This is a genomic window from Actinoplanes sp. 13, assembly GCF_056134165.1.
In genome coordinates this window covers 1-56586 of the sequence record NZ_JBVYOQ010000041.1, presented here as the reverse complement: position 1 = coordinate 56586, position 56586 = coordinate 1, and the positions used below count along the sequence as shown (strand labels likewise).

The 56586-nt window shown below is 70.7% G+C and carries 50 protein-coding genes, 1 pseudogene and 1 riboswitch; of the genes and pseudogenes, 25 read left to right on the top strand and 26 right to left on the bottom strand.

Going from position 1 to position 56586, the window contains the following annotated elements:
* Positions 1-94: 94 nt before the first annotated feature.
* The 3 genes from AC0NH5_RS40180 (at position 95) to AC0NH5_RS40170 (ending at position 3276) form a co-directional block, all read left to right on the top strand.
* Positions 95-1384, top strand: coding sequence for an ABC transporter substrate-binding protein (locus AC0NH5_RS40180; protein ID WP_474413198.1), 1290 nt, complete (start codon positions 95-97; stop codon positions 1382-1384).
* Positions 1385-1476: 92 nt separating this feature from the next.
* Complete coding sequence (locus AC0NH5_RS40175) at positions 1477-2415, top strand: carbohydrate ABC transporter permease (RefSeq protein WP_474413196.1); 939 nt, start codon at positions 1477-1479, stop codon at positions 2413-2415.
* Positions 2416-2418: 3 nt separating this feature from the next.
* Positions 2419-3276, top strand: coding sequence for a carbohydrate ABC transporter permease (locus AC0NH5_RS40170; RefSeq protein ID WP_474413194.1), 858 nt, complete (start codon positions 2419-2421; stop codon positions 3274-3276).
* Between the two features lie 10 nt (positions 3277-3286).
* On the opposite strand, the gene AC0NH5_RS40165 is transcribed toward AC0NH5_RS40170, so the two are convergent.
* Positions 3287-3454, bottom strand: coding sequence for a CGNR zinc finger domain-containing protein (locus AC0NH5_RS40165; protein ID WP_474413203.1), 168 nt, complete (start codon positions 3452-3454; stop codon positions 3287-3289).
* Between the two features lie 23 nt (positions 3455-3477).
* On the opposite strand from AC0NH5_RS40165, the pseudogene AC0NH5_RS40160 reads away from it, so the two are divergent.
* Positions 3478-3804: pseudogene (locus AC0NH5_RS40160) on the top strand (MFS transporter); the annotation flags it as partial.
* Between the two features lie 126 nt (positions 3805-3930).
* Here the strand turns inward: AC0NH5_RS40160 and AC0NH5_RS40155 are convergent.
* Complete coding sequence (locus AC0NH5_RS40155) at positions 3931-4944, bottom strand: LacI family DNA-binding transcriptional regulator (RefSeq protein ID WP_474413192.1); 1014 nt, start codon at positions 4942-4944, stop codon at positions 3931-3933.
* Between the two features lie 285 nt (positions 4945-5229).
* Here AC0NH5_RS40155 and AC0NH5_RS40150 point away from each other — a divergent pair, with 285 nt between their 5' ends.
* Complete coding sequence (locus AC0NH5_RS40150) at positions 5230-6195, top strand: glycoside hydrolase family 6 protein (RefSeq protein ID WP_474413190.1); 966 nt, start codon at positions 5230-5232, stop codon at positions 6193-6195.
* Here AC0NH5_RS40150 and AC0NH5_RS40145 read toward each other — a convergent pair whose 3' ends face one another.
* Both AC0NH5_RS40145 and AC0NH5_RS40140 read right to left on the bottom strand, forming a co-directional pair.
* Complete coding sequence (locus AC0NH5_RS40145; RefSeq protein ID WP_474413188.1) at positions 6196-6468, bottom strand: hypothetical protein; 273 nt, start codon at positions 6466-6468, stop codon at positions 6196-6198. It lies immediately after the preceding gene.
* Between the two features lie 174 nt (positions 6469-6642).
* The gene (locus tag AC0NH5_RS40140) at positions 6643-8043 is read right to left on the bottom strand and encodes a sensor domain-containing phosphodiesterase (RefSeq protein ID WP_474413186.1); all 1401 of its coding nucleotides are present in this window, start codon (positions 8041-8043) and stop codon (positions 6643-6645) included.
* Between the two features lie 371 nt (positions 8044-8414).
* Positions 8415-8539, top strand: a riboswitch (cyclic di-AMP (ydaO/yuaA leader).
* 6 nt (positions 8540-8545) lie between these two features.
* Here AC0NH5_RS40140 and AC0NH5_RS40135 point away from each other — a divergent pair.
* On the top strand, positions 8546-9109 hold the full coding sequence (locus tag AC0NH5_RS40135; RefSeq protein WP_474413184.1) for a C40 family peptidase: 564 nt from the start codon (positions 8546-8548) through the stop codon (positions 9107-9109).
* A 67-nt stretch (positions 9110-9176) separates the two neighbouring features.
* Here the strand turns inward: AC0NH5_RS40135 and AC0NH5_RS40130 are convergent, their stop codons facing one another.
* The 3 genes from AC0NH5_RS40130 to AC0NH5_RS40120 all read right to left on the bottom strand — a co-directional run bounded on the left by AC0NH5_RS40130 (position 9177) and on the right by AC0NH5_RS40120 (position 10794).
* On the bottom strand, positions 9177-10004 hold the full coding sequence (locus AC0NH5_RS40130) for a L,D-transpeptidase family protein (protein WP_474413182.1): 828 nt from the start codon (positions 10002-10004) through the stop codon (positions 9177-9179).
* Between the two features lie 110 nt (positions 10005-10114).
* The gene (locus AC0NH5_RS40125) at positions 10115-10633 is read right to left on the bottom strand and encodes a DUF2269 domain-containing protein (protein WP_474413180.1); all 519 of its coding nucleotides are present in this window, start codon (positions 10631-10633) and stop codon (positions 10115-10117) included.
* Positions 10630-10794: a hypothetical protein gene (locus tag AC0NH5_RS40120; RefSeq protein ID WP_474413179.1), complete on the bottom strand. Its 165-nt coding sequence runs from the start codon at positions 10792-10794 to the stop codon at positions 10630-10632. Before AC0NH5_RS40120 ends, AC0NH5_RS40125 begins: the two co-directional genes overlap by 4 nt.
* 102 nt (positions 10795-10896) lie before the next feature.
* Between AC0NH5_RS40120 and AC0NH5_RS40115 the strand changes: the two genes are divergently transcribed.
* Positions 10897-11499 carry a TetR/AcrR family transcriptional regulator gene (locus tag AC0NH5_RS40115; RefSeq protein WP_474413177.1) on the top strand — a complete coding sequence of 201 codons (603 nt, stop codon included), beginning with the start codon at positions 10897-10899 and terminating at the stop codon, positions 11497-11499.
* 18 nt (positions 11500-11517) lie between these two features.
* Here the strand turns inward: AC0NH5_RS40115 and AC0NH5_RS40110 are convergent, their stop codons facing one another.
* Positions 11518-11826 carry a substrate-binding domain-containing protein gene (locus AC0NH5_RS40110; RefSeq protein WP_474413175.1) on the bottom strand — a complete coding sequence of 103 codons (309 nt, stop codon included), beginning with the start codon at positions 11824-11826 and terminating at the stop codon, positions 11518-11520.
* Between the two features lie 122 nt (positions 11827-11948).
* On the opposite strand from AC0NH5_RS40110, the gene AC0NH5_RS40105 reads away from it, so the two are divergent.
* Positions 11949-12074 (top strand): hypothetical protein, encoded by a 126-nt coding sequence (locus AC0NH5_RS40105; protein ID WP_474413173.1) that lies wholly within the window; start codon positions 11949-11951, stop codon positions 12072-12074.
* Between the two features lie 59 nt (positions 12075-12133).
* On the opposite strand, the gene AC0NH5_RS40100 is transcribed toward AC0NH5_RS40105, so the two are convergent.
* Complete coding sequence (locus AC0NH5_RS40100) at positions 12134-14233, bottom strand: heavy metal translocating P-type ATPase (protein WP_474413171.1); 2100 nt, start codon at positions 14231-14233, stop codon at positions 12134-12136.
* Positions 14234-14316: 83 nt separating this feature from the next.
* Positions 14317-16818 carry a sensor histidine kinase gene (locus tag AC0NH5_RS40095; RefSeq protein ID WP_474413169.1) on the bottom strand — a complete coding sequence of 834 codons (2502 nt, stop codon included), beginning with the start codon at positions 16816-16818 and terminating at the stop codon, positions 14317-14319.
* A gap of 165 nt (positions 16819-16983) precedes the next feature.
* On the opposite strand from AC0NH5_RS40095, the gene AC0NH5_RS40090 reads away from it, so the two are divergent.
* Complete coding sequence (locus AC0NH5_RS40090; RefSeq protein WP_474413167.1) at positions 16984-17805, top strand: MmpS family transport accessory protein; 822 nt, start codon at positions 16984-16986, stop codon at positions 17803-17805.
* A 10-nt stretch (positions 17806-17815) separates the two neighbouring features.
* Here the strand turns inward: AC0NH5_RS40090 and AC0NH5_RS40085 are convergent, their stop codons facing one another.
* The 3 genes from AC0NH5_RS40085 to AC0NH5_RS40075 form a co-directional block, all read right to left on the bottom strand.
* On the bottom strand, positions 17816-18373 hold the full coding sequence (locus AC0NH5_RS40085; RefSeq protein WP_474413165.1) for a hypothetical protein: 558 nt from the start codon (positions 18371-18373) through the stop codon (positions 17816-17818).
* 7 nt (positions 18374-18380) lie between these two features.
* A complete protein-coding gene (gene gad / locus AC0NH5_RS40080) occupies positions 18381-19712 on the bottom strand; it encodes a glutamate decarboxylase (protein WP_474413163.1) in 1332 nt (443 codons plus the stop codon).
* 128 nt (positions 19713-19840) lie between these two features.
* Positions 19841-20536, bottom strand: coding sequence for a methyltransferase domain-containing protein (locus tag AC0NH5_RS40075; protein ID WP_474413161.1), 696 nt, complete (start codon positions 20534-20536; stop codon positions 19841-19843).
* 28 nt (positions 20537-20564) lie between these two features.
* On the opposite strand from AC0NH5_RS40075, the gene AC0NH5_RS40070 reads away from it, so the two are divergent.
* The gene (locus AC0NH5_RS40070) at positions 20565-20984 is read left to right on the top strand and encodes a MerR family transcriptional regulator (RefSeq protein ID WP_474413159.1); all 420 of its coding nucleotides are present in this window, start codon (positions 20565-20567) and stop codon (positions 20982-20984) included.
* Positions 20985-21080: 96 nt separating this feature from the next.
* Positions 21081-22466: an SDR family oxidoreductase gene (locus tag AC0NH5_RS40065; protein ID WP_474413157.1), complete on the top strand. Its 1386-nt coding sequence runs from the start codon at positions 21081-21083 to the stop codon at positions 22464-22466.
* Here the strand turns inward: AC0NH5_RS40065 and AC0NH5_RS40060 are convergent.
* Positions 22420-23673, bottom strand: coding sequence for a PP2C family protein-serine/threonine phosphatase (locus AC0NH5_RS40060; RefSeq protein ID WP_474413155.1), 1254 nt, complete (start codon positions 23671-23673; stop codon positions 22420-22422). The two genes, AC0NH5_RS40065 and AC0NH5_RS40060, sit on opposite strands and share 47 nt — an antisense overlap.
* 167 nt (positions 23674-23840) lie before the next feature.
* A complete protein-coding gene (locus tag AC0NH5_RS40055; RefSeq protein WP_474413153.1) occupies positions 23841-24398 on the bottom strand; it encodes a hypothetical protein in 558 nt (185 codons plus the stop codon).
* A gap of 202 nt (positions 24399-24600) precedes the next feature.
* Here AC0NH5_RS40055 and AC0NH5_RS40050 point away from each other — a divergent pair, with 202 nt between their 5' ends.
* Both AC0NH5_RS40050 and AC0NH5_RS40045 read left to right on the top strand, forming a co-directional pair.
* On the top strand, positions 24601-25341 hold the full coding sequence (locus AC0NH5_RS40050) for a hypothetical protein (protein ID WP_474413150.1): 741 nt from the start codon (positions 24601-24603) through the stop codon (positions 25339-25341).
* Between the two features lie 30 nt (positions 25342-25371).
* Positions 25372-26175 carry a DUF2382 domain-containing protein gene (locus tag AC0NH5_RS40045; RefSeq protein WP_474413149.1) on the top strand — a complete coding sequence of 268 codons (804 nt, stop codon included), beginning with the start codon at positions 25372-25374 and terminating at the stop codon, positions 26173-26175.
* Positions 26176-26363: 188 nt separating this feature from the next.
* Here the strand turns inward: AC0NH5_RS40045 and AC0NH5_RS40040 are convergent, their stop codons facing one another.
* Positions 26364-27539 carry an ROK family transcriptional regulator gene (locus AC0NH5_RS40040; protein ID WP_474413147.1) on the bottom strand — a complete coding sequence of 392 codons (1176 nt, stop codon included), beginning with the start codon at positions 27537-27539 and terminating at the stop codon, positions 26364-26366.
* A gap of 186 nt (positions 27540-27725) precedes the next feature.
* Here AC0NH5_RS40040 and AC0NH5_RS40035 point away from each other — a divergent pair, with 186 nt between their 5' ends.
* The 4 genes from AC0NH5_RS40035 (at position 27726) to AC0NH5_RS40020 (ending at position 31316) form a co-directional block, all read left to right on the top strand.
* Positions 27726-28445 (top strand): ThuA domain-containing protein, encoded by a 720-nt coding sequence (locus AC0NH5_RS40035; RefSeq protein WP_474413145.1) that lies wholly within the window; start codon positions 27726-27728, stop codon positions 28443-28445.
* The gene (locus AC0NH5_RS40030) at positions 28415-29527 is read left to right on the top strand and encodes a Gfo/Idh/MocA family protein (protein WP_474413143.1); all 1113 of its coding nucleotides are present in this window, start codon (positions 28415-28417) and stop codon (positions 29525-29527) included. The genes AC0NH5_RS40035 and AC0NH5_RS40030 overlap by 31 nt, the downstream gene beginning before the upstream one ends.
* Before the next feature lie 140 nt (positions 29528-29667).
* Positions 29668-30822 carry an endo-1,4-beta-xylanase gene (locus AC0NH5_RS40025; RefSeq protein ID WP_474413140.1) on the top strand — a complete coding sequence of 385 codons (1155 nt, stop codon included), beginning with the start codon at positions 29668-29670 and terminating at the stop codon, positions 30820-30822.
* Between the two features lie 44 nt (positions 30823-30866).
* Positions 30867-31316 (top strand): hypothetical protein, encoded by a 450-nt coding sequence (locus AC0NH5_RS40020; RefSeq protein ID WP_474413138.1) that lies wholly within the window; start codon positions 30867-30869, stop codon positions 31314-31316.
* An 18-nt stretch (positions 31317-31334) separates the two neighbouring features.
* On the opposite strand, the gene AC0NH5_RS40015 is transcribed toward AC0NH5_RS40020, so the two are convergent.
* The 3 genes from AC0NH5_RS40015 to AC0NH5_RS40005 form a co-directional block, all read right to left on the bottom strand.
* The gene (locus AC0NH5_RS40015; RefSeq protein WP_474413136.1) at positions 31335-33305 is read right to left on the bottom strand and encodes an ABC transporter permease; all 1971 of its coding nucleotides are present in this window, start codon (positions 33303-33305) and stop codon (positions 31335-31337) included.
* A 26-nt stretch (positions 33306-33331) separates the two neighbouring features.
* Positions 33332-34762: an extracellular solute-binding protein gene (locus AC0NH5_RS40010; RefSeq protein WP_474413134.1), complete on the bottom strand. Its 1431-nt coding sequence runs from the start codon at positions 34760-34762 to the stop codon at positions 33332-33334.
* A gap of 129 nt (positions 34763-34891) precedes the next feature.
* On the bottom strand, positions 34892-35662 hold the full coding sequence (locus AC0NH5_RS40005) for an IclR family transcriptional regulator (protein WP_474413131.1): 771 nt from the start codon (positions 35660-35662) through the stop codon (positions 34892-34894).
* An 85-nt stretch (positions 35663-35747) separates the two neighbouring features.
* Here AC0NH5_RS40005 and AC0NH5_RS40000 point away from each other — a divergent pair, with 85 nt between their 5' ends.
* On the top strand, positions 35748-36644 hold the full coding sequence (locus tag AC0NH5_RS40000; protein ID WP_474413129.1) for a fumarylacetoacetate hydrolase family protein: 897 nt from the start codon (positions 35748-35750) through the stop codon (positions 36642-36644).
* Here the strand turns inward: AC0NH5_RS40000 and AC0NH5_RS39995 are convergent.
* The 4 genes from AC0NH5_RS39995 to AC0NH5_RS39980 form a co-directional block, all read right to left on the bottom strand.
* Positions 36631-36963 carry a hypothetical protein gene (locus AC0NH5_RS39995; protein WP_474413127.1) on the bottom strand — a complete coding sequence of 111 codons (333 nt, stop codon included), beginning with the start codon at positions 36961-36963 and terminating at the stop codon, positions 36631-36633. The two genes, AC0NH5_RS40000 and AC0NH5_RS39995, sit on opposite strands and share 14 nt — an antisense overlap.
* Entirely contained in the window at positions 36963-42296 is a 5334-nt protein-coding gene (locus AC0NH5_RS39990; protein ID WP_474413125.1) for a polymorphic toxin type 30 domain-containing protein, read from the bottom strand. Before AC0NH5_RS39990 ends, AC0NH5_RS39995 begins: the two co-directional genes overlap by 1 nt.
* Positions 42297-42474: 178 nt before the next feature.
* On the bottom strand, positions 42475-43968 hold the full coding sequence (locus AC0NH5_RS39985; protein ID WP_474413123.1) for an amidohydrolase family protein: 1494 nt from the start codon (positions 43966-43968) through the stop codon (positions 42475-42477).
* Between the two features lie 108 nt (positions 43969-44076).
* The gene (locus AC0NH5_RS39980; protein ID WP_474413121.1) at positions 44077-44631 is read right to left on the bottom strand and encodes a Uma2 family endonuclease; all 555 of its coding nucleotides are present in this window, start codon (positions 44629-44631) and stop codon (positions 44077-44079) included.
* Positions 44632-44757: 126 nt separating this feature from the next.
* Between AC0NH5_RS39980 and AC0NH5_RS39975 the strand changes: the two genes are divergently transcribed.
* From AC0NH5_RS39975 to AC0NH5_RS39965, 3 genes are all read left to right on the top strand, one after another.
* Positions 44758-46302 (top strand): FAD-dependent oxidoreductase, encoded by a 1545-nt coding sequence (locus AC0NH5_RS39975; RefSeq protein WP_474413119.1) that lies wholly within the window; start codon positions 44758-44760, stop codon positions 46300-46302.
* 268 nt (positions 46303-46570) lie between these two features.
* Positions 46571-47155, top strand: a complete 585-nt coding sequence (locus tag AC0NH5_RS39970) for an RNA polymerase sigma factor (protein ID WP_474413117.1) — start codon at positions 46571-46573, stop codon at positions 47153-47155.
* Positions 47156-47159: 4 nt separating this feature from the next.
* Positions 47160-47993: a hypothetical protein gene (locus AC0NH5_RS39965; protein WP_474413115.1), complete on the top strand. Its 834-nt coding sequence runs from the start codon at positions 47160-47162 to the stop codon at positions 47991-47993.
* Between the two features lie 9 nt (positions 47994-48002).
* Here AC0NH5_RS39965 and AC0NH5_RS39960 read toward each other — a convergent pair whose 3' ends face one another.
* A complete protein-coding gene (locus tag AC0NH5_RS39960) occupies positions 48003-48293 on the bottom strand; it encodes an STAS domain-containing protein (RefSeq protein WP_474413113.1) in 291 nt (96 codons plus the stop codon).
* Positions 48294-48846: 553 nt separating this feature from the next.
* Here AC0NH5_RS39960 and AC0NH5_RS39955 point away from each other — a divergent pair.
* Positions 48847-49206 (top strand): hypothetical protein, encoded by a 360-nt coding sequence (locus AC0NH5_RS39955; RefSeq protein WP_474413111.1) that lies wholly within the window; start codon positions 48847-48849, stop codon positions 49204-49206.
* A 136-nt stretch (positions 49207-49342) separates the two neighbouring features.
* Here AC0NH5_RS39955 and AC0NH5_RS39950 read toward each other — a convergent pair whose 3' ends face one another.
* Complete coding sequence (locus tag AC0NH5_RS39950) at positions 49343-49990, bottom strand: DUF4360 domain-containing protein (RefSeq protein ID WP_474413109.1); 648 nt, start codon at positions 49988-49990, stop codon at positions 49343-49345.
* Between the two features lie 422 nt (positions 49991-50412).
* On the opposite strand from AC0NH5_RS39950, the gene AC0NH5_RS39945 reads away from it, so the two are divergent.
* The 3 genes from AC0NH5_RS39945 (at position 50413) to AC0NH5_RS39935 (ending at position 54867) form a co-directional block, all read left to right on the top strand.
* Positions 50413-51060, top strand: coding sequence for a DUF4360 domain-containing protein (locus AC0NH5_RS39945; protein WP_474413107.1), 648 nt, complete (start codon positions 50413-50415; stop codon positions 51058-51060).
* A gap of 250 nt (positions 51061-51310) precedes the next feature.
* Positions 51311-52150, top strand: coding sequence for a polyphosphate kinase 2 (gene ppk2, locus AC0NH5_RS39940; RefSeq protein ID WP_474413105.1), 840 nt, complete (start codon positions 51311-51313; stop codon positions 52148-52150).
* The gene (locus AC0NH5_RS39935) at positions 52147-54867 is read left to right on the top strand and encodes a cation-translocating P-type ATPase (RefSeq protein WP_474413103.1); all 2721 of its coding nucleotides are present in this window, start codon (positions 52147-52149) and stop codon (positions 54865-54867) included. The genes ppk2 and AC0NH5_RS39935 overlap by 4 nt, the downstream gene beginning before the upstream one ends.
* A gap of 198 nt (positions 54868-55065) precedes the next feature.
* Here AC0NH5_RS39935 and AC0NH5_RS39930 read toward each other — a convergent pair whose 3' ends face one another.
* Positions 55066-56226, bottom strand: coding sequence for a WD40 repeat domain-containing protein (locus tag AC0NH5_RS39930; RefSeq protein WP_474413101.1), 1161 nt, complete (start codon positions 56224-56226; stop codon positions 55066-55068).
* Positions 56227-56586: the final 360 nt, after the last annotated feature.

Genomic DNA, 56586 nt, shown 5'->3' with positions numbered 1-56586 from the left:
ATGAATATCTTGACATGTCTATTGACCTCTCCATAGCTTGAGCGCCATCTTTCGGAAACACTCCGAAAGTTTCGCTACCGGAAGGTGGGGCTTCATGGCACCTAGAAGGACCCTCGCAGTGGCTGCCGTGGTCGCGTTGAGCGCCATGAGCCTGGTCGCCTGCGGAAGCGGCGACGACGGCGACGCCGACTCGGGCGGCAACGTGACGATGCAGTTCTGGCACAACGCGACGACCGGGCCCGGCAAGGCGTTCTGGGACAAGACCGTCGCCGACTTCCAGGCCGCCAACCCAGGCGTCACGATCAAGATCCAGCAGGTCCAGAACGAGGACATGGACGGCAAGCTGCAGACCGCGCTGAACTCCGGCTCGGCGCCCGACATCTTCCTGCAGCGCGGTGGCGGGAAGATGGCCGCGATGGTCGAGGCGGGCCAGCTCAAGGACATCACCGACGCCATCACCGCCGAGACCAAGCAGGCCGTGGGCGACGCCGCCCTGCAGACCGGGCAGGTCGACGGCAAGGCGTACGCCGTACCGGTGGCGATCCTGCCCGGCGGTTTCTGGTACAGCAAGGATCTGTTCACCAAGGCCGGCGTCACGGCCCCGCCGGCGACGCTCGACGAGCTCACCGCGGCCGTCACCAAGCTCAAGGCCACCGACACGCCGATCGCCCTCGGCGCCAAGGACGCCTGGCCGGCCGCCCACTGGTACTACTTCTTCGCCCTGCGCGCCTGCAGCAAGGCGTCGCTCGACGCCGCCGCCAAGGACAAGAACTTCAGCGACCCCTGCTGGACCAAGGCCGGCGAGGACCTCAAGGCGTTCGCCGACACCAAGCCGTTCAACGACGGGTTCCTCACCACCTCCGCCCAGCAGGGCGCGGGCAGCTCGGCGGGCCTGGTGGCCAACTACAAGGCGAGCATGGAGCTGATGGGCGCCTGGGACCCGGGCGTCATCGCGTCGCTGACCAAGGACACCAAACCGCTGCCCGACCTGGGTTACTTCCCGTTCCCGTCGGTTCCCGGCGGCCAGGGTGACCCGGCCGCGATCATGGGCGGCGCGGACGGTTACTCGTGCTCGGCCGACGCGCCGAAGGAGTGCACCGACTTCCTGAACTACATCCTCACCAAGGACGTGCAGGAGGGCTACTACAAGGCGTTCAACGCGCTGCCGGTCAGCAAGCAGGCGCAGGGAGCGGTCACCGAGGACTACCTCAAGGCGGTGCTCGACGCCTACAACAAGGCGCCGTACGTCTCGCAGTGGCTCGACACGGTGTACGGCCAGAACGTCGGCAACGCCCTGAACGTCGGTGTGGTGAACCTGCTCGCCGGCAAGGGCGACGTCGCCGGGATCATCCAGGCCGTGAACGACGCAGCCAAGAAGGGCTGAGGGGTACCCGAGCGATGAGCAGCAACTTCGGTGGCGAGGGCACGACGGTCACTGAGGATGCGCGCGGTAGTCGCGGACAGGGCGGAGGCGGCGTGCAGGCGCCGCCTCCGCTCCGTCCCCGCCGGCGCGGAATCAGCTGGGCGCAACGTCTGGAGATCGTGGTGCTGTCCGGCCCGGCGATCCTGATGTTCGTCGGGTTCGTGATCTTCCCGATCGTGATGGCCGCGTATTACGGCTTCTACCGCTGGAAGGGCTTCGGGGTTCCGACGAACTACGTCGGCTTCGACAACTACATCACCATCCTGCAGGACAGCCTGTTCCACGAGGCGCTGTGGCACAACGGCCAGATCGTCGTGCTGTCGCTCGTCCTGCAGGGCCCGCTCGCCCTCGGCCTCGCCCTGCTGCTCAACCAGAGGATGCGTGGCCAGTCGGCGATCCGGGTGCTCATCTTCGTCCCGTACGTGATCGCCGAGGTCATCGTCGCCACGGCCTGGAGCCTGATGCTGCAGACCAACGGCGCGGTCAACGACGTGCTGCGGTCGATCGGTCTCGGCTGGCTGGCCGAGGACTGGCTGGCCAACCCGAGCCTGGCCATCTGGACCCTGATGCTGATCCTGACGTGGAAGTACGTCGGGTTCGCCGTGATCCTGTTCCTGGCCGGGATGCAGAACATCCCCGAGGAGTTGTCCGAGGCCGCCGCGGTGGACGGCGCGTCGTACTGGCAGATCCAGCGGCAGATCACCGTGCCGCTGCTCGGCCCGACGATCCGGATCTGGGCCTTCCTGTCGATCATCGGGGCGCTGCAGCTCTTCGACCTGGTCTACATCATCTGGGGTCAGTACGTCTCGTCCACCGCCGGCACCTCGACCATGGCGACGTACATGGTCAGCGAGGGCCGCAACGCGGGCAACTACGGGTACGGCAACGCCGTGGCGGTCGTGCTCTTCGTCATCTCAATGATCATCGCGCTCGTCTATCAGCGTTTCGTTCTGCGCCGGGACACCGAGGGCGCGCTCACCGGAGGACGGTAGGACATGGCCGGCACCACGCTCACCCGGCGCCCACCGAGCAGGAACGCCGCCTGGGGCAGCCCGGTGGCCTACGTCGCCGCGCTGGCCCTGGTCGGTCTCATGCTCGGCCCCGTCATCTACATCATCATCGGTGGGTTCCGGACCAACTCGCAGATCACCACCGATCCGGCCGCCCTGCCGGACCCGTGGGTGTTCGGCAACTACGTCGACGTCCTGGCGAGCGACACCTTCTGGCGCCAGGTCGGCAACTCGACGATCGCGGCGGTGGTCACCACGATCGGGGTCGTCGGGCTGGGCGTGATGGCAAGTTATGTCCTCGCCCGGTACAGATTCCGGGGCCGCGGGGCGATGTACGCGCTGTTCGCCGCCGGTCTGATGTTCCCGGCGACGGTCGCGATCACGCCGTTGTACATCCTGGTGAAGAACCTGGGCCTGGTGAACACGCTGCCCGGCATCATCCTGCCCCAGATCGCGTTCGGACTGCCCACCACGGTCATCATCCTGGTCCCGTTCCTGCGGGCGATCCCCCGGGAGATCGAGGAGGCCGCGGCCATCGACCGCTGCTCCCGGCTCGGATTCTTCTGGCGGATCGTGCTGCCGCTCTCGGTTCCCGGCCTGATCACCACCGGCATCCTCGCGTTCGTCAACAGCTGGAACAGTTACCTGCTGCCGTTGTTCATCCTCAACGACCAGGACAGCTTCACCCTGCCGCTGGGCGTGCAGGCGTTCTCCTCGCAGTACTCGGTCGACACCGCGAAGGTGCTCGCGTTCACCTCACTGTCGATGATCCCGGCGCTGGTCTTCTTCAGCCTCTTCGAACGCCGCATCGTCGGCGGCCTCACCGGCGCCGTGAAGGGGTGAGCCCTCGTCGTCACCGCGGCGCACGCGTGCGCCGGACCGCGACATAGCGCCGGATCTTCGCGGCGGTTCCGCAGTCGTCCATGCTGCACCAGCGGCGACTGCGGTTCTTGCTCTCGTCGTAGAAGAGGAAGCGACAGCCCCCGCTCCAGGCCGTCAGCTCGAGATGACCCGTGAGCACGTCGTCGTCCGGCGGCCCCACCGTTGACGCTGCTCGCCCGCCGGCTCCTGCTGTCGGCGCTGCTGGCCGGCTTCGTCGTCAGCAACGTGCTCACGGCCTTCACCGACACGTTCGCGCTGCTGATGACGGCCGGAGTCGCGACGGCGGCCACCCACGCGCTGTTCTGGGCGGTGGTGGTGCCGGCCGCGGCGGAGCTGTTCCGGCCCGGGCTCCGCGGACGGGTGGTCGCGGTCGTGTTCGCCGGCGGCAACGTCGCGCTGGTCCTGGGCGTTCCCGCGGGCACCTGGCTGGGTGAGCGCGCCGGGTGGCGGGCGTCGTTCCTCGCGCCGGCCGGCCTCGGCGTGATCGTGCTGGCCGTGGTCGCCGGCACAGTGCTGATCGGCGCCCTGGTCAGCCTCGTGGCCCTGACCCTGGCGCTCGGCGAGCGCCTCGTGCCCGCGCCGGCCCGGCCGGGCGCTGGTGGGATCGTCCTGAGCTCAGGCGGAGCCGCGCCGCACCAGGCGGGTGGGCAGGATGATCGAGGTGGGCTCCTGCCCGGCGATCAGCCCGATCAGCATCCGGGCCATCTCCTTGCCGAGGGCCTGGATCGGCTGGTGGACCGTGGTGAGCGGCGGATCGGTCCGCTCGGCGATGCCCAGGTCGTCGAAGCCGACCACCGCCACGTCGGCCGGCACGGATCGGCCGGCCTCGCTCAGCACGCGCAGCGCTCCGGCCGCCATCTTGTCGCTCGCCGCGAAGACGGCGTCGAGGTCGGGGTGGGTGTCGAGCAGGGTTCGCATCGCCTCGGCGCCGCCGGCCTCGGTGAAGTCGGCCTCCACCGTGCCGTGTGGGGTGAGACCGGCGATGATCATCGCCTCCTGGTAACCGCGGTGGCGGGCCTTGCCGACCTCGGTCAGCATCTGGCCGGTGATGGTGGCGATCCGGGTCCGGCCGAGGGTGATCAGGTGCTCGGTGGCGCGCCGCGCGCCACCGAGGTTGTCGGAGTCGACGTACCACTGCGGCTCGAAATGCAACGGCCGGCCGCCGTAGACCGCGGGAAGGCCCGCCTCGCTCACGATGCCGGTCAGCGGATCGTCGCCGTGCAACGCCATCAGCATGATGCCGTCCACACCGCGGGTGTGCAGCAGGTTCGTCAGCCGGGACCGGCCCCGGCCGGAACTGGCCAGGCACAGCAGCAGGTGCAGGTCGGTGTCCTCGAGCGCCGCGGACACACCGACGATGACCTGCGCGAAGAACGGGTCGGCGAACAACTCGGGGTCGTCGTGGGAGACGGCGAGGGCGACGATCCCGGTCTGCCGGGTGGCCAGGGCACGAGCGGTGCGGTTGGGCAGGTAGCCCATCTCCTTGATCGCCTTCTCGACGGCGTCGCGGGTCGCCCGGCTGACGTGCGGCGCCTTGTTGATCACCCGGGACGCCGCGGAGCGGGACACACCGGCGCGCTCGGCCACCTCGTCGAGCGTGGGCTGCCGGCGAGGTGTCGTCGCTGCCATCTGGTTGCCGAGTCCTTCCTCGTCCGGCGCCGGGACAGGGCTGTGGCCGGCGGCGTGGCGATCAGCCGGCCGCGGCATCACTGGCGCTGATCGATGGTATTGCCTGGAAGCGGTCCCAGAAATGCTCAGTTTCAGGCGTCCAGGTAGGACGACCGCCCTGCGGCTCCCTTGACATCTGCTGGACACATGCCGACCATTGGATCGACATCTGCTGATGCTCTTTCTGGAAGCGCTTCCAGTCTACCGGCACCCACTGACCATCCCCCACGCTCAGGAGATCTGCCGATGAAACGAACCGTCCGTGCCCGGGTGTTCGCCGCGCTCTCGCTGGTGGTCCCGGCTGTCCTGATCGGGGCGCCCGCCGCCCACGCCAACCCGATCAGCCAGACCAGCGGCTTCTACGTCAATCCCCAGTCCAGCCCGGCGGCATGGGTGGCCGCCAACCCCGGTGACGGTCGTGCCGCCGCGATCCGGACCGCGATCGCGCAGAAGCCGATGGCCAGCTGGTTCGGCAACTGGAGCGGCGACATCGCGGGCGCGGTCAGCAGATATGTCGGGGCCGCCGACGCGGCGGACAAGCTCCCCCTGCTGGTCGCCTACAACATCCCCGGCCGGGACGCCTGTGGCGGCCACTCCGGCGGAGGCGCCGGCAGCGTCGCCGCGTACGACGCGTGGATCTCCTCCTTCGCCGCCGCCATCGGCAACCGGCCCGCCGTGGTGGTCCTCGAACCGGACTCGCTGGGCGACTTCAGCTGCATGAACCAGACGCAGATCAACGAGCGGGTGGGCATGCTCTCCCGGGCCACCAGCCAGTTCCGCTCGAAGGCGCCCAACACGTGGGCGTACCTCGACGCGGGCAACCCCGGCTGGATCGACGCCGCCACGATGGCGCAGCGGCTCAACACGGCCGGCGTCGGCAACGCGCGCGGCTTCGCGCTCAACGTGTCGAACTACTTCACCACCGGCGAGAACACCACGTTCGGCAACCGGGTCGCCACCGAGCTGCGGCGCTTCGGCCACAACAAGCCCTTCGTGATCGACACCAGCCGCAACAGCAACGGCTCGAACGGGCAGTGGTGCAACCCGGCCGGCCGCCGGATCGGCACGCCGACCCAGCTGGGCGGCGGCGCCGAGATGCTGCTGTGGCTCAAGACTCCGGGCGAGTCCGACGGCAACTGCGGGGTCGGCGGCGGATCCAGCGCCGGGCAGTTCCTGCCGGAGGTCGCCTACAAGATGATCTACGGGTACTGACTACAGGCGCAACGACTTGCCGATGGGCTCGACATCGAACGTGATCAAGCCGTGCTGAACCGCGGGGAGTCCGTCCACCACCGCGGCGGCCTCGTCCCGGGATTCGACGTCCAGGAACAGCACGAGACCGGGAACGTCACCCACCTTGAAGGCGTACAAGGTCACCACCCGATGGCGGATCAGCTCCCAGGCTCCCGACGAGACGCTGTTCTCGGCGAAGAACCTGGTGAGCTGTTCCGGGCCGACGCCCTGCGCGGGACGTGAGTTCGCCATGTATCGCATGGTTCCTCCAACTCCGCCACGAGGGCGTCGGGTAAGCGCCTGACCCCCGGGTGGGGCCGCCGTCCACGCACCCATGGTCGCCGGCCCGGCCGCGGCGTGTCGTCACCCGCCACGCATGAGCCGAGGCCGACGGCGGGTGCCCACGGCGTCGACATCTCCGCCGCCTCACACTCCGGCGGAGATGTCGACGCCCGTCAGCGCGGGGTTGGGGTCGGCCGCGGGCCGGGCGAGGTAGTAACCCTGCGCGTGGCTGATCCGGTTCTCGGTGAGCACCGCCAGCTCAGCGGACGTCTCCACGCCCTCGGCGACCACCGTCATGCCGAGGGAGGCCCCGAAGTTGGCCATCGCGCCGATCAACGCGAACCTCGCCGGGTCCGCGTCGCTGTCGGCCACGATGCTGCGGTCCAGCTTGATGATGTCGGGACGCAGCCGCAGGATGTGCTGCATCGAGGCGTAACCGGCGCCCGCGTCGTCGACGGCCAGCCGCACCCCCATGGCCCGGACCGTGCGCAACGCGTCCTCCAGGACCGCGTAATCGCTGATCGCGGCGTGCTCCGTCACCTCGATCACCACCCGGCGGGCGCCCTCGCCGAGAGCGGCGAGCAGGCCCGGGAGACGATCGTCGAGCAGCGTCTGCGCCGACAGGTTGACCGCGAGATAGGCCTGCGCCGGCAGCTCCGGCAGGCGCCGCCAGGCCAGCTCGACGGCACGCAGCTCCAGGTCGGCGCCGAGACCCACCTCCCATGCCTCGGCGAACCACACGTCCGGCGGCCGGTGCGGCTCGGCGCTGAACCGGGCGAGGGCCTCCATCCCGGCGATCTGCTGCCGGTCCAGGTCGGCGATCGGCTGCAGCACGACCTGCATCGCCTCGGGGTCACGCATCGCCTGCTCGATCCGGGTTCGCGCGGTCTCGTACCGCTGGCGCCGCTCGGCATCGGCGACGTTCACCTTCGTCTCGGCCGTGACGTCGGCGGTGAAGCCGCGGTACGCCACCACCCGCCCACCGCTGTCGCGGACGGCTGTCACGGTGCTGCTCAGGTGTCGTACCGAACCGTCCTGATGTGTCGCCCGGGTGAGCCAATCCTGCCGGCCCGCGTCGTCGGCGCCGCGGACCTCGCCGGCCTCGTCGATCACCTCCAGCACGCCGCGCCCGAGGAACTCCCCGGCGGGACGGCCCAGCAGGACGTCCACACCGTCACTGGCGTAGGTCAGCCGCATGGCCGCGTCGGTCTGCCAGACCCACCCGTGCGCGGTGTCGACGGCATCCGCGAACGCTTCCGCGGCCGCACGGGCCCGCGCCGCGAGCAGACGCTGGAGCCGCACCAGCCGAACGGTGGCCATCGCCGCGAGCGGTAGCCAGGCCACACCGATCAGCCCCAGCCATTCGTCCGGCTCCGGCGGCCCGCCCTCGCGAATGCTGTCCCACCAGTCCCACACGTACGAGACCAGGGAGATCAGCATGCTGGTCGACAACACCGCCACCGCGAACGAGACCACCCGGCGGGCGTGCAGCATCAGCGCCGCGGTGTCCTTCCCCGCGCCGTCGGCCGGCGTGTTGAACCTCATACCGGCCTCATCGGCGACCGGCGGAGGCGGATGAGGACTCGGCGCACCGGGCACCTCGGGGCCCGCGCCTTTCGTATGTTCTGCTTCACAGCGAAATGTCACCGCACGTGGCCCCACCAATCCCGTGCGCAACTGAACTCTTCGCGACGCCCTTCCAAAACGGACACCACCCTCTTGTTCGGTTACGCTGAGTGAGGTCCGAGCGGGGGCGATCAAGCTCAGATGTTGGCTATCAAGGGTGTGCGGCGGGCACACGCTCACCGCTCGTGACGATCCGGACCACGCCGAGCCCTGCCCCGGTCCGACGACACGAACCTGCGCGATCACCATCAGGCAGACGGGGGCAGGGACGGGGGAACCATTTCCGGTCCTCGAACGGCAGGCCGCATGCTGGCGGCCGGCCGGAGGACCTCGGGGTGAAGCCGCTACCCGCGGCCGGGCAATCCTTCCCGCCCGAACCCGACAGCTAACCTCGCAGGCGTGCCGGAGGGATTCCTTCACCGTGCACGAAAGCAACTCGAGCCGGCGCCCGCGCAAGCTGAGCACCGGCGCCATCGCCCTGTCCGTCGGTCTCGGCCTGTTCGCCGGTGGACTGGGCGCCCCGCAAGCCTCGTCGGCAGCCGTGGCGATCGCCCCGGCCCGGGCACTGACGCAGACCACTGTCTCCGTCAACCGCCCGGTGGCAGCCAAGAAGGTCGCCGTGAAGGCGAAGGCGGCCGGCCAGCGCGTCATCGCCGAAGCCGCCAAGCACAAGGGCAAGCGGTACAAGTACGGCGCGTCGGGACCGAAGCGTTTCGACTGCTCCGGCTACACCATGTACGTCTACAAGAAGGCTGTGGGCAAGAAGCTGCCGCACAAGGCCAATCTGCAGCAGCGGTACGGCAAGGCCGTCAAGAAGTCCAAGGCGCGGGCCGGCGACCTGATCGTCATCCGTAGCGGCTCGCGCGGTACCCACGCGGGCATCTACGCCGGTGGCGGCAAGATGTGGTCGGCGCCGCGCACCGGCAAGACGGTGACCAAGCACAAGATCTGGAGCCGGAACTACGTCGTTCGGCGTCTGGCCTGATCGGCGGCGGGTACGGCCGGGCGGCATCTCACGCCCGGCCGTACCCGTTCTGCCACAAGGGCAGCGCTCAGGTGCCTGGCCGCCGGCCGAAGGTGCGCACCGTCGTGCCCAGGCTCAACAGGTCGTACATGGCGACGGCGTCGCGATGCAGCAGGTTCACGCAGCCGTGCGATCCGCGCCGGGCGTCGTGCAGATAGCTCGTCGTCTCATGGAAGCCGATCCCGCCGACGAACCGCTGCCAGTACGGCAGCCACACCGCGTACGGGTCGGACCACTCCCGCTTCGCCCGCTTGTTGATCCGGTAGGTGCCCGCCGGGGTGGCGTGCCCCCGGTAACCGGACCGGATGACGGTCGGCCCGGCCACCACGCTCGTGCCCCGCAGGACCCACACCGTCTGCAGGGTCAGGTCGACACAGGCGGTGACCTCCCCCGCCGGACGGCATCGGCGCCGTCGATCCGGCGTGGAGCTCGCGGTGATCCGGCGGGCCACGTCGGCGGTCGTCGCGTCGGCCTGCCCGCCGGCCGGCCGGATCCCGAAGCGGCGCTGGAAGGCCCGGATCGCGGCGCAGTCCGCGGGCGACTGCCGGCCGTCGACGGTCACCGGCCCGTAGGCACCCAGGCTGCTGAGGTCTTCCTCGATGTCACGCTGCCACCGCCCGGTGGCGCACCCCGTGCTCGACGGCGCGGCGGCCGGCGCCTGCGTGCCCTCCGAAGACGGCTCCACCGGCGGGGCGGTGACGACCCTGATGAACGGCGTGCCCGTCATGGCGGGGGCCGCCGCGGCCGGAGCGGCCGTCGCTTCCACGCCGATCAGGTCGGCAGCGCCGGTGGCGGTCGCCAGGCCGACCACCGCCACGACGCTCGCCAGCAGTGCTACAGCGCCGGATACGGCCATCAACGACTCCCGCGGTCTCGAACACTGCCGACCTCCGTGGGATCGGCCGGCTCCGCCGGTGGTTGCGCTGATCACCGGGAGTAGTTCCGGTGCGAATGCCCGTCGAGCGATCAGCGCCCGCGCTGGGCCGACCCGGTGCGCGTCACCTGCCGGTACCCCCAGGGGGTTGTTCCGCGCGGCTTGTAGACCGAGAGCACAAGGGCGACCAGCAGCAACACGGCAGCCGCCGCGGCGTGCAGAGCCGGTGACAGCGACCGCGGCACCGCATCTTCTCCACCGGCCGCTCGCGACAGGTCGGCCAGCGCCGTCAGGGTGCCCAGGTAGAGCACCAGCACCCCGACGGCGAACACGTTGAGCAGCAGCTTGATCAGGACCCAGTAGTGGCGGGTCAGACCCCACGACGTCGCCAGCGACTGGATGACCCCGGTGACCAGGGCCGCGACACTGAACGGCAGCAGAACCGCCCGGGCCAGCGGCTCCATCACCAGATTGACGCCGCCGGTCACGGCAGGATCGGTGGCCGTCACCGCGACCACTGCCAGAGCGAGCGAGGCCACGATCGCGCCGAGCCAGCCGACCGACGCGGCGATGTGCGCGACCAACAGGGCCCGGCGCAGTGCGGGCCTCACCGTCGGGCGCCGTACGACCCGGCGGCGGAAGGTCCATGCCGCCCGGGACCGTGACCGGTCAGCAGGAGCACCACCACGGCAGCCACGATGAGCGCCGCCACGACGGCGGTGATCTTCACCCAGCGTGGCACGGCGGGCTCGTCCGATGGGTGCTGGCTCATGGTGTCCTCCACGGCGCTGACGGCATGCAGACGATTTTGCGATACAAAGTGTCTACGCACAAGACAATCCGACGTAGTAAGGGCCACGCGTATTGTCGACGGGTGCCGAAGTTGTGGAACGACACCGTCGAGGAGCACCGGCGCACCGTGCACGCGGCCATCCTGGACACCACGGCCGCGCTGGTGTCCGAGCGCGGCATGGCCGCGGTCACGATGTCGGAGATCGCGCAGCGCACCGGCATCGGCCGGGCCACGCTGTACAAGTACTTCAAGGACGTCCAGGCGATCATGGTCGCCTGGCACGAACGCCAGGTCGGCGAGCACCTGCGGCAGCTCGGCGCCACGGTCGCCGGATGCACCGACGCCGGGGAGCGGCTGCACTCGGTCCTGACCGTCTACGCCGAGCTGTCCGGCACCGGTCGTGACCATGCCGCGCACGGTGCGGTGCCGCTGCACCGCGCGCCCCACATGCTTGCGGCACAACGCCAGGTGCACGGGTTGGTCACCGAGGTGATCGAGGCCGCCGCGGCGGCCGGGCTGGTACGGACCGACGTACCCGCCGCCGAATTGGCCACGTACTGCCTGCACGCGCTGACCGCGGCGGCCGCGTTCCCGTCACCCTCGGCCCGTGATCGGCTGGTGGCGGTCACGATCGCCGGGCTGCGGCCCTCGCCCGGCCGGGGGGAACCCATCGCTGTCGGCTGACCGGGGGCGGGGCTCCGGTCAGCGGGTGCTGTCGCGGGCCACCAGGTGGGCAGTCGGGGCCTGATAGACAGCGGGGGCGGCGCCGGCCATCGCGTCGAGCAGGGCCCGGGCCGCCAGCTCACCGATGCGGCCGACGTCGTGGCTCATCGCGGACAGCGGCGGCACGAACTTCAGGCCGCGCGCGGTGGCCTCGGCCTCGATGCCCTCGCGGCGCAGCTGGGTGTGCACGAACGACATCGGGCCGCTGATGTGCACGATCACCTGGTGTCCGCGCTCGGCCAGGAACCGGATCACCTCCCGGGCGAAGCCGGCGTCGTCGGTCCCCACCGTCGGCAGGCCGGACGCCGGAGCCCGCCTCGCGCAGCGTGGTCCACGCCGGCGGCGCCTGCCGGCCGAACTCGGCGACGAACCGCGGCAGCGTCTCCAGGTAACAGCGCGGTCGAGATGACGTGAAGCGACTGACCGCGTACGCCGCCAGGGTGCCGACCGCGACCGTGCCGGTCAGCGAGACCACCAGGATGATCGTGGTGTTGACGAAGTTGGCGAGGTTGAGCCAGTTCCGGGGCGGGTTCTGACCACCCGCTGTGTGAAGTTCGGGTGCGGTCCGCACCCGAACTTCACACACTGGTGGCCGCTAGTGGGCTGCCGGGGTCAGCTGGACGCGGCGAAGCAGTTGGGCGTTGGCCGCCACCACGATGGTGGAGGCGCTCATCAGCACCGCTCCGACCGCCGGGCTCAGCGTGACCCCGGCCCAGGCCAGCACCCCGGCGGCGAGCGGGATCGCGATCACGTTGTAGCCGGCTGCCCAGGCCAGGTTCTGAACCATCTTGCGGTAGGTGGCGCGCGACAACCGGATCACCCCGGTCACCGCGCGCGGGTCCGACGAGGCCAGGACGACGCCGGCCGACTCGATCGCGACGTCGGTGCCCGCGCCGATGGCCAGGCCGACGTCGGCGCGGGCCAGCGCCGGAGCGTCGTTGACGCCGTCGCCGACCATCGCCACCCGCAGTCCGCGAGCCTGCAGATCGGCGACCGCCCGGTCCTTGTCGGCGGGCAGCACCTCGGCGAACACCTCGTCCACGCCGGCGCGGAACCCGAGGTCGGCGGCGACCGCCTCGGCCACCGGCCGGGCATCCCCGGTGATCATCACAATCTTCGCGATGCCGGTACGGCGTAGCTGCTCGACCGCCTGCCGAGCCTCGGGCCGCACCTCATCCTCCAGCGCGAAACCACCCAGCACCCGCGCCGCGCCACCGGTGTCGAGGCGCAGCAGGTGCAGGACGGCCGCACCGCGCCGCGACCACTGCTGCGCCTGCTCCTCGAGTTCCGCCGGGACCTCGGCGCCGAGCTCGCGGAGCAGCGCCGGGCCACCGACGGCGTACGTGACGTCGTCGACGACCGCCTGCACGCCGCGGCCGGTCAGCGACCGGAACCGGGTGGCCTCCGCCGGCCGGCCGCGGTCACGGGCGGCCGCGGTCAGTGCCCGGGCCAGCGGGTGCTCGCTGTCGGCCTCCACCGCACCGGCGAGGCGCAGCACCTCGTCGCCGGTGAACCCGTCGGCAGCCGCGATTGCGGTGACGGTGTGCGCGCCCTTGGTCAGCGTGCCGGTCTTGTCGAACAGCACCGCGTCGACGGTGCGCATCCGCTCCAGCGCGAGCCGGTCCTTCACCAGGATCCCCGCCTTCGCCGACAGCGCCGTGGACAACGCGATCACCAACGGGATCGCCAGGCCCAGCGCGTGCGGGCAGGCGATCACCAGCACCGTCACCGTTCGGACGACCGCCTGGTCGGCGTCACCGAGCGCCCACCAGACGGCGAACGTCAGCACCGCCGCCGTGGCGGCGATATAGAAGAGCATCGCGGCGAACCGGTCGGCCAGCGCCTGGGCGCGGCCGCCGGCCGCCTGGGCCTGGGCGACCAGGCGGCCGATGCCGGCCAGCGCGGTGTCGTCGCCGATCGCGTCCACCCGCACCCGGATCGCGGAGTCGGTGGTCACCGTGCCGGCCACCACCCGGTCCCCCACCGCCCGGCCGACCGGCCGGGACTCACCGGTGATCATCGACTCGTCGAGCTCGGCCGTGCCGTCGACGATCCGCCCGTCCGCCGGCACCCGCGCTCCGGACCGCACCAACACGGTGTCGCCGACCGCCAGGTCCGCCACCGGCACCCGCTCGATCTGCCCGCCCGTGGTGAGCCGCTCGGCGTCGTCGGGCAGCAGGGCCGCCAGCGCCGCCAGGGCGCCCTGTGCCTGGCCGATCGCCTTCATCTCCTGCCAGTGACCCAGCAGCATGATGGTCACCAGCGCCGCCAGCTCCCACCAGAAGTCCAGGCCGAACCATCCGAGGCTGGTGGCCAGCGACGCCGCGTAGGCCACCGTGACCGCCATCGAGATCAGCAGCATCATCCCCGGCGCCCGGTCCCGGACCTCGCTGACCGCGCCCGCCAGGAACGGCCACCCGCCGTAGAGGAACACCGCGGTGCCCAGCACCGGGCCGACCAGGCTCATGCCGGGGAAGTCCAGGCGGTAGCCGAACCAGTCCATGACCATGTGGCTGGTCACCACGATCGGCACCGTCAGGGCCAGGCTCAGCCAGAACTTGCGGCGGAACACCTCCGGATCGTGGCCGGCGTGCTTGTCGTGCCCCTGATGCGCGCCCCCACTGTGCCCCGCCTGTCCCGCGTGCCCGGCGTGGTGCACGTCGGCATTGCTGCGCGTGTGTTCGTCGGTCTGCATATCGACCACCTCCACCACCAGCATATACCCCCCAGGGGTATCCGCCAATGATGGAGCGTGCCGGACACGGAGGCGGCACGGCGCTACAGAGGCGGTTCGGTGCGCATGGGCAGCCGCACACACGCAACGGTGCCGGAGGGATGGTTCGCGTCCAGCCGGATCGCCCCGCCGTGCAGCCCGACGATCGTGCGCGCCAGGCTGAGGCCGAGGCCGCTGCCGGTGGTGCCGTGGTGGCGGACGTTGGTGCCACGGAAGAACCGGTCGAAGACCCGGTCACGCTCCTCGGCCAGGGTGCCGATGCCGGTGTCGACGATGCGGAGCTCGGCCACGCCCTCGTCCGTCCCGAGGCTGATCCGCACCTGCCCGCCGACCTCGCTGTATCGGACGGCGTTGGACAACAGATCGTCGACCACCTGCCGCAGACGGCCCGGGTCACCCTCCAGCGTCAGCGACCCGGGGAGCTCGGCGCGCAGCAGGACGCCGGCGTCCGCGGCGGCCAGCCGGGCCGCGGCGACGGCGTCGGCGACGATCACCGCGAGATCGACCCGCTCGACCGTGAGGCCGAGATAGCCGGAGTCCAGGCCGGCCAGGTCGAGCAACGTGTCGACGATCTTCTGCAGCGCCGCGGTGTTGCGGGCGACCGAGCGCACCATCTGCCGGCGCTCGTCGTCCAGGGTTCCGGCGTCCTCCTCGATCATGGTGACGTTCGCGGTGATCGACGTGAGCGGTGTGCGCATCTCATGGCCGACCAGCGTGATGAAGTCGTCCTGAGCGCGGGAGAGCTGCCGGGTCAGCTGCTCGGCACGGCGCAGCGCGACGTACACGCCGATCTGCGCGGCGACCCCGTCCAGCAGCACGGTGAGCAGTTCCTCGTGTTGCTCCTGGAAGCCGGCATAACAGGTGAGCACGCCCAGCAGGGTTCCGCCGTCGCGCACCGGGACGGCCAGCACGGTGTGGATGCCGCGCCGCAGCCAGGCCCGCACCTTCGTCTGCTCGTAGGCGGTCGCGAGGTCGGGGCTGTCGGCGATGTCGGCCACCCACATCGGCCGGCCGGTCTGCCAGACCCGGCCGGAGACGCCGAGTCCGCGCCGTGGAGCCTGCCCGAAGAGGCCGTCCGGGTCGTGGCCGGAGGCGTCCCAGTACCCGGCCGACCGGAGTTGACCGGTCGCCTCGTCGATGAGATACAGCTCCGCACACGGCCAGCCGAGTGTGGTGGCGACGGCCTCCAGCACGGCGGGAACGGCGTCGGTCTCGGTCCGCGCCGTCTTCAAGGCCTCCTGCACGGCGGCGTGGCAGGCGCGGAACCGTTCGGCACGGCGCATCGCGGTCAGCTCGTGCGCCACGGCCACCGCGCCGAGCAGCCGGCCGTCACCGGCGATCATGGGCTGGGCGGTGGTGGCGAACGTGCGGACCGGCTCGCCGGGCGCCACGGTCAGCACGTCCACGCCGTCGACGCGCTCGCCGCGGAACGCGCGCATCAGCGGGGTCTGCTCCCACCGCATCGGCCGCAGACCGGCGTCGTGCAGGATGCCGTCCACCGACGCCGGACAGTCCGCCGGCAGCGGGTCGGTGGGCGAGAGTCCCTGCGTCTCGCGCAGCACCCGGTTCATCACGACGACACGGCCGGTGTCGTCGCAGGCGATGACACCCACCGACAGGCTGTCCAGCAGCGTGGTCAGGAAACTGCTGTGGCGTTCCGCCTGGTCCTCCGCGGCGGCCTGCCGCGACAGATCGGTGAGGAACACACACGCCAGGGCGCCGGCCGCGCCGCGCACCACCGACAGGGAGACACCGGCCGTCAGCCGGTGTCCGTCACGGCGCCGCACGCTGACCCGGCGCAGCACCGGCCGGTCCGGTACGGCGGTGAACAGCCGGTCGAGTGCCACACCGATCGGCTGCCCGTCATAACCGGGCAGCAGGCTCTCGTCGAGGTGCCGGCCACAGACCTCGGCGCGGGCGAACCCGAGCAGTTCCTCGGCGGCCCGGTTGAAACCGACGACCACCCCGTCCGGGCTCACCGCCAGGAACGCCTCCTGCACGCTGTCCAGCAGCGCCGCGCTGTCCAGCGTCGCGACCTGGACTGCCGCGTCCACGGGCGAGGGCGGGCGCAGCAGCTCGGCGATCTCCACCAGGGTCACCAGCTCGTCGTCGGTCCATTGCCGGGCCGCGGTGTCGAAGACGGTCATCGAGCCCAGCAGCTGGTCGGCCTCGTCGCGCACCGGCACGCCCATGAAGGCCCGGATGCCGTGGTCGGTCACCAGCAGATGCCCACGCAATCCGGCGGCGTCGTCGTGCAGCATGTCTCCGCACGACACCGGATGGTCCTGCGTCACGACGTAACCGCACACCATGTGACCCAGCGGAGCCCGCCCGGCGGAGGTCAGCGACGGTGGTATCCCGTACGCGCCGGCGAAGAACTCCTCGTCGCGGCCGACCAGGGTCACCGAGGCCATCGGTGTGTTCAGCAGCCGCGCGGCGAGCCGCGCGATGGCGTCCAGGGGGATCGGCTGGGCCGGGAGCGTACGGCGGGCGCGATGCACCGCCGCCAGTCGCGCGGCGTCACCCAGGATTGCCTCATCAAGCACCACCGCGATCAACTCAATCCGGCCGACAGTCGCAAAATTTCGTCGCGATTACCCTATTTATTTTGTTATAACCATGCATATAGGTCTGACTTCTCCGGCAGGTGCCATCCAAAAGCCGGACTTCGGACAGTGACGGCTCTGACGACTGGCCGTAACGTCGGCGGAGTGACCAGTTCCGATGGTGGCCGTTCCGCTGAGAACGACCCTCCGCGAGATACCGGGGACCCCGGTGCCGCCGGCCCACCGGCCGGCGACGACCCGGTGCGCCTGGCCCCGCCCGCGGACCCCTGGCTGACCGAGGCGCCCACCACGTCCATCGGGGATCCCGCGACGCTACGGGACGTCGACGCGGCCCCACCCGCCGATACGACACCGTTCGCCGCTCCCCCGCCGTTCCACGGCGCACCGCCGTACGGCGCCACTTCCAAGCGAACGGGCGACCGTCCGCGCCGCTGGATCCTGGCGGTCCTCGCGGTGTGCGTGGTGGTGGTCGCCGGGATCCTGGCCGTCGACCCGTTCGAGCCCGACGACGACGCCAGGGAATCAGCCCCGTCCCCGCAAGCGACAACCGTGCGCACCAATGCCGGCGGCGGGCGGACGCCGGCACCCGGCGCACCTGCCGCGCCGGTGGGCGGGGCCCCGTCCGCCGCCACCGGCCGGCCGGACAGCTCGGCCGGCGCGACCTCGGCGGAGCCGGGCCCCGCACAGGTGGTCTACGAGGTGACGGCCAGCGGGTCCGGCAACACCGGCAGCGTGAGCTACACCGACCAGGACGGCGACATCATCCGCCGCAACGGGATCGCGCTGCCCTGGCGCACCACCTTCCCGGTCGGCGCGCGGCGCAAGCCACTCGTGCTGATCGCGCAGCGTACGGGCGGCGGGGACGGCGGGCCGGTGACCTGCACCATCACCGTGGGCGGCAAAGAGATCGCCGCCACCACGACCGACGGCAGGTACGCGGCACCGCAGTGCAGCGGCTCCGGCTGATCGATGCGGATCACCGTCGCCGGCGGGCGGGCGCATCACTCGTGCGGGATGAACGCAGTCCCGGCACGGCGCAGGCCAGGAAGCACGCGGCGCCCAGCGAGGTGGTCACGTTGGCGACGGTCTCGCTGACCATCGATCCGGTGGCCGGCAGGACGTACCCCGCTGCCGCCGAGATGCCGAAGAAGACGCAGCCCAGCAGGTTGACCGCGGGTTGCCAGCCACGCCGGCCGGCGGCGTGGAACGCGATCACGCCGGAGATCAGGAAGAGGACCGAGCCGAACAGGTCGGGCCGCCACACCCGGTCGTCGTAGGAGTCGCTGGAGACGGCGACCTGCATCGCGCGGAAGGTGGTGACGTTGAAGAAGACCGTACCGATGAATTGGCTCCGGGCCGCCCATCGTGCCGCTCGTCCGCCGCCTGCCCTGACCTGCAGCGCGCCGCCGGCGGTGAAGAAGATCGACCCGATGAAGAAGGTGGCCGCGCCGGCGGTGGCGCCGACCAGGCCGGCGTAGGCCGGGACGGGGCCGACCAGGAAGCAGATCGACCCCAGCGCGAAGCACCACGCCATCGCCACCTCAGTGGTGGAACCCGGAGGTGGCGGCCGCGCCGTGCTGCTGCTTCTCCAGCAGTCGCACGTGCCGGCTCAGGTCGTCGACGAGCATGTCGGCCAGGTCGTGGGTGAAGCCGCGCCGGACCACCACCCGCAGCACCGCGAGGTCCTCCCGGTTCTTCGGGAACGTGTACGCGGGGACCTGCCAGCCGCGTTCCCGCAGCGCCTGCGACACGTCGAAGACCGTGTAACCGGTGACCTCGTCGCGCAGCTTGATCGCGAACACCGGCAACTCGTCGCCGCGGGTGATCAGCTCGAACGGGCCCAACTCGGCGATCCGCCCGGAGAGCCGGGTGGCGACCTCCCGGGCGTACCCCTGGACCCGGGCGTACCCGGCGAAGCCGAGCCGCAGGAAGTTGTAGTACTGCGCGACGACCTGCGCGCCCGGCCGGGAAAAGTTCAGCGCGAAGGTCGGCATGTCGTCGCCGAGGTAGTTCACCCAGAAGATCAGATCCTCCGGCAGCGCCGCCGCGTCACGCCAAACGATCCAGCCGACACCGGGATAGACCAGGCCGTACTTGTGGCCCGACGCGTTGATCGAAGCCACCCGGGGCAGCCGGAAGTCCCAGGCCAGGTCCGGGTCGAGGAACGGCGCGACGAACGCGCCGGAAGCGCCGTCGACGTGCACCGGCACGTCGATGCCGGTCCGCTCCTGGAAGGCGTCCAGCGCCGCGCAGATCTCCGCGACCGGCTCGTACGAACCGTCGAACGTGGAGCCGAGGACGGCGACGACACCGATGGTGTTCTCGTCGCAGCACTCCTCGAGGCCGGCGGCGGTCAGGTGGTACCGGTCGCCGCTCATCGGGACGAGACGCATCTCGACGTCCCAGTAGTTGGCGAACTTCTCCCAGCAAACCTGTACGTTGATGCCCATCACGATGTTGGGCCGCCCGGCCGGCTGCCCGGCGGCCTCCCGCCGCCGCTGCCAGAGGCGCTTGAGCGCCAGGCCGCCGAGCATCGCCGCCTCACTCGACCCGGTCGTCGAACACCCGGTCGACTGCTGAACGTCCGGCGCGTGCCAGAGCCGGCTCAGCATGTGCACACACCGGCTCTCGATCTCCGCGGTCTGCGGGTATTCGTCCTTGTCGATCATGTTCTTGTCGAAGCACTCCGCCATCAGACGGTCCGCCTGCGGCTCCATCCACGTCGTCACGAACGTGGCCGCGTTGAGCCGGGCGTTCCCGTCCAGCATCAGCTCGTCGTGCACGATCTGATAGGCGACGTCCGGTGCCAGCTCACCTTCCGGCAGCTCGTGGCGGGGCACCGACCCGCCCTCGAGACCGAAGCGGGGCGCCACAGCGAGATCCTCCGTGGCAGGGCGGCCGGATCTGGGGTGCTTCAACATTGACGTCTCCCGTCCTTGGGCTCCCCGCCATCGAAGCCGACAGGGCGGGCGGCCACCTCCTCCACACGGGATGACCGGGTTCAAGCTCGTGCCGCCACCAGGAACATCGGCACCGCCACGAAGATGCGGCCGGTGCGCGCCCGCTCGGCCTGCTCGGCGAGCCAGGCCGGCTCCCCGGTGACACGGTGCAGGATCGCGAGCGCGGTGGCATCGGTGAACACCGTGGTGTGCACCTCGACGATCGGGTCGGTGAAGCCTGCGTCCAGCAGCAGGTTGCGGTACCGCCGGGCGACGCGCGGCGACGGCAGGGAGTCCGCTTTCGCGTGGACCAGCCTGCGGGTGGCCCCCGGATCGTCGGAGTCGATGACGATCGTGTCCCAGTCCTGGCCGACGAGCACGGCGCGGCCGCCCGGCGCGAGCACCCGGCGGGCCTCGGCCACCGCACGTTCCGGCTCGTCGAGCGCGTGCAGCACCTTGTCGGCGCGATAACCGGTGACCGAACCCGCCGCGAGCGGCAACTCGCACGCGTCGCCGACGTGAAACAGGCCGGCGGGCCAGCGCTTCCCGGCCACCGCGATCATCTCGGGGTCGAGATCGACGCCGATCGCGGTAGCGCCCCGGCCGGCCATCTCGGCGACCGCACGACCGGGGCCGCAGCCCGCGTCGACCACGGTCCTGCCGGCGAGGTCACCGAGCACCTGGTACGAACGTGCGCGCAGCTCGGCGGCCTCGGGCTGAGCGTCGACAGCATCCAGAACGGCAAGCAGACTCGACATGCCCGTCATCGTGGGACTTAATGTCGACATGAAGTCAAGCCTGATGACGATCGGTCAGGTCGCCGACCATTTCCGTCTCCCGGCGCACGTGCTGCGGCACTGGGAGTCGGTAGGGCTGCTGTCACCGGCACGCGTCGCGGGTGACCGGCGCCGCTACACCCACGACGACCTCTTCCGGGTGGCGTCGATCCTGCGCGCGAAACAGGCCGGCCTGTCGCTGCCGGACATCCGGGCGTTCCTGGTGGCCGGTGACCCGGCCGCCCGCAAGGAGGTGTTACGCCGCAACCACCGCGCGGTGCAGGCCCGGATAGTTGCGTTACAGGCGGCGTTCGCCCTGCTGGAGGCCGGGCTGAACTGCTCACACGACGACATCACCACGTGCCCGAACTATCGGCGCCACCTCACCGGGATGGTCGACGGCCCGCCGCCCATCGCCTTCGGCGCATAGGTGCTCACCTGCCGGGTATCCGTCCACCGCCCGGTGCGCGAGCCGTGTCGCCGCGGCCGTTGTCCCGAGACAACATGACGGAGAGGAGCCCCGGGCATGCCAGAGCCGGTTTCCGAGCAGGTTGTGGTCATCGCCGGGGCGTCCAGCGGCATCGGGCGGGCCACCGCCCTGGCCTTCGCCGCCCGGGGCGCCGCGGTCGTCTGCGCGGCACGCGGCGAGCAGGCCCTCGGCACGCTGATCGAGCAGATCACCGGCTCCGGTGGGACAGCGTTCGCCGTACCGACCGATGTGACCGATCCGGCGGCCGTGCAAGCGCTCGCTGACGCGGCCGAGCAGCGGTTCGGGCGCATCGACACCTGGGTCAGCACCGCCGCCGTCGGTGTGTGGGGCCGGGTGGAGGACATCACCGCCGCCGAGTTCGACCGGGTCATGCGCGTCAACTTCCTGGGGCAGGTGCACGGCGCGCATGCCGCCCTGCCTGCGCTGCGGCGTGCCGGAGGCGGTGTGCTGATCGGCGTCGCGTCGGCGGAGGGTGTCCGGTCGGTGCCTCTGCAGGCGCCGTACACCGCGAGCAAGTTCGCGGTACGTGCCTTCTACGACAGCCTGCGCATGGAGCTGGCCCAGGAGAGCGCGCCGATCACGGTCACCACCATCCTGCCGGCGTCGATCGACACCCCGTTCTTCGAACACGCCCGCAGCAAGCTGGGGGCACTGGCCAAACCACCACCACCGGTGTACGCGCCAGAGGTGGTCGCCGAGACCATCGTCTACGCCGCCGGGCATTCCCGGCGCGAGATCCCGGTCGGTGGCGCCGCCGCCGCGTTCATGCTCAGCCAGCGGCTCTCCCCCTCGCTGGTCGACGCGGTGTTCTCGATCCGGCGCATCGGCCGCGGCATGCAGCGCAACGATCTGCCCGACACCCGGGTGGACAATCTGGATGCGCCGGTCGGTGAGGCGGGCGCGGTGCACGGCTCCCATCCGGGACGGGTGCTGTCGCGCAGCGTGTTCACCACGGTGATCGGTCGCCGCTCCCGGGCGGGGGACGTGGCGCTGGGCGTTCTCCGGCGGAGCCGGATCGCCGGGACTCAACCGGCGGCGGCTCCGTTGCGGATGGCTGCGGTGGCGCGTACCGGATGGGGTCTGGCTCTGTTGATCGCGCCCGAGGTCCTGCTGAGGATCGGCGGCCGGCGGGGTGTCCCGCCGGCGGCCGTCGCGGTGGCCCGGGTCCTCGGCACCCGCCAGCTTGTGCAGGCAGCGGTGACCACCGTGTTGCCTACGCGTCGCGTCGCGGGAGTGAGCGCCGCCGTGGACACGCTGCATGCAGGCACCGGTGCGGGGCTCGCCGCGGTGTCCCGCCGGTGGCGCCCGATCGCCCTGGTGGAAACGGCTGTCGCTGCCGGTCTCGCGGCCGCCGGATGGGCCGGCCGGCGACGCGTCACGGACCGGATCGTGGATCGAGCAGGTGATCGGCGGCCGGGGTGATCTCTTCGGTGTCGGAGTGCTCCGGAGACGGACTGTGCCAGTCCGCGAGCAGGATCGTCGCGTCGTCCTGCAGCCGGTCGTCCTGGTAGTCCAGAATCGCGTGGACCAGCCGCCGGGCGGTCTCCGGAGCGGGAAGCTGATCGGCCACCGCCTTCACCGCGAAGTCGATCAGCCGTTCGACGCCGAAATGCTCGCCCTGCGCCGACCGTGCCTCGATGATGCCGTCGGTGTAGAGCAGGATCCGGTCGCCCGGCTCGAGGGCCTCCTCGACCACCACCGGCGGCCGCTTGTGCCCGAGGGTGACCGGCAGGGCGGTCGGTGTGGGCAGGACCTTGACGACCCGTCCCTGGCGGATGACCATTCCGCCGGGGTGCCCCGCGGAGATCACCTGGAGTACACCGGTGCGCTGATTGATCTGGGCGAGCACCGCGGTGATCATCCCGTAGCGGTCGTGGGTGCGGACCGCGGCGTCGATGTGGTGGTAGGTGTCGGCCAGCCCCATCCCGGCGCGGCGGGCGTTGCGGTAGGAAGCCAGGGCGAGCGAGGCGAGCATGACGGCCCGCATCCCGCCGACGGAGCCGTGCCCGGCGGCGTCGAACAGCGCCAGGTGCGCGATCTCGCCGTTGACGGCGTAGTCGAAGGCGTCCCCGCCCACGTCGTAACAGGGTTCGAGGACGCCGCTGATCATGAGGTGCCCGGTGGAGAACGACAGCGGCGGCAACTGGGCCCGCAGCATCTCGGCGGCCAGTCGCATGGGTTCGCGGCGGCGGGTCAGCTCGATGGTGTCGCTGTACAGGCTGCGGGTGATGAGAAGCTCCGCCAGCAGCGACGACACCGCGACGCAGTCGTCGACGGCCGGGTCGTCCAGCGGCTCCGGTGAGACGACCTCCAGCACGCCCATCCGCTCACTGCCGTTGAGCAGCGGCAACCACGACCGCGCACCCGTGTCGTCGCCGTCACCGGCACAGGGAGTCACCATCGAGTAAGCACGTCCGGCCAGGGTGCCGTCGATGTCCAGCGGGGCGCGCCGCGGCGCCGACCCGCCGGCCAGCGGCAGCAGCTCACGCTGCCGGTGATCCACCACGTAAATGATCATCGCGGTGGCGCCGACCAGACCGGCAGCGCGCATGGCCATGTGCGGCAGATCCTCGGGCCGGGCATGGTGCGACTGACGCAACAGCTGCCGCAACGCTCCCAGAGTGGTCACGCACGTCCCTTCGGGTCCCACCCCGGCCGAGAGATCCTCGCGTGGGCTCACACCGAGGATCGCAGAGTCCCTCGGAAACTCACATCGCGGATCGGGGCGAACACCGGCGATACGCCGCGATCGACAACCGCCGTACCCGTACCGTCGTCAACCGCGGCGTCGCCCGATCATCGACCCGAACGGGTCACCCGGGCCAGGAAGCCCTTCTTCACCTCGCTCGGCCGCTGCTGCTCGCCGGCGAACGAGCTGACGACGATCAGCGCGCCGGTCAGCACCGGGATGACCCACTGCAACGCGGACAGCTGCTTCTGCGCCTTGGACACGTCGGCCGGCGTGCTCGCCGCGGGCTCCGTCCCGGCCAGAGCCGGCACCGAGTCGTCCTCCGCGACCTTGCGGCCCAGCAACCGGCTGTATCCGGTCACCGCCAGCGCCGCCGCGGTCAGGCCGGTCTTCGCCAGCGCCATGGTGCCGACGCCGCTCTGGCCGGCCAGCCGCGACCGGTTGCCGATCAGCTCGCCGACGCTGCCGGCCAGGTGGGCGCCGATCGCGGTGGCGTTGACCGGTGTCCACCGGTTCCAACCGGCGTTCGTGACCCGGCCGGTGCCGTTGGCGGTGTCCGCCTCCGCCGCGGCCGGGTTGAGCGCGACGGCGTTCGCCAGGGTGCCACCGAACCAGGCGGCGAGGCCGACGTCGTGCAGGGAACGGGAAAGTGTGTCTCTGGCCATGGGGTCCTCCGTAATCGCGATGCTGTCGAGGCCCCGGCTACCCCGCCACCGGTGACCTACACCGATCGGCCGGTGTGGCCGACTCTTCGCCGATCGGGCGTTTAGGTGCCGGAACGGAGGGCACCCGTCGCGCATAAGGCTCATGAGAGTCGATGGACGCGACCGATCAAACACCCCTTTGTCAGCCATGGTCGGAGTTGTCATGAGTTCCTCACCCCAGAAAGAACCGTCCCCCGTGGTCGCCACTCCCGTGGAGACCTCCCCCGCAAGCGCCGGTCCGGGCGACGCCGGCGATCAGTCGCGCGAGAAGGCGACACCGCGAAGCGGCGACGCCGGCGACCGGGCGCGCGACACGGCGACGCCGCGTAGTGGCGCGACGGTCGCCCCCACCGACCGGCGCGAGGTCGTGGCCCGGCAGAAGGACCGTTACGGCGGCATCAAGTGGGGCTCGGCGTTCTTCGGCTGGCTGACCGCCACCGGCACCGCCGTGCTGCTCACCGCCCTGCTCCTGGCCGCCGGCGCCACCGTGGGCATCGCCACCGGCACCGACGCCGGCGAGGCACAGGACAACGCCGCGACGCTCGGACTCGTCGGCGGCCTCACCCTGCTGGCCGTCCTCCTGATCGCCTATTTCTGCGGCGGCTACGTCGCCGGCCGGATGGCCCGCTTCAACGGCGTCAAGCAGGGCATCGCCGTCTGGATCTGGGCCGTCGTGATCGCCGCGGCGGTGGCCGCCGCCGGCGCCGCGCTCGGCAACGAGTACGACCTGCTGGACCGCATCGGCGGCTTCCCCCGCCTGCCGATCGGCGGCGACGACGTCACCACCGGCAGCATCGTCGCGGTGGTCATCGCCCTGGCCGCCGCCCTGATCGGCGCCATCCTGGGTGGGCTCGCCGGGATGCGGTTCCACCGCAGGGTCGATGAGGCGGGTCTCGGGCGCTGAGCGCCGGCGAACTACGACTAAGGACACCACATGATCAGCCGGGACGACGTACGTACCGTGTTCGGCACGGACGTCTACAGCAGCGACGGCCACAAGATCGGCTCGGCCGGTCAGGTGTACCTCGACAACGCCGGCGGTGAGCCCGCCTGGGTGTCGGTCCGCACCGGCCTGTTCGGCAAGAAGGAGTCGTTCGTGCCGCTGCGGGACGCCACCCTCACCGGCGACCGTCTCGAGGTGCCCTTCGACAAGGAGCAGGTGAAGAACGCGCCGCGGGTCGACCAGCACGGCGAGCTGAGCCCGGCCGAGGAGGACGAGCTCTACCGCTACTACGAGCCCGCCGCGGCCGAGGGCAGGCCGGCTCCGGACGACAGCCGGCACACCTCGGGCGGCGAACCCGGTGACAGCGCTGACGCTGCGGTGCCGTCGCGCGCCACCGATCGCGATGACGTCGGCGGCGGCGCGATGACCCGTTCCGAGGAACGGCTCGTCCCCGGCGCGCGTACCGAGACGGTCGGCAAGGCCCGGCTGCGCAAATACGTCGTCACCGAGGAGCAGCAGGTCACCGTTCCGGTCTCCCGCGAGGAGGTGCGGCTGGAGCACGAATCCGTCGGCGACGACGCGGGCCGGCCGAGGGACGACTCGGCTGTCCGGGACGACGGCGAGGCGGTGACGTTACGCGCCGAACGGCCCGTGGTGACCACCGAGACCGTGCCGGTGGAGCGGGTCCGGCTGGCCAAGGAGACCGTCACCCGGGAGGAAACCGTGAGCGGCGAGGTTCGCAAGGAGCGCATCGAACTGGAGGACGACAACGGCCGGAGCCCGGAGATCCGCTGAGCGCTGCGAGGTGCAGCCACGGGTGCTGCCACACGTTGTCGTCGCGCAGCGGCGCCAGGCCGCGGAACGTCAACGCACGCGCGGGTCCCACAGCTAGGTCTCGGTGCGCCAGGGGAACTCGGCCGCGAACGAGACGGCCAACTCGGGCGGCATCGGGGCCGGCCCGGGTGACCGCCACAGTCACCCGTTCAACCCTCGCGAACGGCCGTGATCAGCACGTTCCGGACGCCGGCGAGACCGGCGTCGAGGGCGCCGAGCAGCACCGCGTCGTCGTCGACGGTGGTGACGGTGATCGAGCTCTCCAGCGGGGCGGCCCGCCGGAAGGCCCTGGTGACCCGGGCCAGCAGGACCTCACCGCCGGCCTGGGCGATCGGGCCGGCGAGCACGACGAGGTACGGGTCGAGGACTGCGATCACCGCGGCCAGGCCGATCACGATGCGGTCGGCGAGGACGGTGAGGAACTCGCCGGCCCCGGCCCTGGCGGCGACGGCGACCACCTCGGCCGGAGTGGCGCCGGCGATGCCGTTGTCCCGGGCCAGCTTCATGATCGCGGCGCCGCCGAACAGGTTCTGCAGATCGAGCTTGTGGTGCGGGGACTCGGGTGAGTAGAGCGGCACGTAGCCGATCTCGCCGGCCCCTCCGCGGGTCCCGCGCAGCAGCGTCCCGTTGATGTCGATGGCCAGGCCCAGGCCGTCCTGGCCGATCCAGAGCAGGGCGAAGTTCTCCGCGTCCCGGCCGGCGCCACGCTGCCGCTCGGCCACCGCGGCCAGGTTCACGTCGTTGTCGACGCCGACGCGTGTGCCGAGCGCGGCGGCGATCTCCGGCACCAGCCCGGGCCGGCCGAAGCCCGGCACGTCGACGAGGCGGATGGCCTCGCTCCTCGCGTCGTACGAGCCGGGAACGGCGAGCTGCACGTGCCGGATCCGCTCGGCCGGGATGCCGGCCTGGTCGCGCAGCCGGTCCACCACCTCGGCGACCGTGGACACCGGGTCGGCGTGGCGGAAGTCGACGCGCGACTCGACCCTGGTGCGGACGGCACCGGTCAGATCGCTGAGCGCGCCGGTCACCGACGGGGTTCCGCTGGTCCCCACGTCGCGCACGGAGACGGCGACGACGAAGGCCGCGTCCGGGTCGGCCGCGTAGATCTCGGCGTTCGGTCCCGGTTTTCCGCTGGCATGCCCGACGACGGTGATCAGGCCGGCGTCGGTGAGGCGGCGCAGCGCTTCGGAGATCGTCGGTGTCGACAGCGCGGTGATCTTACGGATGTCGGCCCGGGTGAGCGTGCGGGGACCGAGAAGCAGTTCGAGGACCGCGCTCTCGTTGATGGCGCGCAGCAGCTTGGACGAGCCGGCCACACGCGCCATCAGGGCTCCCGGCTCATGGGCAACGTACTTAACAGTCAGCCATCCTGGTTCACCCCATCGACCTTCGTCAAGTGCCGCCCGCCGATCGACCAGAGAGTTCCGATATTTCCGCCCTGGCGCCGGAAGTTGTTGACAGGTCGGTGAGCCGCGAGTCACGATCTCGCTGTAAACGGAGGACGGGGGGACATGCCCGGATCGAGGACCGCCAGAGCCCTGGTCGTCCGTGGCGGCTGGGAAGGTCATCGCCCGGTCGAGGCCACCGACCTGTTCCTGCCGTTCCTGACCGCCAACGGCTTCGACGTCCGGATCACCGACACGCCGGCGATCTATGCGGACGCGCCGGTCATGGCCGAGACCGATCTGATCGTGCAGTGCGTGACCATGTCGTCGATCGAGCCGGCGGCGCTGGCCGGGCTGCGGGCCGCCGTGGCGGCCGGCACCGGGTTCACCGGCTGGCACGGCGGCATCGCCGACTCGTTCCGCGCCTCGTCGGACTATCTGCAACTGGTCGGTGGCCAGTTCGCCACCCACCCCGGCAAGGACCCGGCCGCGCGCCTCGGGGACGAGACCGACAATTTCCTGACGCACACCGTCGACATCACCCCGCTCGGCCGCGAACACCCGGTCACGGCCGGGATCGGTGACTTCGACCTGACCACCGAGCAGTACTGGGTGCTGCACGACGACCTGATCGACGTCCTCGCCACCACCACCCACCCGGTCCGGCCGTGGCATCCGTGGCGGCGCCCGATCACCTCGCCCGCCGTGTGGACCAGGCAGTGGGGCCGGGGCCGGATCGTCGTCACCACCCCCGGCCACAGCCTTGACGTGCTGCGGAACGTCAACGTCCGCACCGTGATCGAGAGAGGCATGCTGTGGGCGAGCCGCACCGCGTCGGCATCGTAGGCGCCGGGTGGATCTCCGGCGCCTACCTGCAGACTCTGCATGACCACCCGTCGGTGACCATCGCGGCGGTGGCGGATCTCGACGCCTCGCGGGCGGCGTCCGTCGCCGCCGGCATCGCCGGCTGCCGCGCCCTGCCGGTCGACGACCTCCTTCGGGACGACTCCGTCGAGACGGTCCTCAACCTCACGATCCCCGCGGCGCATGCCTCGGTCGCGATGGGCGCCATCACCAACAACAAGCAGGTGTACGGGGAGAAGCCGCTCGCCGCCGACATGTCCGCGGCGCGTTCGGTGCTGAAGCGGGCGGCCGCGTCCGGCGTCGCGATCGGCTGCGCGCCCGACACCGTCCTCGGAACCGGCGTGCAGACCGCCCGCGCCGCCGTCGACGCCGGTGTGATCGGCCGCCCGATGTCCGCCGTGGCGGTGATGGCGACCCCGGGCCACGAGCGCTGGCATCACCACCCGGACTTCTACTACCGGCCCGGCGGCGGCCCGCTGCTCGACATGGGCCCCTACTATCTGACCGCGCTCGTCCACCTGCTCGGTCCCGTCGTGGCGGTCACCGGCGCCTCCTCCCGCCCGCGCGGCATGCGAGTGATCGGCTCCGGCCCACGGGCGGGTGAGCGACTGCCGGTCTCGGTGGACACGCACGTGACCGGGGTTCTGCACCATGCGGGCGGCGCCCTCTCCACGATCACCACCAGCTTCGACGCGATCCGCACCACGGCCGCCCCGATCGAGGTGCACGGCGAGACCGGCACCCTCGCGGTTCCCGACCCCAACCTGTTCGCGGGCGACGTCCGCCTCTTCGAGCTGGGTGCCTCCGAATGGCGCACCGTGGAGCCGTCCGCCGGCTACGCGGACGCGGCCCGGGGCATCGGACTGCTCGACATGCTCACCGCCCCGTCACCACGGGCGAGCGGCGCCCTGGCCCTGCACGTCCTGGACGCCATGACGTCCCTTCTCCGCGCGGCTGACGAGGGTCGCCGTGTCGAGCTGACGACGACGGCCGAGCGGCCCGACCCGCTTGCGCTGATCCCGGCCGCGCAGTGGCGTTCCGGGCGCCCTTCGGCGTACCGCTGAAGGTGTTGACGCACCTGGCCGCAGGTGCGCGGACGACCTCTTGACCGCCTCCGGCGCAGCGCATAGATTCCTATCGCTATTTCCGGAAGCTTTCCGAAAGTTTCGGACTCGCTTCGCCTTCCTTCTCGCAAGGAGTTCCCGTGCGTCGTCCTTGGCTTCCTCTCGCCGTCGTCAGCGCCACGGCGCTGCTGGGCGGGCAGATCGCGTTCGCCGGCTCCGCCACCGCGGGCCCCGACCCGGTGGCCGCCGCGAGGCCCGCGCCGGTTCCGGCCGACTCGTTACGCGCGCTCGGCGCGCGGGTCGGCCTGCGCATCGGCACGGCCGTCAACTCGGACCTGCTCGGCACCAACGAGAAATACACGCAGATCGCCGCGGAGCAGTTCTCCAGCGTCACCGCGGAGAACGTGATGAAGTGGTCCGAGGTGGAGGCCACCCGCGGCACCTACACCTGGGAGAAGGCGGACCAGCTCGTCGCCTTCGCGAAGAAGAACCGGCAGCTCGTGCGCGGCCACACGCTGCTCTGGCACAACCAGCTGCCCGCGTGGCTGTCCTCCGACGGCTACACCACCACCCTCTCCAACGACGAGGTCAAGGCGGTCCTGAAGAAGCACATCCAGGCTCAGATGCGTCATTTCAAGGGCGACATCTGGCAGTGGGACGTGGTCAACGAGGCCTTCGACGACAACGGGCAGCCCCGCCAGACGATCTGGTACAAGGCGTGGGGCGGCACCGGCTACATCGCCGACGCGTTCCGGTGGGCGCACCAGGCCGACCCGAAGGCGCTGCTTTTCTACAACGACTACAACCTGGAATTCACCGGACCCAAGAGCGATGCGGTGTACGCGCTGGTGCAGTCCCTGAAGGCGCAGCGTGTGCCGATCCACGGCGTCGGGTTCCAGGGCCACCTGTCCACCCAGTACGGCTACCCCGACCTGCAGAACAACCTGGAGCGCTTCGCCGCCCTGGGCCAGAAGGTCGCCCTGACCGAGGTGGACGTCCGCACGCTGACCAAGCCGGACGCCGTCAACGAGCCGGTGAACGCGTTGGCCCCGTACGCCCAGGAGAGCTACTGGTCCCGCACGCTGAAGGCGTGCCTGGCGGTCCGCGCCTGCATCTCGTTCACGCCGTGGGGGATCGGCGACGCGTACTCGTGGGTGCCCGGCTGGTTCTCCGACCCGCAGGAGGGTGCCGCGTTGCTCTACGACGAGGAGCTGAACCCGAAGAGCCAGTATTTCGTGCTGCAGCAGGATCTGGCACTCGCCGCCGGGGCCCCGCACCGCTTCGGTCGCGGCTGACCACATGCTCCCCGCCGTGGTGCACCTGGTGCACCCTGGTCACCATGGCTGACTCGCAGTTCCCCCACCCGGTCGTCCGCGTCGGACGGCTGGGTGGGACCGTCCTGGCTGTGCTCGCTGTGGTTCTCTGTGCGGGCCTGTACTGGGTGCCGGCCAACGGAGGTCTGTCCGGCATGTGGGCCCGGGCCACCGGGGACAGCGGCAGCCTGACCGTGGAGCAGTGCTACCCCGCGCGGACCGGGACCCAGCGGGCCACCTGGTCGTGCGTGGGGACCTTCGCTCCGGAGGACGGTGCGGTCCGGGAGGTCTCGTTCCGCTCGGCCACCGAGATCCCGCCCGGCGACCGGGTCCGGGCCGACGTGGCAAGCGGTTCCTCGACCGACGTGTACGTGCGCCGTTCGCCGGCCGGGGCTCTGCTGCTGTGCCCACTGGCGCTGCTCGCGATGCTCATCGTCGGCGGCGCCCGGGCCGTCCTCGACAGGCGTGGCCGGTGAGCGGCGCAGGGATGTTCGTCAGCCCTTCACCGCCCCGGCCGTGAGACCCTCGGTCAGGAAGCGCTGCCCGAAGGCGTACATGATCACCACGGGGATGCTGACCAGCAGTGACGCCGCCGCGAGCTGTCCCTGCGGCACGACGTCGCCGGCGATCATGGACTGCATCCCCACGGGGAGCGTCTTGTACTCGTCCTTCGTGATGAACACGAAGGCGAAGAGGAACTCGTTCCAGGCGTTGGTCAGGGTGAACAACGCGACCGCCAGCAGTCCCGGCTTGGCGAGGGGCAGCACCACCCGGCCGAACGCCTGGACGCGGGTACAGCCGTCGACGAGCGCCGCCTCTTCCAGCTCGATCGGGATCGACGCGAAGTACCCGGCGAGGAGCCAGGTGGCGAACGGCAGCGTGAAGGTCGGGTACGTGACGACCAGCGACCACAGCGAGTCGGTGAGCCGGGCGCCGATGAGCAGCTGGTACAGCGGGATGAACAGCAGCGCGCCCGGCATCACATAGGTGAGCAGCACGGTGACGGTGAAACCCTGCGCGCCGCGGAACCGCAGCCGGGCCAGCGCGTAACCGCCCAGGACGGCGCAGGCCAGGGCCACCGCGGTGGACGCCGCGGACACTGCCACGGTGTTGAGATACCAGCGGCCGAACGGCTGGTTGGTGAACAGCGCGCCGAACTGTTCGAGGGTCCACGGCGTCGGCCACAGGTCGTCGGCGCGCATCACGACCTGGCCCTCGGACTTGAAGGCGGTGACGGCGATCCAGTAGATCGGGCCGAGCACGAAGGCGAGCAGCCCGGCCAGCGCGACGCCGGAGCCCACGCCGGACACCAGCGACGAGGCACGGCGGCTGCCCCGGGTCTGGAACGTCGAGACCACCCGGCCGACCGCCGCGGCGATCAGCAGGATCACGCCCAGGACCACCGCTGCCTTCCAGAAGATCTGCGGTGACGCCCAGAACAGCAGCCCGGCGACGGTCACGGTGGCGATCCACGGCAGCGCCCGGCGTACGGCCGGATTCAGCCGGGGTGTTTCCGCGCCGGTTTTCGGGCGCAACAGCCGGACCAGGAAGAACACCAGCGCACCGATGACCGGCAGCATGACGAGCGTGACCGCGGCCCCGGCGCCGTACTGGAGTTGCAGGATCGCCTTGGAGTAGGCCACGAGCACGTACGGCGCGGTCACGTCGCCCGGGCCGCCCTGCGTCAGCAACCAGATGAGGTCGAAGTTGTTGAACGTCCAGATCGACGACAGGGTCACGGTCACCGTGATCACGTGGCGCAGGCCGGGCAGTGTCACGTGGACGAACCGCTGCCACGACGAGGCGCCGTCGATGGTCGCCGCCTCGTACTCCTCCGCCGGGATGGCCTTCAGCCCGGCGAGGAAGCAGACGGTGAAGAACGGCACCCCCTTCCACACGTTGACGAGGATCACCGACGGCATGGCCAGCGACGCGTCGGACAGCCAGCCCGCGGGCCAGCTGTCGACCAGGTTCGCGGACGCCAGCAGCGGCCCGATCCCCGAGGAGGTCAGCAGCGTGTTGACGCTGCCGAAGATCGGGTCGAGCAGCGCGCGCCAGCTGAACGCGGTCACCACCGTCGGCACCACCCACGGCACCAGCAGCAACCCGGTCAGCAGGGCCCGCCCCCGGCGCCGGTGGTGCAGCAGCAGGGCCGCCGCCAACCCCAGAACAACCTTGAAGATCTCGGCGTACGCGGTGAAGACGAACGAGTTGACCACGCCCGTGCGGAACTGGTCGTCACCGATCAGGGCGGTGTAGTTGCCCAGGCCGACGAACACGCTGTCCGCGCCGTGCCGTTCGGTGGTGCTGGTGACGATCGACTGGGCGATCGGCACGAGCACCAGCACGCCGACCAGCACGGCCGTGGGCGCCAGGAACAACGCCGCCAGCCGCCAGTCACGGCCCAGCCGGCGCTGGGTCGTCGTGAGGGAGCCGGGCCCCGGCGGCGAGGGCGCCCTCGTCACCGGGGCCGGCCGGGACCGGACCGACCTCACTGCGGCAGCCCCTGCTGGGCGAAGATCTGCACCATCTTGGCGTGGGCGGCCGTCACCGCCTGCGCGGGCGCGGTTCCCTGGATGACCTGCTGCATCATGTCGGTGAGGACGTACGCCGCGACGACGGCCTGCTGGCCGGCGCTGGCCTTCTGCGGGAACTTCAGGCCGTTCTTGGTGGACAGCGGCAACGGCTGCTGCGACATGGTGCGCAGCATGGCGAACGCCGGGTCGCCGCCGGTGAAGAACGGGTCGGCGTCCCAGACCTTCTCCCAGGCGGGCATCGCCAGGCCGGGTGCCTCCTTCGCCACCCCGACCAGGGCCGGCGCGCTGACCAGGTACTGCGCCAGGAGCTTGGCGAGCGCGGCGTTCTTGGCGCCCTTGAAGACGACGAAACCCTGGGACTGGCCGAGCAGCAGGGACTTGTCGGTCGCCGGCCCGACGCAGTCGGAGAACACGTGGGTGTTGCCGTACACCGGATTCTTCTTGGTCTTGGAATCCGCGTAGACGCTGAAGCTGTTGCGGGTGTAGCCGGTGACCCCGGCGAGCCAGTTCTCGTTGTTGCTGGTGTCGGTCCAGCTGGCCACCCCGGGCGGCAGCATCGGCTGATATCTGGGGTTGGTGTAGATGTCGCCGAGGAACGTCACCGCCTGCACCGTCTCGGGCGAGTCGAACGTGACCTTCCGGCCGTCGTTGTCGGCGATCGCCCCGCCGTACGAGTTGATCAGGGCCTCGATCATGCCGTTGCCGTCACCGGACCGGTTGACGGTCATGCCCCAGCCGAACCGGCGCTTGGCGGGGTCGGAGATCGCCAGGCTCAGGTCCCGGATCTCCTCCCAGGTGTAGACATCCTTGGGGACGATGCCCTTCTCCTGCATCCAGTCCTTGCGCAGGAACGACCCGATCCCGATGAAGTGGTACGGGACCGCGAACCACTTGCCGTCGAAGACGCAGAAGTGCTTGGCCTCCGCGCAGGGCTCGCCGTACTTCGCCGTCAGCGCCTCGACGACGTCCGTGACGTCTTCCAGGTCGCCCAGCGCCTGGAACTGCGCGACGAACCGCGAGTCGGTCATGAACGCCAGGTCACGCGCCACGCCGCCCTTGACCTCAGCGTGAATCTTGGCCACCACGTCACCGGCGTCGGCCTGGACCAGGCTGTTCTCGATCGTCGTCCCGGTGGCGCCGGCGAACTTCTTGATCGAGCTGTCGAGCACCTCGTTGGCCGCCGTCGAATACAGCTTCTGCGACAGCATCCCCATCGAGGTGCCCTTCACCGCCGCCGCGGCGTCCAGCAACTCCTTCGGAACCTCCGCCTGCGCCGTGGGGGGCGACTCGGCGTCGGCGCCGCAGGCGGCCAGCCCGGCCGCGCCGAGCACCCCCGCCCCCATCCCCAGAAAGCCGCGCCGGGACCACAACGGGTCGTCCTTCATGACCACTCGTCTCCTCCTGCATCGCGGTCGCCGTTCGAGATTTCGAACCGCGTTCGATATATCGTATGGAGTGGACGCGACGGTAGAACAGACCCACAAGAGGTGTCAATGTGTCGATGTGCCGCCCGGTTACCGGGGCTGTGCCGTGTGACCCATCCGGGCGGACAACGTGGCAGCGCCCTCACGCACCAGCTCGGTCCATTTTTCCTGCGCCGGCGGGGTCCAGCGGATGATCGGCGCGGACAGGCTCATCGCGGCGACGATGACGCCGGTGTGGTCCCGGACCGCCGCGGCGACACACCGCATGGCGGTGTCGGACTCGCCGTTGTCGATCGCGACGCCCTCGGCCCGGACCCGGTCGAGATGTGCCCGCAGCCGTTGTGGGTCGGTGATGCTCGCGGGCGTCATGCCCGGCAGCACATCCTTCGCCAGCAGACTGTCCAGGGCTGGGCGGTCGAGACCGGACAGCAGCATCTTGCCGACCGCCGTGCAGTGCGCCGGCAGCCGCAGCCCGACCCCGGAGACCATCCGGACCGGGTGGGTGCTGTCGACCTTGACGAGATAGATGACGTCGGCGCCGTCGAGCACAGCCACGTGGACCGCCTCGTCGCACGCGGCGGCCACGTCCCGCGCCACGCTCTGCGCCTCACGCACCAGGTCCAGCCGGCCGGCGAAGGCCGCGCCGAGCTGGAACAGCGGCATGCCCAGCCGGTACCGCACCGGCTGGCCCGGGACGGCGATCAGGTACGCGCGGGCCTCGAGCGTGACGAGCAGTTCATGGACGGTGGTGCGGGGCAGGCCGAGGCGCTCGGTCACCTCGCGGGCCGACAGTTCGGGGCGCTCCAGGAACAGTTCGAGGATGTCGAGCGCGCGGATGACCGCCGGGACCACACGGGGCATGTCGATAGTCCTTCCCAGTGCCGACCGGCACTGCGAACAGGGTAATAGCGCCTAACCGCGGACCACGCACACCGAGGATGGTCAGATGCCGATCTCCCTTCACCACCTGCGCACCGGCGACACGTCCCGTTGGGCGGTGCGCCGGGACGGCCGATGGGCCGTGCTCGACGGCACGCTCGCCGACCTGCTCGCCCTGCCGCTCGACCGGGCCCGGGCCGTGGTCGAGGCCGCCGCTCACTCAGCCGCCGCCGACATGCCCGGCGAGGTGCAGCTCCCTCCGGTCGACCGCCAGGAGGTGTGGGCGGCCGGCGTGACCTACCTGCGCAGCCGCGACGGCCGCAAGGAGGAGTCCGGGCACGGCGCCCTCTACGACCAGGTGTACGACAGCGACCGTCCCGAGATCTTCTTCAAAGCCGGCCCCTGGCGTGTCGTCGGCGACCGCGACGCCGTCGGGATCCGTGCCGACTCGGGCTGGGACGTCCCCGAGGCCGAGGTCGGCCTGGTGCTCAACGCGGCCGGGGAGGTGTTCGGTTACACGCTCGGCAACGACATGAGCAGCCGGTCCATCGAGGGCGAGAACCCGCTCTACCTGCCGCAGGCCAAGATCTACGACCGGTCCTGCGCGCTGGGCCCGGCGATCGTGCCGAGCTGGGTGGCCGGCCCGGGCCCGTTCGAGATCGGCCTGCGGGTGCTGCGGGCGGGCCGCGAGACCTTCGCCGCGTCGACGTCGACGTCGGCGATGGCCCGCAGCTTCGAGGACCTGGCCGGGTGGCTGTTCCGGGCGCTGAGCTTCCCGGCCGGCGTGGTGTTGCTCACCGGCACCGGCGTCGTACCGGACGCCGGCTTCACTGTGCGCGCCGGCGACACCGTCGAGATAACCTGCCCGGCACTCGGCACGCTGACCAACCCCGTCGTCGCGGTCGGTGACGCCGGTGACGGCGGCGGTCAGCCGCCGTCACCGGACCCGGTCAGCCGGGAGTGATGCCCCATGCGGCGAGATAGTCCCGCTGCTCGGCGTTCAAGTCGTCCGCCCTCAGCCGTCGCAGCGGCTCGAGCTCCTTCTCTCCCACCGGGAAACTGTTGTTGATCTCCCCGATCGCATGAAGCTGGGACTCACGGACCTCCTCCGCGGTCTCCGCCGAAGCCGCGGTCGCGAGTACCGCCACCACCAGCCCCGCCTCGTCCGCGCTGAAGGCGCTCGCCCAGTCACTGACGTTCTCCGCACCCGCCTCCCGCTCGCGCGGATCGATCGCGACGATCTTCCGGATGAGTGCGACCATGCGGTCGGGGCCGATCGTCATCACAATCCCGGGAACTGCTGCGGCCACGGGATGTGCGTCGCGTTCGCAGCAGCGGGGTTGTGGTTGGGGCTGTTCGGGTTGTGCACCTGGGCGTGGAACAGGTTTCCCGCCTCGTCCTGGTAGCGGGGCCCGATCTGCACCCGGTACGTCTCGCCCGTCGCGGAGTGGGATCCGGGTGGCGCCGTCCCGTCAGGACCGTGAATGCGCAGGCGCACTGTCTTGTCCGCTTCGTTCTTCCACTTGAACTCCAGGCCGTACTGCGACCCGCCGTTGGGGTGCGGGCTCAACTCTCGCACAGCGGCGTTGTCGGGCACGATGTCCATCGGGTCCCGCCCGCGAAGATCGTATCCGCCGCCCGCGGTGCGCGGGACGGGTTTCGGAGCGGCCCGCGGAGCCGGCTTGGCCACGGGCTTGGCCGCCGCGCCGATACGGTTGGCACCCTTCGCGCCGAACAGTGCCGTCGCCACGTCGAATGCCTGACGCGTGCGTTGCCGGGTCGGGTTGCCGGCATCCTCGGCGTACTCCGCGCCGAGTGACTCCTCCATCTTCTCCCGGTCGAGCATGATCTCGGCGCGCTGTTCGGTGCGCTGCTGAGCCTGCTTCTTCTGCGCGGAGTCGGTGCCGATGCTGGTGGCGGAGGCGTCGTCCAGGTCGGCGTACGCGTCGGCCGTACCCTTGGCCGTCTCGACGATGCCTTCGCCGACCTCCGAGGCGACGTCCTTCAAGGTGTCGAGCAGCGATTCACCGGTGGGGTCGATCGCCCGCAGCACCTGTCCGTCGACGTAGCCGTACGGCGACATGGCGGGTTGGCCGATGCCCGGCTTGACGGGGTCGATGCTGTTGAAGGTCCCGGTGCCGGCGTCGTACATGCGGGCCCGCATGAAGTAGTCACCGCCGACGGTGCTGTCCTGGTACTGGCCGGTGAACTTCAGCGGGTTCGCCGCCGCGGCCGCGGTGCCGTCCACCGCCACGCCGGCCTGGGTGGGCGACTTGCGCGGCAGGCCGTACGGGTCGTAGTCGTACACCGCCTGCACGCCCCCACCGCCGGACAGCAACGCGCTTGTGCCGCCCAGCCAGTCGTGCGCGTAGAAGCTGCTCGCACCACCGTCCCGCAATGCCAGCGGCTCTCCGGTGACGTTGTGTACGAACGTCCGGGAGCCGGCGCCCTCCCGGTCCACCGCGATCTGCGGCAACCGGCCGTTGACGTCCCAGTCCCAGATGCGGGTCGTGGATCCGGTGGTGGCGGTCGACCGCTGACCGGTCGCGCTGTACGCGTACGTGGTCTTCTGCCCCCCGATGGTGGCCGACAGCAGTGAGTGGTCCAGGTTGTACTCGAAACGGTCGGCTCCCTCGTCGGTCCGGTTGCCTTCCGAGTCGTACTTGTACGTCCTGGTGCCCGCGCCGGTGCCGGTGGTGGTTTCGGCGACCAGTTGGTCCACGTCGTCGTAGCGGTAGGTCGTCGAGCTGGCCCCCGCGGTCCCGGTGCGGACCTGGCTCGTGCGGTTGCCGACGAGGTCGTACCGATAGGTGATCCGGCCGGCCGCGCCGTCGCAGGTGGCGGCGCCGTAGCAGGCGTCGGTGAGCCGGTCGGCGGGGTCGTAGGTGTAAGCGACCTGCTCGGCGGCACTGCCGCGGGTGGTTGTGATCGTCTTCGGGTTGCCGACCGGGTCGAGGTCGAGGGCGTACCTGCCGACCGTCCCGTCGCTGCCCGCGGTGTCGACACCGGTGAGCCGGCCCGCACGGTCGTAGCTGAATTCTTCGACCAGGTCACCGGCGGGCAACGTGGTCGCGGTGCGCCGGCCCGCCTTGTCGTACGCGAAGGTCCAGGTGTCCTCGCCGGCGGTCAGCTCTTTGATCTGGTTGTCGGCGTGGTAGTCCGCGGTGATCGCGGTGCCGTCGGGGAACCTGCGGGACGTGACGTTGCCGTTGCCGTCGTATCCGTAGTCGAAGACCCGGTCACCGCGCTTTACCTGCTCGAGCCGGCCGTTGGGCTGGTAGCTGTAGGTCTGGCTGCCGGCCGGATCGCCGGCGTTGATGAGCTCGTCCTTGGCGTTGTAGCCGTAGGTGTAGACGGGTCCGGTCGTGCCGAGCTGGGTCCGGGTGAGCCGGCCCAGGGTGTCGTAGGTGTCGGTGATGGTGTGCTTGTCGCGTTCCGGGTCGCGGCCCGGGTTGCGCGGGTCGGCGACCGTGCGGGCGATGACGGTCTCCACGACGTGGCCCTCGGCGTCGTAGACGTGCTCGCGGTAACGGCCCAGCGCGTCGGTGGTCGCGACGACCCGGCCGGCCTTGTCGCGGATCGCGGTCCGGGTGTGCTGCAGCGGGTCGCGGACCTCGGTGACAGCGCCGTTGGCGTCGTAGCTGTAACTGGTGGCCTGCCCACCGGTGGCGTCCGGCGCCACCACCGTCCTCAACTGGTCGGCGTCGTCGTAGCCGAAGCGGGTGACGCGTCTGTTGGCATCGGTGCGGGTGACCACGCGGTTGATCGCGTCGTAGCCGGCCTCGGTGACGTTGCCCAGCGGGTCCGTGGTGGAAGTCGGGTTACCGGCCCGGTCGTACCCGTACCGGGTGCGGTAGTCGCCGGGGTCCGCGCCGGCGAGGTTGCCGCGCGGCTCGACCTGGGAGATGCGCCGGTTGTCGTCGTCGTAGGCGAACGTCGTGACCCCGCCGATGGCGTTGGTCAGCTTCTCCGCGTTCCCGGCCGCGTCGTAGTCGGTGTGCGTGGTTCCCTGACGCGAGTCGGTGACGTCGGTGGGCCGGTTGTTCTTGTTGTACGTGAACTCGGTCCGAGCCTTCAGCGGGTCCTCGACGCTGGTGACGTTGTTGTTGTTGTCGTAACCGGTGGAGCTCTGCGCCCCCAGCGGGTCGGTCTCCGTGGTGGCCCGGTCGAGCTCGTCCCAGCTGGTGTCCCGGGTGACGGTGCCGCCGCCGGGGTTCGGGTGGGTGCGCCGGACCGGGTTGTCGTTACCGTCGTAGTGGAAGGTCCACGTGTACTGGGCCGGGTCGGCGCCGGGCTCGTTGCCGCGGGCGGTCACCAGCTTCTCCAGCACGCCCTTGCGGCTGTAGGCGTACGACGTCTTGTCGCCTTCGCCGTTGGTCTGCGACTGCAGCCGACCCGCGTCGGTGTAGGTGTAACGCGTCACGTCGCCCCGCGGCGAGGTGACCGTCTCCAGACGGTCGGCCTGGTCGTAGTCGTAGATCGTCGCGCGCGACAGCGGGTCGACCACGGTCTTGGTGCGGCCCAGTTCGTCGTACCGGGTCTCCCACGGCTTGCCCTTGCCCGGCTGCTGCTCGGTGGTCTGCCGGTCCTCGTTGTCGTAGGAGTAGGTCGTCGTGTATGCCGCCTTGTCGGCCCCGGCCACCGTGCCGCGCGGATCGATCCTCGTCCTCAGCCGGCCGGTGCCGTCGTACGTGTACTCGGTGCGCCTGCCCGTCGGGGTGACCTCCGCCGTCAGGTTTCCCGCGGTGTCGTACTCGTACCGGCTCACCTTGTCGCGCGGGTCCGTCATCGACCGGCGCAGCCCACGGCTGTCGTAGTCGTACCTGTACGAGTGGCCCTCGCCGTTGGTGCGCCTGGTCATCTCATGGAAGTCGTTGTATTCCGCCTTCCACGTCACGCCGTTGCCGTCGACGTAGGTCTCCGGTTTGTTACCGGCGCTGTAGTCGGCCTTCTCGGTGAAGGAGAACGGCTCCGGTGCGGTGTGGGTGGCCATGTTGCCGGCGGCGTCGAAGGTCGCCTGGCGCTGGTTGTTGTTGCCGTCGACGTCGAGGCTCGGGTTCGCCTGGGCGTCGTACCGCCGGCTGTTGGTGTCGCCGTTGCCGTTCTGCGTGTACTTGATCAGGTTCCCGCTGTAGCCGTCGTAGTTGACCACACCGTCCTGGTCGGTGACCTTGGCCTCCTGCTTGCCGGCGTCCCACTCCACCGTGACGGCCTTGCCGCGGATGTCGTGCTGCTTCTGCACGCGGCCGGTCGTGGCGTCGTAGGTGTTGGTCACCTCCGCAAGACCGCGCGCGTTGATCACCTCACGCAGCCGGCCGTTGTCGTACCGGTACTGGGTGGTCTGCGAGATGGCCGACTGGAACGACCGCAGCCTGCCACCCTCGTAGTCGTAGTTCGTGAACCGGCCGTCCGGCAGCGTCACCTTCGTGACGAACCCCAGGTCCTGCCGGTATTCGATGGCCACCTTCCGCCCGGCCGCGTCCGTCACCGAGCTCAGCGCCGCCCCCGTGTAGGACAGCGTGATGCCGTGACCGCGCTTGTTCTTCGCCGACAGGTACCGGCCGTTGCTGTCGAACTGGTGGCTGATCTGCTCGGGCGTGGTCAGCTCCCACCCGGAAGCGGTCTTCTTCAGGTTCGACCGCACACCCGGCGGACGCCGGTACGACCCGTCGTCCTCGCGGGCGAAGTCGGCCTGCGCTCCGTCCTCGGCGCGCACGGTCGCACCGCTGTCGGTGGCGGTCACCTTCAGGTCCAGGGTGGACGCCCAGCCGTTGCCGAACAGACCGGACGACGTGTTCGACGACGAGTAGACCCGGGTGAGCGTGAAGGGCACCGCGAACGACGCCATACCCAGGTCGGACTCGACCCGGGTGAACGCACCCGTGCCGGTGTTCACGCCCATTCCCCGCAGCTGCTGACCCGACGTCGTACGACCCAGGGCGTTCGCACACGCACAACCCGCCGCCTGCGCGGCCGGAATGGCCGGCGTCTCGCCGAGAGCGCGTGGCCGCGCCGTGTTCGACGTCGTGGACGTCTCCGTGCTGCCGTCGGGGTACGTCACGCTGATCCGGACGAAGTAGTCGTGGCCGGCGTCCAGCGCCCAGCCCTCGGCTCCGCCGAAGCCCCGGCAGAACTGACGCGGTGACCCGCACACCGGCAGGTCGCCCTTGCCGAGCGTCGCCGACTGCTGCGCCTGCTCGGAGTCCTTGTCGTACACCGTCGCCGACCAGGACGTGATGGCCGTGTCCGCGAGGTTGAAGTAGACCACCAGCGACGTGTCACCGGTTGCGTAGCCCGGGCGCAGCACCAGCGCGTCGGCGCCCCGCACCGCCGCGTCCGCGGCGCGCGCCCCGGTCCGGCCGGCTCGCTTCGCCGGTGTGCCCGCAGCCGCCCACTGGGCGGGAGTCAGATCCCGCGCGGCTCCGGCCGCCGCGGTGGGCGGCGGCTCGACCGGCGGACGTTGCCCCACCGGTAGGCCTTTGTTCGGCAGCGCCGAGGCAGGTAACGGCCGCTCCGGCGAGCCGGGGCCCTGCGGGGCGGCGGGTGTCACGGGCTGGCCGGCAGTCGCCGGCCCGGCGCCGGCCGGCACGGGCGCCAGCGCCACCAGAACGGCCACGGCGAGCGCGGTTCCTTTGCTTCTCCATGATTTTCGCAGCGTGAAGCCATCGTCCGGCATGGACCAATCCCCCATGTCAATCATTGGTCATCTATGGACGCGATGGACGCTACCTCCAATGGGAGCGCTCCCGAAAGGCCGTACGGAGGCTCGGCCGCGAAGTGGCATGAACGACGGCTCAGCGGCACAGGCAGGCCGCAGCCGGCAGCGCCCCGGTCGCCGGCCTGCCCCGGACCCCTGCCTCGATCTCCTCGAGCAGTCGCCGCCGCGCCGCCGCATCGATCAGCTCGCCCCGGGCGAACACGCTGTCGATCCGGCTCACGTTGCCGATGTCGTGCAGCGGATCCGCGTCCAGGAGGACCAGATCAGCGACCTTCCCCCGCGCGATCACGCCCTGATCCCGCCGGCCTAGGCTGCGGGCCGGCTCCAGCGTCGCCGCCCGCAGCGCCTGCGCCGGGGTGAGCCCGGCCCGGACCAGCATCCGCAGCTCGTCATGCACACCGAAGCCCGGCAGCAGATAGGCGGTTCCCAGATCAGTACCGTTCATCAACGGCACCCCCGCCCGGGCCAGCTCGCCCGCCAGCCGCAGCCGCCGCTCGAACAGTTCCCGGCGTTCGGCACTCTCCCGGGGCGTGCGGCCCTTCAGATAGATGGTGTCGGTGGCCCACTGCCAGTACCCGAGCGTGTCCGCACTGGCATACCGGAACCTCGGGTCGTCGCGCCGCACGTCCTGCGGCACATCGCACGTCAGGTGCAGGACGAGGGTGGGCGTCACGGCCGTGCCGTTGCGGGCCAGCCGCTCGAAGACCCGGGCGGCCCGGTCCCGGTCGTGGCTGCGGGCCGCCGCGTACTCGACCGGGTGCAACTTGGTGAACCACCCCGAGTAGTCGCCGCCGGCCACCTTGATCCGGGCGATCTCCCGGCGCAGCCGCCGCTCGTCGCGGGACGTGTCGTACCAGAACCCCATGAGGTGCTCGATGCTGTGCAGTCCCGCGTCGCTCGCCTCGGTGACCGGCACGAAGTCGGGGACGTGCCCGAGGAACGGCAGGCCGAGGCGGCGCCCCTCGGCGGCGATCGCGTGGAACGACTCGCGATTCAGCCGGGTGTAGGTCTTCAGGAAGTCGGCGCCGGCCTGCTGACGCACCGCCGCCCGGGCCTGATCAGGATCGGCCACCGCGATGTACGGAACACCCAGCCCCTCCCACAGCGACGGCGCCCCGTCGAGGATCGCGCTGCCGACCAGGAACTCCGGCCCCAGCCGGGCGCCGGAGGAGATGTCCGCCCGCCAGCCGCGGACAGCGTCGCTCGCCGACATCTGCCGCACGGTCGTGACGCCGTTGACCACGTACAACTCCGGATCGTACGGGTCGATCCCGGTGGCGTGCGTGTGCATGTCGGCGAGACCCGGGATGAGGAACTTCCCACGGCCGTCGACGACCCGCGCGCCGTCGGGCACGGGCACCCGGCGCACGTCACCCACATCGAGAATGCGATCCCCACGGATCAGGACATTGTGCGTACGCCGGACGCCGTTCATCGAATCCATGACCGTCACTCCGGTGACCGCCGTGATGCCGGTCCGCGGTGCGGCGGCCACGGCCGAGATCCGGGTCGCGCCGAGCAGACCCACTGCTGTGCCGGCCAGCACCGTACGCCGGGAGATCGTCGTCATGGAACGCTCCTGCAGGGTCGAGGTCTTTCCTCGATCCTGTTCGAAGCGGAACCCGCTGTCGGTGGTGCTGCCACCCGCGTCGGAGGTAGGGAGAACTCCCGGGCGGAATCAGATCCGGCTGAGGTCGACCTCGACGGGGAACGGCACGGTCAGCTTCACGACGCCGGTGAAGATTTCGCTGTCGCGATAGCGGCCGGTCGCCGGATCGAGAATGTACGTGTAAACGAGAGGTGCGCCGGTGGCGGCCTGCTCGACACGCCAATAGAACTGGATGCCCGCCCTGGCGTACTGGTCGGTCTTGACGATCCGATCGGTCGTCTCCGACCCGGGTGAGACCACCTCGACCACGAGAAGCACATGCTCGGGCCGGGTCGGAGTGACATCAATGGTCGCCGCCCGGTACACCGTCACGTCGGGGCGGCGATTGTTCAGCGGGACATCCTGGAGTCGTACATCGAAGTCGGTGTCAGCGTTCCAATCCGGGCCCGCGGCGGCATCCAAGGCGTTCGCCAGCAGCCGGGCCAGTCGGTTGTGCCGCTTGGAGGCGCTCGGACTCACGACGATCATCCCGTCCACGATCTCGATGCCCGCGCACTGCTCCTCGGTCCATGCCGCGTACTGCTCGGCCGTGACCTGCTCATGCATCCAGTCCGGCGCGACCATCTCCACAGTCATACGCACCTCCTGGGTCCGATCGGCTACCAGGCTCAAGATACCGCGACTCCGGCGGCGGGCGCCGGGCGCCGGGCGCCGATGTGTTGATCACCCGCGCCGGGGAAACTCTCGGGCATGACAGCTTTCCGCAAGCCCGGCTCGCTCAGCCGCCATGCCACCCGCGTCGGGCACGTGGACCGGTCTCTGCCGCCCACCATCGACCATCCCGCGCGGACCGTGGTGATCGGCGGCGGCATCGCCGGGATGACGGCAGCGCTGCTGCTCGCCGAGCGGGGCATCGCGGTCACCCTGCTGGAACGTGACGAGCAACTGGGCGGACGGCTCGCGGCCTGGCCGAAACGGCTGGCGGACGGGTCCACCCAGATGGTCGGCCACGGTTTCCACGCCTTCTTCCGGCAGTATTACAACTGGCGCGGGATCCTGCGCCGGATCGACCCGTCGCTGTCGTTCCTGCGCCCGGCGAAGCACTATCCGGTGGTCTCGCGGGACTGGCCCGACGAGGATTTCGGCGGTCTGCCGGGCCGGCCGCCGTGGAGCCTGCTTGCGTTGATGGCGCGCTCCCCCAGCCTGAAGCTGAGCGAGATGCGAACCGTGGACGGGCCGTTGTCGCTGGCGCTGCTGCGGTATTCGCGGGCGGACACCTACCGCGAATTCGACGGCATGTCCGCAGCCGATTTCCTCGACCGGCTGGCCATGCCGGAACGGCCGCGGGCGCTGCTGTTCGACGTGTTCGCCCACTCGTTCTTCAATCACGCGGCCGAGATGTCCGCCGCCGAAATGATCATGCAGTTCCATTTCTATTTCCTGCGCAACGCCGAAGGGCTGGGCTTCGACGCGCCGGACGACGACTACGAGACGGTGATCTGGGGCCCGTTGCGCGAGCGGTTGCGGGCGCTCGGCGCGGACATCCGGACCGGCACCGCCGTCGACCGGATCGAGCCCGGCTGGACCGTCACGCTCACCGGCGGCGCGCAGATCCGGGCCGACCACGTCATCCTCGCCACCGATCCGGCGTCCGCGCGCGGCATCGTCGCCGCCTCCCCCGGGCTGGCCCACCAGGCGCCGCACATGGCGAAGAACATCGAGACGATCAAGACCACTGCGCCGTACGCGGTGAGCCGCATCTGGACCGACCGGGACGTCGCGCCGGAACGCGCGATCTTCAGCAGTGTCGCCCGGGAGCCGTTGCTCGATTCGGTGAGCCTGTTCCACCGCGCAGAACGGGGTTCGGGCCAGTGGTCCCGGCAGACCGGTGGCGCGGTCGTGGAGCTGCACGCGTACGCCGCTGACGCCGGCCTCGACGCGGTCACCGCGGAACGCCGGATGTGGTCGGAGTTCACCGGCCTGTGGCCGGAGGCGGGTTCGCTGCGGGCCGTCGACAGCGACACCCGGATCGGGTACGACGCACCGGCGTTCGACGTGGGCAGCGACGCCAGTCGCCCCGGTGTCACCACCGACGCGGACGGCCTGTTCCTGGCCGGCGACTGGGTGCGGATGTCGTTCCCCTGCGCTCTGATGGAACGGTCAGCCGCGTCGGCCATGGTCGCCGTCAACGCCATCCTGCGCCGGCACGGCGTCCGGACGGTGCAGGTGTATTCCGTCCCGCGGCGCGGGCTGCTGGCCGGTACTGTCCGTCCTCGTCCCGCAGCGGCTCGGTGAGCCCACCGAACGGTTCCCGCGGTCCCGGCTCGTCGCCACCTGGGCGTCCCCGCCGACCGCGCCCCGGTCACCCGGGCAGCGGACGCAGCCGAGTCGCTGGCCGCTGTCCTGACGGCTCTGCACCGGCCCGCCCCCGGCAGCGTGCCCAGCCGGGCGCGCCTGGGCCTGCTTGCGGCGCCTGATCGCCACGAACGACTGACGGCGCACCTCCGCGGTTCCCCGCCCGCCCCGGCGGGTACCGTGCTGCCCGGTGCCGGAGGGAGTCGATTTGCCGACGGACGATGAACTCGCCGATGCGCTGAGCGCCGCGCGGGCCGGTGACGAGCGCGGCTTCACCGTGCTCTGGCGCGCGCTGCATCCGGGCGTTCTGCGCTATCTGCGGGTGCTCACCGGCGAAGCGGCCGACGACGTGGCGTCGGAGACCTGGCTGCAGGCCGCCCGCGATCTCGACCGGTTCACCGGCGCCCCGGACGCCTTCCCCGCCTGGCTGTTCAGCATCGCCCGGCACCGCGGCCTCGACGAGCTTCGCCGGGTGAGCCGGCGTCTCGAGGATCCGGCGGAGTCGGTGGACGCCGACGCGGCGGGCCCGGACGCCGCCGCCGAGGTGATCGAGGGTACCGAGACCGCCTGGGCGCTGAGCCGGGTCGCCACTCTGCCGGGCGATCAGGCGGAGGCGGTGATGTTGCGGGTGGTGGCCGGGCTCGACGTCGCGGCCACCGCCCGGGTGCTGGGCAAACGCCGGGGCGCGGTGCGCATCGCGACCATGCGCGGGCTGCGCCGGCTGGCCACCGACCCGCAGGTGCGCGAGCGGGCCGCGCAGGTTCTCCGTGACCAAGCGACCGAGGGGGTGTAACCGGATGCGACTCCGCGAAGCTCTGCTCCGTGCGTTCTGGGTCCGCCGGGACGACCGCGTCTCCCTCGACGAGGCCGACCGCCTGGTCGAGGGCGGCCCGGCCGGGCCGGACGACCGCGCGCTGGGTCACCTGCTCGACGCGGTACGGGCCCCGGCCACCGCCGGTGAACTCAGCGGCGAGCGGGCGATGGTCGCCGCCCTCGCCGCCGAACGCCGCCGCGCCGCCGCGTCCGGCCGGCCTTCTACCCCGGCTGTCGCGGCGCGGAGGCCCGCGCGGACGGTCATCGTGACCGTCGTGGCGGCGTTGGCCGTCCTCGGCGTCGGCGGGACCGCGGTGGCGGCCCGGACCGGCCACCTTCCCGACGGCTTCCAGCAGAACGCGCACCGCCTGTTCTCCGAACTCGGCGTCCCGGCGCCGAGCACCCGCGCAGGCGAAGCCGAGCCGGTGCCGAGCAGCAGCCCGACGCGGTCGCCGGTGCCGGCTCCGGGCAGGTCCACGGCCGATTCCACACCCACGCCGACGCCGACAGCCACGGCTTCGGTCACCAGCGCACCCGCGACCGGAACGCGGGCCCAGTGGTGCGCGGCGTGGCGGACGGCCGCCGACGGCGGCCGTCCGATGAACGGCCGCGACCGGCGCGACCTGTTCGCCGCCGCCGGTGGTGAGGAGAACGTCGGGGAGTACTGCGCCGCGTTCACCGCTTCGCCGTCGCCCTCGCCGTCGGCCTCCGGGTCCACCGGCACGGCCGGTCCCAGTGAGGACGTCAAGTCGAAGAAGCCGAAGAAGCCCCGGCCGACGAAGACTACGGAGCCGGCACCGAGCGGGCGTGCCGGCTGAGGGCGGGTCCTATTCGGTGAGGACGGCCAGGACTCCGGCGACGTCGAGGATGCGGCGGACGTGCCCGGCGGCGCCCCGGACGACGAGTCGTCGCCCCGCGGCTCGCGCGGCATGGTGAGCGTCGACCAGCACGGTGATGGTGCTGCAGTCGAGGAAGGTGACATAGGCCAGGTCGACATGAACGGTCGTGGCCCGGCCGGGTCCGGCCGCGGAGGTCAGCAGATCCGCGAGTTCCGCACCGACCGCCATGTCCAGTTCGCCGGAGAGAGTCACCGTGCAGACGTCCGCATCGTGTTCCACGCGGTACAACCATTGCGGGATGTTCAGTTCGACCTCCTGGATCAGCCGGTTCCGGCTGACCGCACGCGCTGTCGCGGGCCACGCTCCGCACCGTGGTCGGGGGCGTTCGGGGTCGCGGACGCAGGCTGCCGCCCCGCCACGAGCAGCCCGATGCGCGGTCGGCGCGGCACCGGACGACCGGCTCCCGATGTGCACGCCGCACGCTGTTCGGCTGCCCCGGAGTGGCCGCATCGTCGTCTCCCCGCACTCCATCGGCCCGCGCAGACAGGCCTCGATGGGCGCCTGTCGCCCGTTTGATCGGCTCCAGGCTAGGAACCCTTCCGGAAGACAACAACGCGAGGCGAGGAAATCGCACAGTGAGCATTATCAACCGTTCAAGCGGCCGTACCGGGTAACAGAATCCGCGGCCCGAACGCCACACGAATGTCGACGACACTCGGCACGAATCGACGTCCGGATCTGATCCCACTCGATCGGGACACGTAACCTGATCGAACCGGCTCGACCGCCGAGCGTTACGCTGTGTCATCAGCAGCGGAGGGAACGACTCGCAATGATCACCTTGCAGGAGCTTGCCCGTCGGCTCAGCACTCTGGGAGCCGAGACGTTCTCCGATGACGATGTGATGGATCTGGCGACAGCCGCCGACGTGCGCATCAACCCTGATGTCGGCGTCGACGCCACCGCGGCGCAGCGCCTGTTGGATCATCTCGCGCCGGAGACGCAGGTCACCGGAACGGACCTCGTGGCGCCGGACTGGCCGCCGTCGGCTGCCGCCCCGCCGTCGGCGCCGCCCGTGGTCTTCTCCAGCCCGGGAGCCGTCGACAGCCAGACGGATCATCCGGGGCGATCCCGCGGTGCCGGATCGTCGCGCACCGGACGGCGCCCCGACTCCCGGCGGAACGGCCGGTAGCCGGGGAGCAGTGCGGCTGACGATGTCTCCGCCCGGGCCACGGCAGGCGTCGTCGACGTGGATCGCCGCGGGGATGGCGGCGCGCACGTGACCGGGATGCGCGCCGCCGGACGACCCCCACGGTGGGGCGGCGAGGTCAGCAGCGGCTCCAGCTGAAGTTGAAGAGGGTTTCGACGTCGCCCTCGGTCGCACTCATCGACATGGCGCTGCCGCCGGAGGAACCGCCGGCGTCCACCCGCAGCTCGGTGTTGACGTTGAGCACGCGCTGGTTGTCGCACGGCGCGTAGACCAGCACGGGAGCCGCGTCCCAGGCCGCCCACGTGCCGTTCAGCGGCCCGGCGAAGGTGTGGTCGCTGCGGTGGCTCTCGGACGACCCCTGCCAGTAGTAGCTCGTGCGGTGCAGGGCGGACGCGCCGGCCTGGAGGTGGGCGCGGCCGCGGTAGTTCGCCGAGGCGATGGCCACCGTCCAGCCGTCCGGAACGCTCACCAGAACGCTCAGCTGGCAGTTCTTCCGGCGGTCGATCGCACTGACATCGGCACCCGCCCGGGCCACGAAGTCGCGGTACCTGACCCGGAAGCCGGTGTCGTCGGCGTTGCCCACGACCGTCGCGGTTCCGGCGGAGCACCCGGAGCCGTTGTTCGCGATCACCTCGACGGTGATCTTCCCGGCGACGGCGTCCGCGGCGGGCGCGGGCGCGGCGTACGCGGGTGCCCCGAGCGTGAGCACCATGGCGGCGGTGAGCACGGTCGTCGTCGCCCGCTTGTTGATCGTTGTTTCTGTCATGAACCTTTCCTTCCGGTCGCAGACATGACTTGGGGGGCATGAATGGCGAGCGTGCCACCACCTAGCTCACCAAATTGGAATCGTTCCAACGTCATCCGGTAATGATCGAGCAGCAATCCGCGACAACGGTAGTGGCGGAGCTCCGGCACGCACAAGCTCCCGTTTTCCATTGACGTACGTCGAAGCTTATATCGTTCCAGATACTGGACGGTCACCTGCGCGGCGCCGCCGGCCGAATACCCTCAAACGGCATCAATCGCACTCAGCTACGCCCGATTCGTGAGTGAAATTACCTTTAGCGACGCACAGCACCCTTTCTCGATTAACACCAATAACTCCTCGCCGCCACCGGACGTTATTGACGACATTGACGTCCATCAATACCGTGACACCGGCCCGCTTCCGCCACAGGAGGGATTCACATGAAAAGGTCGTTAACCCGGGGATGCGCCGCGCTCGCGTTTCTCGCGTCAACACTGGTCGTCGCATCGCCGGCCGCCGCCGGCAGTCTTCTGACCGATCCGCCGGACGATCACATCGCCATCGAATTGGTCGCCATGGCGGGTTCCGGCTGCGCCCCGGGCACCGCCGACGTGGCGGTCTCGCCGGACAACACCGCGTTCACCGCCATCTACAGCGCCTATCTGGCGCAATCCGGTCCCGGCGTCCCGGTCACCGAGAATCGCAAGAACTGCCAGTTGAACGTGCTCGTCCACGTCCCTTCCGGTTTCACCTTCGCGATCGCCAAGGTGGACTACCGGGGTTACGGATTCCTCCAGCCCGGCGCCGTCGCCCAGCAGCGGGCCAACTACTACTTCCAGGGCATGAGCCAGAGCACCTTCGTGAACCACCCGATCAGCGCCCCGCTGGACGACAACTGGATCGCCACCGACAACGTCCCCATCGCGGCGCAGGTGTACCGCCCCTGCGGCGAGCTGCGCAACCTGAACATCAACACCGAGTTGCGGGTCACCAAGGGGACGTCCACCGACGTCAGCTACCTGACGATGGACTCCACCGACGGCAGCATCGAGACGGTCTACCACTTCAGCTGGAAGCGGTGCCCGTGACAGGTCGCGTTCCGTAGCGACGGTGGCGGAATCGGCCGGTTCCGCCACCGCCGCTTCACCCAGTCCGCCGCTGACCGGAGATTCCCGGCCGGCGGCGGTCGCCGTGCGCCTCATCCGGTGCGGGTGAGGCCCCGGCGGGGGCCCGGCGGAAGACTGCGAGGACGCCGGCCCGGCGACTTCCGCCGATACCGCGCCGGCCGGCTGCCGTGCCACGGTACGCCCGAGCCAGGCCGAACCTGGAGATGCCGCCATGGCGAAGAAGACGAAGGACCGCTCGAAGAACGCGGAGGCGGCCGCCCCGGTCACCAGGTTGAAGCGCCGGGCGTACGAGGACGAGATGCGGCACCTGCACGGCGAACTGGTGGCGATGCAGGAGTGGGTCCGGGCCACCGGTGCCAAGATCTGCGTGGTGTTCGAGGGACGGGACACAGCCGGCAAGGGCGGCACGATCAAGCGGATCACCGAACGGGTCAGCCCCCGGGTGTTCCGGGTGGTCGCCCTACCCACCCCGACCGAGCGGGAGAAGAGCCAGATGTACGCCCAGCGCTACGTCTCGCACTTCCCGGCCGGCGGTGAGGTCGTCATCTTCGACCGGTCCTGGTACAACCGGGCAGGCGTCGAACCGGTGATGGGCTTCTGCACCCCGGAGGAGAGCGCAGCATTCCTCCGGATCGTGCCGATCTGGGAGAAGGCGATGACCGACTCCGGGATCCTGCTGCTGAAGTACTGGCTGGAGGTCAGCCCGAAGGAGCAGACCCGGCGACTGCAGAGCCGCATCCACGACCCCCGCAAGGTGTGGAAGCTGTCCGACATGGACCTCAAGTCGTACACCCACTGGTACGACTACTCGCGCGCCAGGGACGCGATGCTCGCCGGCACCGACACCGCCTGGGCGCCGTGGTACATCGCGAACACCGACGACAAGAAACGCGCCCGTCTCAACATCATCAGTCACCTGCTCAGCCAGGTGCCGTACGAGCCGTTGAAGCCCCGCGACGTCACGTTGCCCCCGCGGCAGGACGCGGACGGCTACCAGGAACCGGATCTGAAGGCGCGGCACATCCCGACACCGTTCGGGGAGCTGTCATGACCGCCGTCAAACCCGCGGCCACGGACCTCCCGTGGTACTGCGTCGAGGCATCGGCCGCGGCGCAGCGGCTGGGTGTGGACCCGGCCCACGGGCTGGACCCCGCCGAGGTGACCGAGCGCCTGGCCCGGTACGGCTCCAACGAGCTGCCGGCCGAGCCGCCGCCGAGCCGCTGGAGCGTCGCGCGGGGCCAGCTGGCCAACCCGATGAACATCATGCTTCTGATCGTCTGCGGCGCCAGTCTGGCCATCGCCCAGATCGCGACGGCCCTGGTCGTCCTGGGGCTGGTCCTGTTCAACGTCGTGATGGGGACGAGCCAGGAGATGAAGGCCCGGGCGAGCGTGGACGCGCTGGCCCAGCTCCAGGTGCCCCGGGCCCGGGTCCGGCGCGCCGGCCAGACCGAGCAGATCGACTCCACCGGGCTCGTGCCCGGCGACCTCGGGCTGCTGGAGGCCGGTGACGTCGTCCCCGCCGACGGGCGGATCCTGTCCTCGGCCTCGCTGGAGGTGCAGGAGGCCGCCCTCACCGGCGAGAGCGCCCCGGTGCCCAAGGACCGCACCACGCTGCCCGAGGGCGAACTGGCGCTGGGCGACCGGACGAACCTGGTCTTCCAGAACACGCAGGTCACCCGGGGCACCGCGACGTTCGTGGTGACCGCGACCGGTCAGGCCACGCAGATGGGCCAGATCGCCGACATGGTGACCGGCACCAAACGCACCCGGTCGCCGCTGCAGCGCGAACTCGACGGCATGACCAAGATCTTCGGCCTGATCGCCTGGCTCGCCGTCGCAGTGATCGCGATCTTCGGGATCGTCCGCGGCCAGGAGGTCACCACGCTCGTGCTCCTGTGCGTGTCGACCGCGATCTCGGCGATTCCCACCGGGCTGCCGACGTTCGTGCAGGCCATGCTCTCCTCGGGAGCACGCCGGCTGGCCGAGTCGAAGGCCGTGGTCAAGTCGCTGACCGACGTCGAGACGCTCGGCGGCACGACCGTCATCAACAGCGACAAGACCGGCACGCTGACCATGAACGCGATGACGGCGACCACGATGCTCGCCGGTGGCCAATGGTTCCGCATCGAGGGCGCCGGCTACCGCAAGACCGGCCGGATCCTCGGGGTCGCCGCCGGCAGAGCGCCGGATTTCCATCGGCTCGCGCTCGGTCTGACCCTGTGCACCGACGCCACGGTCGACGACGAGGGTACGGTGATCGGCGACCCCACCGAGGCGGCCTTCGTGGTGCTCGCCGCGAAGATGGGCGTCGACGCGGAGCAGACCCGGACTGCCCTGCCGCGCCGGGCCGAGGTGCCCTTCGACTCCGAGTACAAGTTCATGGCGACGTTCCACGACCGGCCCTCGTCGCTGGACGGCGGGATCCTGCGCCAGCCGCACTTCGCCAGCGTCAAAGGCGCCCCCGACGTGGTCCTGGAACACTGCGGCCAGGCCCTCTGGAACGGCGAACTTGTACCCATCGCCACTGTTCGCGACGAGATCCTGGCCGCGGTGCGCCAGCTCTCCGAACGCGGACTGCGGGTGCTCGGATTCGCCGCCCGCGATCTCGACGACGCGGCGATGGCCGCCGCGCTCACCGATCCGATGGCCGCCGTCGACGACCTCGTCCTGGTCGCGCTGGTCGGCATCATGGACCCGCTGCGGACCGAGGCCAAGGATGCCGTGGACGTCGCCCTGCGCGCCGGCATCGACGTCCGCATGATCACCGGCGACCACACTGTCACCGCCCGCGCCATCGCCGACGAGCTGGGCCTCGGCCGCGGCGTGATCACCGGCACCGAACTGACCCACCTGACCGATCAGGAACTGATCGACAGGCTTCCCGACCTGCACGTGTTCGGGCGGGTGGCGCCGGAGGACAAGCTGCGGCTGGCCCGGCTCATGCAGGAGTCCGGCCAGGTGGTCGCGATGACCGGCGACGCGGTCAACGACGCCGCCGCGCTGAAACAGGCAGACGTCGGTGTCGCGATGGGAAGCGGCTCGGAGGTGACCAAACAGGCCGCGAAGATCGTCCTGACCGACGACAACTTCGCCACCCTGGTCCGCGCCGTCGACCTGGGCCGCGACATCTACCGGCGGATCTCGTCGTACGTCCGGTTGCAGCTGACCATCCTGTCCTCGGTGCTGCAACTGATGGTGTTCGCCACCATTCTCGACATCAACGACGGCGTCGCCCTCTTCCCGCTGCAACTGCTGTTCGCCAAGTTCTTCGTGGTCATCACCGTCGTCATCGGCTTCATCGTCGACGTGCCCGACCCCGGCGTCATGCAACGCCCGCCACGCCGGCCCGGTACGAAGATCGTCAGCACGCCGCAGATCGTCCGCTGGGTGGTCACCGGTTTCATCGTCGCCGCCACCGCCCTGGCCCTGCTGGCGTGGGGCCCGGACGAGCCGACCACGACGGCCCCGTCGGCCGCCATGACGATGGCTTTCGCCGTGGTGTCGCTGAGCGCCGTCAACATCGGCCTGGTGATGCGGCGCGAACGCGAGGCGCCGTGGTCGTCGCCGGTCTTCCCGTACCTCGGCTGGATCATCCTCGGCTGGACGCTGACCTGGGCCGCCGTGGAGCTGGGCATGCTCCAGCGACTGCTCGACACGATGTCGCTGTCCGGCCCGCAGTGGCTGGTCGTGATCGGCCTCTCGCTGCTCGCCCCGGCGGTGGTCGCGATCGACAAGTTCATCCAGCTGTCACGCCTGCGCCGGTCGTGACCCGGTGCGGCTCACCCCACCGGGATGAGCCGCACCGGCCGCCGTTCCATCGACCCTGAGGTCACCATCGCCGCCAGGAAGAGGCTCGCATGAACGGTTTGCTGATGTGGGGACTCATCCTCCCCCTGCTGCTGGTGGTCGCGGGCGTCGTCGTCCTGCTGCGGCGGCGCAACGGCCGCCGCTGACACGCGGGCCGGATCAGTCCGCGTTCCGCTCGGCGAGGTGCCACAGGCGAACCTCGTCGTCCGCGCCGGCGGTGATCACGTGTTCGCCGTCCGGACTGATCCGCAGCGCCCAGACCGGCCCGTCGTGCCCGGCCGGCGGCGAGCCTTCGAGGCTTCCGGTCGCGGCGTCCCACAGCCGCACGGCACCGTCGTCGCCGCCGGTGGCCAGCACTTTGCCGTCCGCACTGAAGCGCATGGCCCGTACCGGCCCGGTATGTCCCTCGAGGGGTGCGGCAGCCGGCCGGCGGGTCGCCGTGTCCCACAGCTGCACGGCGTTGTCGCCGCCGGAGGAGGTGGCCAGGAGCTTGCCGCCACGGCTGAAGGTGAGCGCGAACACGGGCCCGGACCTGCTGGCGAGTGGTTCGCCGGCGGGCTCGGCGGTGGCCGGATCCCACAGCTGTACGACGTTGCCGCCGCCGGACGTGGCCAGCAGATCCCCGCCGGGGCTGAAGCTCACCGCGTGGACCGGGCCGGGGCTCACCCGCAGCGCCCTGCCGATCGGCTGCCCGGTGCCGGTCCGCCACAGCCGCACGGTGTTGTCGTCGCCGGAACCGGCGCTCACGAGGGACTCGCCGTCCGGGCTGAACACGACCGACCGCACCGCGCCGTCGTGCCCGGTCATCGTGCGTACCGCCTGCCCGGTCCGGACGTCCCACAGCCGCACCGTGCCGTCGTCGCCGGCGGTGGCGACCAGGCGCCCGGAGGGGTCGAAGGTCACCGAGCGCACCGGCCCGACGTGCCCGGTCAACGACGGACCGGACCGCTGCCCGGTCGCCGCATCCCACAGCGACACCGCACGGTCGCCGGCCACCGCCAGCAGCTTGCCGTCCGGGCTGAACCCGAGGGAGCGGACGGTCCCGGCGGCGGCCGCGAGCGACGATCCGGCCGGGCGGCCGGTCGCGGTGTGCCACTGCTTCACCGTCCCGTGCCGGACGGTGGCGAACACCCGCCCGTCGGGTCGCAGGGCGATGATGCCGGCCATGCCGGGCAGGACGGTACGGGACGGGGCGCCGACCGCCAGACCCGTGGCGCGGCCGGGCTCCGCACCCTCCGCGTTCAGGGCGAGCGCCGGCTGCGGCTCGGCGTGCGCGGCGGTGGTGACCGCGGCAGGGGCGAGCAGCCCGATCACGGCCACGGCGACGGTCCGGGTGGCGCGTCGCCGAAGACCGCCGGCCGGAGTGTCACTGTAAGCGCTTTTACGCTTTCTATGAGTAGTCACAGAGGCAACGTAACGATCATGTCCGGTGGATGTCCGGCTCGTTCGCCGCGGTTCATCCGGCCGGGTCGCACCACGCCGACGACCGCTTCTCGCGCATGAACCCCCGATCAGACCCGCGCGCACGCGGTGACGACGCCTCGATCGAGCTGTCACTGCCGGCGCCCATCCTCTGATCCGTCGTTGCCGCGGGGGGGACAAGGGGGGGGGGGGGGGGGGGGGGGGGGGGGGGGGGAGGGGGGGGGAGGGGGGGGGGGGGGGGGGGGAAAAGGGGGGAGG

Excerpts from the sequence above, each read along its gene's own strand:
- AC0NH5_RS40180 (WP_474413198.1), top strand. The coding sequence starts at position 95 with ATGGCACCTAGAAGGACCCTCGCAGTGGCTGCCGTGGTCGCGTTGAGC.
- AC0NH5_RS40170 (WP_474413194.1), top strand. The coding sequence starts at position 2,419 with ATGGCCGGCACCACGCTCACCCGGCGCCCACCGAGCAGGAACGCCGCC.
- AC0NH5_RS40155 (WP_474413192.1), bottom strand. The coding sequence starts at position 4,944 with ATGGCAGCGACGACACCTCGCCGGCAGCCCACGCTCGACGAGGTGGCC.
- AC0NH5_RS40150 (WP_474413190.1), top strand. The coding sequence starts at position 5,230 with ATGAAACGAACCGTCCGTGCCCGGGTGTTCGCCGCGCTCTCGCTGGTG.
- AC0NH5_RS40145 (WP_474413188.1), bottom strand. The coding sequence starts at position 6,468 with ATGGCGAACTCACGTCCCGCGCAGGGCGTCGGCCCGGAACAGCTCACC.
- AC0NH5_RS40140 (WP_474413186.1), bottom strand. The coding sequence starts at position 8,043 with ATGAGGTTCAACACGCCGGCCGACGGCGCGGGGAAGGACACCGCGGCG.
- AC0NH5_RS40130 (WP_474413182.1), bottom strand. The coding sequence starts at position 10,004 with ATGGCCGTATCCGGCGCTGTAGCACTGCTGGCGAGCGTCGTGGCGGTG.
- AC0NH5_RS40120 (WP_474413179.1), bottom strand. The coding sequence starts at position 10,794 with ATGAGCCAGCACCCATCGGACGAGCCCGCCGTGCCACGCTGGGTGAAG.
- AC0NH5_RS40100 (WP_474413171.1), bottom strand. The coding sequence starts at position 14,233 with ATGCAGACCGACGAACACACGCGCAGCAATGCCGACGTGCACCACGCC.
- AC0NH5_RS40085 (WP_474413165.1), bottom strand. The coding sequence starts at position 18,373 with ATGGCGTGGTGCTTCGCGCTGGGGTCGATCTGCTTCCTGGTCGGCCCC.
- AC0NH5_RS40075 (WP_474413161.1), bottom strand. The coding sequence starts at position 20,536 with ATGTCGAGTCTGCTTGCCGTTCTGGATGCTGTCGACGCTCAGCCCGAG.
- AC0NH5_RS40070 (WP_474413159.1), top strand. The coding sequence starts at position 20,565 with ATGAAGTCAAGCCTGATGACGATCGGTCAGGTCGCCGACCATTTCCGT.
- AC0NH5_RS40065 (WP_474413157.1), top strand. The coding sequence starts at position 21,081 with ATGCCAGAGCCGGTTTCCGAGCAGGTTGTGGTCATCGCCGGGGCGTCC.
- AC0NH5_RS40055 (WP_474413153.1), bottom strand. The coding sequence starts at position 24,398 with ATGGCCAGAGACACACTTTCCCGTTCCCTGCACGACGTCGGCCTCGCC.
- AC0NH5_RS40050 (WP_474413150.1), top strand. The coding sequence starts at position 24,601 with ATGAGTTCCTCACCCCAGAAAGAACCGTCCCCCGTGGTCGCCACTCCC.
- AC0NH5_RS40045 (WP_474413149.1), top strand. The coding sequence starts at position 25,372 with ATGATCAGCCGGGACGACGTACGTACCGTGTTCGGCACGGACGTCTAC.
- AC0NH5_RS40040 (WP_474413147.1), bottom strand. The coding sequence starts at position 27,539 with ATGGCGCGTGTGGCCGGCTCGTCCAAGCTGCTGCGCGCCATCAACGAG.
- AC0NH5_RS40035 (WP_474413145.1), top strand. The coding sequence starts at position 27,726 with ATGCCCGGATCGAGGACCGCCAGAGCCCTGGTCGTCCGTGGCGGCTGG.
- AC0NH5_RS40020 (WP_474413138.1), top strand. The coding sequence starts at position 30,867 with ATGGCTGACTCGCAGTTCCCCCACCCGGTCGTCCGCGTCGGACGGCTG.
- AC0NH5_RS40010 (WP_474413134.1), bottom strand. The coding sequence starts at position 34,762 with ATGAAGGACGACCCGTTGTGGTCCCGGCGCGGCTTTCTGGGGATGGGG.
- AC0NH5_RS40005 (WP_474413131.1), bottom strand. The coding sequence starts at position 35,662 with ATGCCCCGTGTGGTCCCGGCGGTCATCCGCGCGCTCGACATCCTCGAA.
- AC0NH5_RS40000 (WP_474413129.1), top strand. The coding sequence starts at position 35,748 with ATGCCGATCTCCCTTCACCACCTGCGCACCGGCGACACGTCCCGTTGG.
- AC0NH5_RS39995 (WP_474413127.1), bottom strand. The coding sequence starts at position 36,963 with ATGACGATCGGCCCCGACCGCATGGTCGCACTCATCCGGAAGATCGTC.
- AC0NH5_RS39985 (WP_474413123.1), bottom strand. The coding sequence starts at position 43,968 with ATGACGACGATCTCCCGGCGTACGGTGCTGGCCGGCACAGCAGTGGGT.
- AC0NH5_RS39980 (WP_474413121.1), bottom strand. The coding sequence starts at position 44,631 with ATGGTCGCGCCGGACTGGATGCATGAGCAGGTCACGGCCGAGCAGTAC.
- AC0NH5_RS39975 (WP_474413119.1), top strand. The coding sequence starts at position 44,758 with ATGACAGCTTTCCGCAAGCCCGGCTCGCTCAGCCGCCATGCCACCCGC.
- AC0NH5_RS39965 (WP_474413115.1), top strand. The coding sequence starts at position 47,160 with ATGCGACTCCGCGAAGCTCTGCTCCGTGCGTTCTGGGTCCGCCGGGAC.
- AC0NH5_RS39955 (WP_474413111.1), top strand. The coding sequence starts at position 48,847 with ATGATCACCTTGCAGGAGCTTGCCCGTCGGCTCAGCACTCTGGGAGCC.
- AC0NH5_RS39950 (WP_474413109.1), bottom strand. The coding sequence starts at position 49,990 with ATGACAGAAACAACGATCAACAAGCGGGCGACGACGACCGTGCTCACC.
- AC0NH5_RS39945 (WP_474413107.1), top strand. The coding sequence starts at position 50,413 with ATGAAAAGGTCGTTAACCCGGGGATGCGCCGCGCTCGCGTTTCTCGCG.
- ppk2 (WP_474413105.1), top strand. The coding sequence starts at position 51,311 with ATGGCGAAGAAGACGAAGGACCGCTCGAAGAACGCGGAGGCGGCCGCC.
- AC0NH5_RS39935 (WP_474413103.1), top strand. The coding sequence starts at position 52,147 with ATGACCGCCGTCAAACCCGCGGCCACGGACCTCCCGTGGTACTGCGTC.